We start from the raw sequence: 47,069 nt of genomic DNA, 5'->3' as shown, positions 1-47,069 counted from the left end.
GGGATTGCCAATTCGACGGTGAGGTCGTAGGACACCAGCATTGAGCCGTCGGAATTTGGAATGATCGAATAGGTCCCTTCCTGCTTCTTCAGAACGCTTCCCTCGTTGAGCCACCAACTGACCGAATCATTGCCGTTCCATTCGTAGCGAAGAACGAACGTGTCCTGGATCGGCCCAGATGAGAAGTGGAATCGGGCCACCTTGGGGCGCCCATCCGCAAAGGTCTCTAGGACGTCGATCGATTCCACGCCTTCGCTCCAGCTCGGATACTGAGCCAGATCGGCGATGACACCCATGATGGCGGATGCCTGCGCGTTGATCGAAATCTCACCGTGGGTTCGATCTGCCATGGAGTGTTCACCTGTCCTTGTCGGTGCGGTCCCCTGACACTAACGCGTCCACGTCCACCACGAACGGCCGACGAGTTGCTCGGAAGTGCCCCACGTTGATGCATTCGGTTCGACCGATCCGGTACCTCGCCGCTTGCGGCTGGTGCACGTGACCAAAAACGGCGTACTGCGGTTGGGTCTCGCGAATCAACTTCAACAATGCCGTGCTGCCGACTTCCAGCCGGTTTGCAATCACGTCGTAGGTCAAGTCCGGAATTGCTGGCGGGATATGCGAGAAAAGCACGTCAACTGGGCCCACGGCTGACACCAGCGCGTCAAACTCCTCAACGGCGACCTCGTTCGGCGTACGGTAAGCAGACGGTAGGCCTCCCCCGACGAATCCGAGCCGCAAGCCATCAATCGTCGCGGACTCGCCATTGAGGACACGGTGGCCCGGCCGCAAGTACTTGCCCCACAAGTCAGGCAGATCAACGTTGCCGTACGTCAGCAAGGCGGGGGCGGGCATGTCGTTGAAAATCTGCCGATACTGCCTGTCGATAATCTCGGAAAAGACCGTCATCCGCAGGCCAGGATCATCGCGGCCGTACATCCGTTCCCAGGCGCTCGCCGTGAGCGCACGCGCCTCGCTGAATCGCTTGGCAAGCCGCAGCTCGATGTAATCGGCGGTCAGTTCGCGGCCGAACACCTCGGAGAATGCGCCCTCCGACGGGTCTTGGTAGTCCAGATACAGCAGCAAGTCTCCAAGGCAGACGAACACGTCGGCTCCGCTGGCGGCATCCGCGAGTTCGCGGCTGGCCCCATGAACGTCACTGACCACGTGCAGCCTCATCGCGGGCAGCCTACCGAGCGGCCGCGTTGGACCGCGTGGGCGATTACTGCTGGTCGGTGGGCGGTGCGGTGTGCAGTGCGGCGGCTGAGCCGACCTCGCGGTTGCCTTCGAGCTCATCCTTGAGCGCCCACACGATGTGCTTCCACGCCTTTGCCCGACGGACGCGGACGCGGGCTGCCTTGCGATTGCCGGCCATTGTGTTGTCAAACGGGTCAGGCTCGGTCGTCGAACCGGACTTGGTCGGTACGACGCGCAAGTAGTAGTGCAGCGTCGTACCGTCTCCTACCGGTTCCAGCCAGATCTCCATCGAGCCCACGAACGCGCCTGTGATCGACCAGCGAATCCCCGCAACACCGCGATCCATGAACACTGACAACTCGACGTCGGGGAACCACTCCTGCCAGCGTGCGGGATCGGCGACCACACCACTTACAGCCGTCGGCGCGGCAGCGATGAACGTCTCGTCGACGAGGTCAACTCCAACCATCATTCGCCCCCTTCATCCGCAGTCAGGGTATGGGCGCTGCAGGAACGTGGCGAGCCAGGAGTGCCACCAGCTCGTCGCCAAAACGTGAAGAGCTCTTGGGTCCGTTTGCCGTGACGACCTTGCCGTCAACCGTCACGCCCGGCCCGGTGTAGACGGCGCCGTGCTGGCGCAACGTCTCGGCCTCGGTCCCCGCGACGGTCGCTCTTACCCCTTCCAGCACGCCCGCGTTGGCCAGGATGACCGGAGCGAGACAAATGGCACCGAGGACGAGATTCTTTGTCACAGCCTCCTGCGCAATACGGTGTGCCTGGCGGTCGCCGTACAACAGCTTCGAGCCGCCACCGCCAACGAACACGACCGCTAAGAAGTCATCCGTGCGGACCTGATCCAGTGTCATGACGGACTCGACGTTCCCGCCGCGTGAACCTGGGCACACCGCGGCCACGGTGCTCGCGACGACCGACTCGTAGCCGGCAGCCTCGATGACACTGCGGGTGTCGAAAAGTTCCTCGTCCCGAAAGCGCTCAGGTGGCACTACGAAAAGGACCGTCGCCATGTTGCGAGCCTACCCGCGCGGCGGAGGATCCCCCAGGGAATGCGCCCACGCGTAGATCGACCCGTCAAAATCAGCTTCTCCCGAACCAACCTCGCTGGCTGCTTGCTCGCTTCACCGCGCATCCACGTGCGTCTGTTGGACATGATTCGACGGCGCGGATAGCTGTCGCGGGGTCAAGGCACCGCGGCCCTCTTGGACGCATCTGGCGGCAATACGGCTGAAGGGAGCGCTGGTGGCGATCACGCTACTGGTTGTTGATGAGCACGAGCTCATCCGTGGCGGCCTGCGGCGAGCATTTGAAGGCGAGGGCGACTGCGACGTGATCGGCGAGGCCGCCACGATTGCCGAGGCAACCCGCCTCATGACCCTGCTCAGCCCGCAGATCATCGTGCTGGAAGCCCAATTGCCGGACGGAAGTGGCATCGAGGCGGGCCGCAAGCTCCGCTCCCAGGTGCCCGACCTCGGCATCGTGATTCTGACCGGAAAGTCCAACGACGAGCGCCTGTTTCAAGCACTCGACGCGGGCGCAAGCGCCTTCGTCACCAAATCCTCGCCGGTCGATGATGTCGTTGCCGCCGTCAGACATGCCGCCGTCTCACCACACACGTTTACCGCTAGCGATTTGCCGGAGGCGATGAAGCGTCGAATGTCTCCTTCCGGCCCACAACTGAGCCCACGGGAACGCGAGGTGCTTCAGCTACTCGCCGACGGCTTGAGCGTGGCTCAGATATCTCGAGACCTGTTCATCAGCGAATCCACGACGAAGACCCACATCTCCAAGCTCTACGAGAAGTTGGGCGCCGGCAACCGGGCCCAAGCACTGATGTCCGCTCTTCGGCTTGGGTTGCTGCGGCAATCTGCCGATCAAGACTAAATGTCCGCCAACGCCAACGCCGCCGCGGCGACTTGGCGCCGACCCGTGCTGCTCGCGTTCGTCTGTGTCGCGGCGGGCGCGCTGGCCACGACCGCCGGCCCGTTACGAGATGTCGATGTCTTCTGGCACGTCCGACTGGGCGGTGAGTTGCTGAATGGAACCTCGATCTACGACGTCGGCCGTGACTGGTCGTACGCCCCCGTCGACAACGCTTGGGTGTCAACGCAGTGGATCGTCGAGGTCGTCTTCTCGTGGCTGAACTCGCTGTGGGGATGGAACGGGCTCGTGGCCTTCCGGGCAGCGACCACCGCTGCCACGTTCGCAACGATCGCCTGGGTGGTCTTCCCGCGCACGGCACGCCCAACTCAGACCAACCGAATGTGGGCTGGACTCGTCACCGCATGCCTGGGCATCTTTACGGTCATCCTTTTCGCACAGGAACGGCCACAACAGGTCTCATTCATACTGCTGCCCCTGGTCGGGCTGTGGTGGCTCCAGGCGGTCCGCGACGGGAAGGTCCCTCGCTGGTGGATGCTGCTGCTCCTGACGGCGGTGTGGGCAAACTGCCACGGCCTTTGGGTCATGCTTCCGTTTGCGCTTGGCTTGGCATTCGTCGGCCGATGGCTCGACGGTGGCCGCCGCGACGCATCCCTCAAACCGCTGGCGATCGCCGTCGTCGCCAGCCTTGCCGGTGGGTGCGTGTCACCGGTAGGTCCACTGAACCTCCTGAGCCCGGTCAGATTCGCTGGCACCACAAGTCAGATCAGCGAGTGGGAACCGACCAGCATGGTGGCGATCTCGAGTCTGGGCTTGACGGTGATGCTTGTCCTCTTCGCCGCCGCCTGGGCCCGCGGCCGCCTCCGACCGAAGCGCTCGGAGGTCCTGTTCGTCATCTTCATGGTCATCTTCGGCACAGCGGCCGGTCGTAACGTCACGCCGGCGGTGCTATTGCTGTCGGCGGCGTTGGCGTGGCGCCTCAGCACCGCCTGGTCTGGCCCCAACCGCCGCAGGCCCGCCGAAGGCCTCCTGGGCGCCTCCGGCCCGGTCGCCGTAGCGGTGATTGTGGTGGGCTTGACTGCAACTGCGATGATGGTTATCCGAACGGTTGCGATTCCACCAGATTCACGACCGGTCGGGCTGGTGATGCGGATCGCAGAGACACAAGGTTCACAGCGAGTGCTCAATGGGTATGACATCAGTGGACTCGTGCTTTGGTACGCACGACCAGCAGTCAGCAGGTCCGTTGTACAAGTAGGAATAGATGGGCGCGCCGATCGGTACGGGGCGACGTACATCGACCAATATCTGTCCATGGAACGGGGACGTCCCGGCTGGGAGGAAACCGTGCAGGAGCTGCGTCCCACAGTGGCGCTACTACCAGAGAAGGATGCGTTGGTTCCGTTGCTGCAAGCACATGGGTGGCACACCTCCGACACCGAAGCCGAGTACGTCCTTCTGACTCCGCCCGAAGGAGCCGGATGAGCACCGCGCGGTACCCACAACTTGGGCGTTATGCGACCATCCGTCGCCTCACTGACTGGTGGGACTCGCCACGTTCGGCGTCGTGGCGCGGAAAGCCCGGGTTGATCACCACCTACGTTCTCAGCCGAATCTTCTTGGTCCTCGTCCCGCTGGGGTTCTTCCCCTACTCGGGCGGCAAGCTCATGGCCAACGACGTCGTCCTCTATAACTCGTGGGCGCAAGTCATCATGTCCGGTCACTACCCGGTCAACGACCCGATGTGGCAGTACCCACCGTTGGCGGGCTTCGTTTTTGCCATCGGTTCGGCAATCACCAGCCACCCGACCGCTGGCTTCATCATTCTGGCCCTCTTAGCCGACTTGCTCATCTTCGTCACGTTGCTGCGCCGTGGATTGGCGGTCGGACGCCTCGCCGGCGCATGGACGTACACGATCGCGGGTCTGGTCATCGGCCCAGTCATGCTGAGCCGATTCGACATCTTCCCGACGGTCCTGGCGGTCTTCGCGCTGCTGATGCTCGCCAAGCCTGTGCGCAGCGGCATCCTGCTGGGTTTCGGCACGCTGCTGAAGGTCTGGCCGGCATTCCTGATCGTCGCGCATCCCCGCCGAGCCCTGCCCAAGGTTGCCGCCGCAATGATCGCCACGGTCGTCGCCGGCATGAGTTTGCTGTCCCTGTGGGGCCCGGGGTTCCTCACGTTCCTGAAGGAGCAAGGCGACCGGGGACTGCAGATCGAGTCGGTGGGAGGAGTCGTCTATGTGATTGGGCAGTACCTCGGCCTCGACGTTGAGACGGTGTTCCGCTATGGATCGATGGAGATCAATGCCACCGGTGCCGGGTTCATCGCATCCTTCGTGACGATCGCAGGATTCGTGACTCTCGGCGCCATCGCCTACGCCCGCCTGCGTGGCCGGTTGGAGCATGTTGCCGGACCGGATGTCGCCCTTGCTGTGATCCTGGTGTCAATCGCGTCAAGTCGCGTGTTCTCTCCGCAATACATGGTCTGGGTCGCCGGTATCGCAGGCGTTTGCATGCTCAGCAGCCACACCCGGATGAAGCCGATCATCTGGCTGCTGATGCTCGTGGCCCTGTTCGGCCAGCTCGTGTACCCGTTCACCTACGGAAACATGATGACCGGCGGCTGGTATGGAGTGCTCTTCCAGGCCCTGCGCATTGGCCTGCTGATGGTGGCTACGGCTTGGGCGGTCGTTCGGGTGATGCGTCCGGTTCGCGCTGCCGAATCCGGTGCCAGCGACGACCACGTTGCGGCACAGCGCCGTGAGAGTGACTTCGCCTGAAGCCGCCGAGCGCGGCACCTACTCCGCGTCGGGGTTTCGACCGTCTAACAGGTCCGTCAACCGGCCGGCGATCAGCGGCCAGCTCCAAGTCCTCTCCACCCACGCCCGACCGGCCCTGCCCATCTGCGCTGCGCGTTCGGGGTTCTGCAGAAGCTCGATGAGCCGACTCGATACGGCCGTTGAGGAACCACCAGGCACGACGTATCCGGTCTCTCCAGCCAGAACCGCATCTGGAGCTCCACCGGAATCACCGGCGATCACCGGCAGACCGGTTGCGCTGGCTTCCAGGTAGACAATGCCGAGACCCTCAACATCCAGCCCACGGTTGCGGGTACGGCACGGCATCGCAAAGACGTCACCCGCGGCGTAGTGCGCGGGCAACTGGTCAAACGGAACCGAGCCGGTGATGACGACACTGTCGGCGAGCCCACGCTCGGCAACCAGCTTCTCCAGGTCTGCGCGGTAGGGCCCACCACCCACGATCAGCAACGCGGCCCCCGGGACGGCTCGCGCGACCTCGGGTAACGCGTCGATCAGGGTGTCCTGGCCCTTACGCGGCATCAGCCGAGAGACACAGACGACGACAGGCCTGCCGGCCAGGCCGAGCCGCTCACGCACGAGTGCACCTTCCTGCGCGTTGACCGGCGAAAACGTCTGGTCATCGACGCCCGGGACCAGTCGACGCATCCGTGAGGCCGCGGCGGGACTCAGCGCACGCGCAATCCGCGAGCGCGTGTACTCCCCCAAATAGGTGATCGTGTCAGTCGCATCACCGATTCGGTGCAGTGCCTGTTTGGCGCCTGGGGTCACCGCCCAGGCGGCCTCATGCCCGTGGGTGATGCCGACCAGGCGCTCAACGCCGGACTTCCGCAGTGACCCGGCTAACAGGCCAAGTGGCGCTGTGGCACCAAACAGCACCCGGGTACAACCTTCGGCAGCGGCAATTTGCTTGGAGCGGCGAAGGACCGATGGTTCCGGCAACATCAATGAAGTGCCATGCCGAACGACGGGGAATGGTTGTTGGGCATCGAACTGAGCCGCACCCTTCCACTTTGGCGCGTACACCACGATCGAACCCTCAGGCTGTCGCAGAACCAACCCGTGGACAAAGGACTGAATCCCGCCGGAACGAGGAGGAAAGTCATTCGTAATGACGAGGGTTCTGTCGGTCACCCGGCCATCTTGCCCGACTCGTCGGCAACCAGTCGCAGCGGCGGAACCAGCCCCGACTCAGCCAGCAGACCAATCACCCGACGTTCCTCGGACACAAGCTGACCATCCTCGGGGCCACCTAGGAGCACGCTGACGACACAGTCGTTGCAGGCATCTCCGGCGACTACGCAGGTCCCGCAGTCAATCAACATCTTGGATCTCCCTTGCCTTGAACCCCGGAGCACCGGTCGAGTCCGGGCTTGCAGTTCGAAAGCTATGAGTCCCCTCCGACAATTCCGTCGGCGATCAAGTCGGCAACGCGCTGTGGATCCAGGCCGGCCTCGGCCAGAACCTGTACGTTGTGCTCGCCTAGCTTCGGCGCAGTCAACCCCTTGTCCCCCTCGGCGGCCCAGGGAACCGACCGAATGACGGGCACGTGAGTTCCGTCCCGGAAGGCCGCACTGGTGACTGTTGCGCGGTCGAGGAAGTGCGGCTCAGCAAGTGCCTCCTCGACGGTCAAGACCGGTCCGACGCAGGTGTCCTCGCCCGCGAGCAGGTCCATCCATTCCGCGCGCGATCGGGACTTGAACGCCGCGGCCAGTTCCTGCCGAAGCTGCTCCTGATTCGCGATGTCGTACTGCTGATCGGCCAGCTCGGGTTTACCCATGAGGTCGACCATGCGGGCGAAGAATTTGGCTTCGAGACCGCCCACCGTCAGCCACTTGCGGTCGGCACACTCGTAGACGCCGTAGCAGGCGAGCGAGCCCGTCAACAGGTCCGGCACGGCCGGGGGCTGGCCAGTTCCGGCGAGAGTGGCGACCGCCAGCGGAAGCATCGAGGCAACGGAATCTGTCATCGCCACGTCGGCCCGGAAGTCCCGCCCCTGCTTTTCCGCCACCCGGAGACCGGACAGCACGGCCAACGCAGCGTGCAGACCGGCCCCGAGGTCAGCGCTTTGCAAACTCGGCAGCGTCGGCGCGCCGTTGGAATCGACCACCAATCCCAGCGCGCCGGCGTAGCCCGATGAGTTCAAGTCATGCGCTGGACGGGTCGTATATGGCCCGGTCGATCCAAACGCGTTGATGGACACATGCACCAATTTGGGGTTGGCAGCCAGCAGCGCCGTCGTTGACAACCCGAGGCGATCGAGCACACCGGGCCGGAACGAGTCGATGAGCACCTGGGCGTCGGCGACGAGAGCGAGCAGCAGGTCACGGCCTTGGTCGGCCTTCAGATCGAGACTCAGGGAGCGCTTGCCCCGGTTCAGCACCATATGCGCGGCCGCTTCACCGCCATGTCCCGAGCCGAGCAGGTGACGGATTCCGTCCCCACCTTCGATTTGCTCCACCTTGACGACGTCGGCACCGAGTCCAGCCAGCAGCAGCGTCGCGAAATTCCCGGGCAACAGCCGGGTCAGGTCGAGGATCCGGACACCTGCCAGCGGCGATCGCGCATCCGGCGAAGTGGCCGGCTGCGCCGGAGTGGGGCTGGTCACGGCTGAGCCCGCGGAACTGTCTCGACCGAGTCCTTGGCACCGCACCAGCGGCACGTCACCGACTCGACTGTTTCGCGCAGGACAGTGCGTTCGTCGATCACCGGCTCTCCGGCGAGGTCGGCATGCCAGTACTCGTTGGAGCGCACGGTTCGGACAACGTCGAAGCGGGTGAGGTTGCCGCAAGCAGCGCAGCGCCACCGGGAATTGGTATCAGGAAGTTCTGTCACAGCTGGTCATCCTGCCGCCTGTTGTGAGGCCGCGATCCACCGGTCCAGCAACTCGCTGCACGCACCTGAATCGATGGCCTCATAGGCACGCGGGAGTGCCGCCGCAATGTGCTGTTCACAAGTGCCCGACGCAGGCTCGGACCCGGTCGCGGCATCCCAACTGACCAGGGCTCCGGCCGCGTTGAGGGCAACCGCATCGCGAACCGCGGCGAGGTTCCCGCTCGTGTCTCCGGCAAAGACGCTGGTCATGACCTTGGCATTCATGGCTGCGTCACCGCCTCGAAGCGCTCCCGGTTGGGCCTTGGTCACCCCGAGACCCGCCAAGGTGATCGACCCGTGCTCAACCTGGGGTGTGCGGACGTCCCACACTTCCGTGGAATCGAAGACCGTCACCTCATCGAGGCCGTCGACACCACGAACGACCATGCCGACGGTGCCCCGATTGGCGAGCACTCCGGCCATCACCGGCGCGAGTCGCTCGTTCGCGCAGCCGACGAACTGCGCGATCGGTCGAGCCGGATTGGCCAACGGTCCGAGGATGTTGAATACCGTCGGCACGCCAATCTCGCTGCGGGTGGGACCAACGAACCGAAACGCCGGGTGGAATGCCCGCGCAAAGACAAAGCCGATCCCGACCTCGTCAACGCACCGGACCACACCCTCGGCAGGAAGCTCGATGGCCACGCCTACGGCCTCAAGGAGATCTGCTGAACCACATTGCGAACTTGCAGCGCGGTTGCCGTGCTTGACGACGCGCGCTCCAGCGGCGGCCGCCACGACCGAAGACATCGTGGAGATATTGACCGTGTCGGCCTGGTCACCGCCGGTACCAACCACGTCCAGGGTCGGCTCATCAATCTCCAACGGGATGGCTTCATCGAGCATCGCGGATACCAGACCACCGACCTCAGCGGCGGTCTCCCCTTTGGCGCGCAGCGCGACCGCGAAGGCGGCAATCTGCGCCGGAGTCGCCTGACCCGCCATGATCTCGGTCATTGCCCAGTTCGTCTGACCAGCGTCCAGGTCGTGGTCGGCCAGCAACTGGGCTATCAGCTCTGGCCAGGTTTCACTACTCATGCGCCAACGGCACCGGCTGCTACCCGACCCCTCAGTAGTGATCCGACTGCTTCGGCAAGCTGCATCGCGTCCAGCGGGTGCGACACGACGGCGTCGGCGCGCGACCAGGTTGCCAACCAGGCATCTTGCGGCCTGCCGATCAAGACCAGGATCGGCGGGCACTTGTAGATCTCGTCCTTGAGCTGGCGAGCGATCCCCATCCCGCCGGCTGGCACAGCCTCGCCGTCGAGGATCGCCAGATCGACGCCGCCAGCATCCATCTGCCGGATGACCGAGGGTTCGGTCGCGCACTGAACGTAATCAACCCGAGGCAACTCGGGTGACGGTCGCGGACCCAAAGCCGTGAGTACCTCCGCACGGGTATTGGCGTCGTCGCTGTAGACCAGTACCCGCAGGGTCGGTCCGGCATTCGCGCTCATCATGCTCCTCGTCAGGCATTGGATCGGTGGTCGCAGGCTCGATGCTACTGGCCCGGCTCCGGGGTTGCGTGGGCATCCACCCGCCGACGGCTGGACAAATCAGCCTTCGTCGCGACACGCCCTAGTCTCTCGGTTTGGGGGGTCAAGCGGTATCCGGACTCATTACCTGCAAGAATCCGCGCCGTGGCGACTGTTACCGCTGAAGAGACGCGAGCACGTGTACCTGTGAACCGACCGAACATGGTCGCGATCGGAACAATCATCTGGCTTTCGAGCGAGTTGATGTTCTTCGCAGCCCTGTTCGCGATGTACTTCACGCTGCGTTCGGTCAACCCTGGAATCTGGGCTGAACAGACCGAGTTGCTCAATGTCCCCTTCGCCGCCTTCAACACCACGATCCTGGTTCTGAGCTCGGTGACCTGCCAGTTGGGAGTGTTCGCGGCTGAGCGCGGCGACCGCCGCAAGCTGCGAATGTGGTTCATCATCACGTTCCTGATGGGTGCCTTCTTCATCGGCGGGCAGGTCAAGGAGTACACCGAATTGATGGCCGAGGGCCTGACGCTGTCGTCGTCGCCCTACGGATCAGTCTTCTACCTAACGACCGGCTTTCACGGAATGCACGTCCTTGGTGGCTTGATCGCCTTCCTGTTCGTGTTGGCGCGTACTTACGTCACTAAACGCTTCACCCACGAGCAGGCAACAACGGCCATCGTTGTGTCTTACTACTGGCACTTCGTCGATGTTGTCTGGATTGCCCTCTTCGCTACCATCTACATCCTCAAGTGACCACACCCATGGCCATTTACCAGCACGAGATCGGGGCGCACCGGTGAACACTCTGACGGCAACTCGCAGGCATCGCGCCGCAGCGCCAATTCTGGTCCTGCTCGCCCTTGCCCTCGTGGGCGTCATTTACGCAGCGGTGGGCTCAGCTACCTCCGCGCAGGCCGCTGGCGACCAAAAAGCCCTCGATGCCCAAATCGCCGCGGGCCAGAAGCTCTTCGTCGAGGGGTGTTCAAGTTGTCACGGCCTCGCGGCCCAGGGTGGCCCCGCAGCACCGACTCTGATCGGTGTCGGCTCCGCAGCCGTGGACTTCCAGATTTCCACCGGTCGGATGCCACTGGCCGCTCCGCAAGCACAGGCGCCGAGCAAGCAGGTCATCTACTCCGACGAAGAAACCGCCGCAATTGCCGCCTACATCGGCTCACTGGCGCCAGGCCCGCAGATCCCGACTGCGGAGCAACTCAACTATGAGGGTGCCAACCTCGCCGAGGGTGGCGAATTGTTCCGTACCAACTGCTCGCAGTGCCACAACTTCGCCGGCGCTGGTGGGGCACTGTCCAACGGCGCCTATGGACCGAACCTGCGCGACGCGACGCCCAAGCAAATCTACGAAGCCATGCTCACCGGACCCGAGAACATGCCGGTGTTCAGCAACGACACCCTCACGACTGAGAACAAGCAGGCCATCATCAAGTACATCCAGAACATGAAGACGGAGACCAGCTATGGCGGGTGGTCAGTAGGCCGCCTCGGCCCAGTCTCTGAGGGCCTCGTTGCCTGGCTGGTTGCACTTGGTGGGCTCATTGCCGTGGCTGTGTGGATTGGAGCGAAGGTTCGATGAGCGACACCCCATCCGACAACACGACGCTGGATACCGAAGCGGCGGCGGCCGCTGGCGACCAGGTAGTACTCCCAGACCACCACCCTCGGCGCACCGACTTTGATCCACGGGCCGCCAAGCGCGCGGAGCGCCAAATCTCCATGATGTTCGGGCTTTCAGCTGTCTTCACGATCCTCTTCGTCGTCGCATTCGTGATGATCCCGACCGACCAGTCTGTCCGCGTCCCCTTCCTGGGTCCCCTCGGTGCCAGCAACGTCGCGCTCGGCGTGACTTTCGGCCTGGCAACGTTCCTCATCGGCGCCGGAATGATCCAGTGGGCCAAGAAGCTCATGGCCGACAAGGAGGTCGTGCAGCAACGTCACTCGCTGCGGTCCTCCGACGAGGGTCGAGAAGGCGCCATTGCGGAGTTCGAGGCCGGCGTCGCCGATTCTGGCTTTGCCAGCCGCCGCATCCTGCGCCGTTCCCTACTCGGCGCGATGGCGCTCTTCCCGATCCCGCTGGTCGTCATGTTGCGCGATCTCGGCCCGCTGCCGGAGGACAAGCTCGCGACGACCATGTGGCGACCGGGAATGCGGGTTGTCCTCGACATCACCGGAGCGCCCATCCGTCCGTCGGATATTCCGGTCGGCGGCATCGTTTCGGCCATGCCGGACGGCCTGCCCGCCGTTCAGCAAGCGGCTGGAACCCAGAATGAGCGGGCCAAGGCAGTCGTGCTGCTGGTCCGAATGAACCCAGACGAGATCCTCTCCCAGCAAGGTGGAACAGACGCTGAACCTTGGGATTACCAGGGCATCATGTGCTTCTCCAAGATCTGCACCCACGTCGGTTGCCCCATCGCCCTCTACGAACAGCGCACTCACCATTTGCTCTGCCCGTGCCACCAGTCGACCTTCGACTTGGCGGACTCGGCGAATGTGGTCTTCGGACCAGCTGCGCGGTCCTTGCCACAACTGCCAATCAAGCTTGATCTGGAGGGCTATATAGTCGCCCAGGACGGCTTCAACCAGCCAGTCGGCCCGAGTTACTGGGAGCGTGCATGAGTGCAGTAATGGATCGCGCTGGCGAGGCCGTCAACAATCTCGATGAGCGACTGACGATAGGAAACTGGGCCAAGCGAAACCTGCGCAAGGTCTTCCCGGATCACTGGACATTCATGTTCGGCGAGATGGCCCTCTACAGCTTCATCATTCTGCTGCTTTCCGGCATCTACCTGTCGTTGTGGTTCAAGCCTTCGATGACCGAGGTCATCTACAACGGCTCCTACGTCCCGCTTAAGGGCCTGGCAATGTCCGAGGCCTACAAGACGAGCCTGGACATTTCGTTTGACGTCCGCGGCGGGCTACTCCTTCGCCAGATCCATCACTGGTCGGCGATGGTCTTCATCGCTGCGATGTCGATCCACGTTATGCGCGTGTTCTTCACGGGCGCATTCCGCAAGCCCCGCGAGATCAACTGGAGCATTGGCGTCCTGCTGCTCACACTCGGCTTCGTCGAGGGTTTCGCCGGTTACTCCCTGCCCGACGACCTGCTCTCCGGAACGGGTCTACGCATCGCGCAGGGCATCATGCTCTCGATCCCGGTCGTCGGAAGCTACGTCTCCTTCTTCGCATTCGGTGGCGAGTTCCCCGGCGACATCTTCATATCCCGGCTTTACGGCATTCACATACTTCTGCTGCCAGGAATAATCCTGGCACTCATCACGGCGCACATGCTCATCGTCTGGTACCAGAAGCACACCCAGTACCCAGGCAAGGGCAAGACCAACGACAACGTGGTCGGCTACCCCTTCATGCCGGTCTACATGGCCAAGGCGGGTGGCTTCTTCTTCGTCGTCTTCGGTGTCGTCGTGGCTGTTTCCGGACTGGTAACCATCAACCCGATTTGGGCATACGGGCCATACGTTCCCGACCAGATCACGGCTGGTTCGCAACCCGACTGGTACATGGGTTGGCTGGAAGGTGCCCTGCGCGCCATGCCCAACTGGGAGACCGTGCTCTGGGGCCACACCATCAGTTGGAACGTCCTGATACCCGGCGCCTTGGTGCTTGGCATCATTCTGACCTTAATGGCCCTTTATCCATTCATTGAGGCCAAGGCGACCGGCGACAAGCGCGAGCACCACCTGCTGGACCGCCCGCGCAACGCTCCGACCCGGACCGCGCTCGGTGCCATGGCGCTTTCGTTCTACCTCATGCTGCTGATCGGCGGCGGCAACGACGTCATCGCCCACGCATTCGACCTCTCGATCAACGCAATCACTTGGTTCATTCGAATAGGCATTTTCATAATCCCCGCACTGGTATTTGTCGTCACCAAGCGAACCTGCCTGAGCCTGCAACACCGTGACCGCGAGAAGTTGCTCCATGGCCGCGAGACCGGCAGCATCATGCGGCTACCCACCGGCGAGTTCACCGAAATCCATGCCCCGGTCAATGCCAACGAGAAGGCGGTGATCCTGTCCAAGGTGGACATCGCTCCCCTCCCCTGGCCGGAAAAGACAGACGAGAATGGCGTCAAGCAGCCTGGCTACGCCAGCGCAAAGCGAACCGCACGACTGTCGCACTGGTTCTTCCAGGACAACGTTCCCAGGCCAACACAGGAGGAGATCGCAGCTGCGGAGGCTCACATCCTCCATGGGGCGGCCGAAGGTCAAGCGATCATTGAGCACCACGAACAGCTCGAACCCGAAGGTGGCGTCATGCACGATCCGAGCGCAGAGCCGGTCAACAAGTAGTCGAAGCGCGCAGCGACCACTCGGATTCAGCGAAGCGAGGGCCTCATCCGGAATCATCCGGGTGAGGCCCTCGCTTCGTTTTCGGGCGCGCGGCCCGCGTTTTCAGGCGTGCCGTCCGTTTCTGGACTTAGGCGGCCGCGCTGCTGGCCCCGTCTGGCCCAATGGTCTGTGGACCGGTCTCGGAGCGAGCCAGCCACTTGTCCCACGAGACGTTCCACTGGGTGATTCCGTTGCCGAGGTCCTGCTGCCGACCGGTGTTCTTGACCACCACGACGTCACCAACCTTGGCGTAATCGAATAGCCAGGACGCGTTGGTCGTGCTCATACCAACGCAGCCGTGGCTGGTGTTGGCGTAGCCCTGGGAGCCTTCGGACCACGGTGCTGCGTGCAGGTACTCCCCGCTCGGCGTGATGCGCATGGAGTAGTTGACTGTCAGCCGGTAGTACTCCGAGCTTCCCTGCGGCGTGCCACCGGAGGCGGCGTCCATGACGACGGTGCCTTCCTTGGCCATGATCGGGACGATTCCAGATCGAGTCTCGAAGCCCGACTTGCCAGTCGTCACCGGAATCTTGCGGACGAGTTTGCCGTCTCGGACGACCCGGAGCTGGTGAGTGGCCGCATTGACGGTCAGAATCGTCGCTGAGCCGGTGCTGAAGCCTCCGTTAAGGTCGTTAGTACCGAAAGTGCCCGGACTGAGCTCTACGCCCTTCAGCGGGGCCTCAATCGATACCTTGGTCTTGGCTGGCCAGTACGTCTCCGGTCGGAACGTGACAGCCGTTCGATCCTTGTCCCAACTCCAAGCACCGACCACGGTGTTACTTGCGGTGATGCGCAGGCGCTTTTCGACTTCCGCTCGGTTCTTGACCGGGCTGCTGAACTCGATTCGCCCGGGCATGCCGACACCGACCGTCGCACCATTGCTGAAGTATGCGAACTGAGCGGTCACTAGTTGGTCAGGATTGACGGTCTTGAAGCTCTCCGAATACAAAGTCGGTTTCCCGGAATTGCCTTCAGCCTCCGCCTTCACGGCATACCGGGTGCCGTACTTCAGCGAGTCTGCATTCGATGTCCACACTGTCTGTTCGGCATTCATTGAGCCAACGAGTCGCTTGCCTGCCCCGGTCTTGACTGCGACATCGGTCAATTTGCCATGCTCGACCTTGACGGTGACCGGCTCGGACGCGGGCGCGGGTGCCCCCTGCGGCGCTGGCGAGACGGTGATGACGGGATCGGCACCGAGAGCGCCGCTGATAGCGCTGCATCCCGATACGGCCAACAGGCTGCCTACGCCGGCGCCGATGATGGCGACCGTGCGGCGCTTTGTTGATAAAGCCACGTGATGTACCCCACTGTTCGTCGTGGACGCCTCGGTTGGGGCGTCATGACCTCCGATGGAGGCCACGGGTTACTCGTTCCCGCTTTGGCCCAAAACATGCACGAAAGCGTGCGAGGTCACTATGGCGTCACCAACTGGTAACCCCTGATCACACTGTGTTGCGCTCAGCAATTACTGGGCGGTTGCACCCCTGAACCAGGTACAGAATGGGACTGAAAAAGGGGACTAGTCAGCGGGACTAGTGGGCGTGGTCGCCGCGGTAATACTCGAACACCAATCCCACCAGGCTCAGCATCAGGAACGCCACGCCAGCCACCACGATCCAGGCGGCGAAGGCGATCCCGAAGGCGATGACCGCAGTCGACGCTGCCAGTGGCAGTGGCCACCAGGAATGTGGGCTGTAGAAGCCGTAGTCAAGGTCCGCATCACTCTGGTCGGCATCCGGCATGTCTTCCGGCCGCGGAAACACCCTGCGCGCGGTGTGCAGGATGAAGAAGGCGACAAGAAAGGCCAGCGCGCCGGTGAACAACAACAAAACAATGCCAGTCGGGTCCTTGGACCACACGCCGTAGATCGCGCACAGCAGCAGATAGAACGCACTGCCATAGGCGAAGAGCTTGCCCTCGATCTTCACGAGGCATCCACCTCGCCCGCGGCAGATCCGGCGGGTGCAGTTGCGGCTGTCACTACTTTGGCGCCCTTGGGCATGTTCTTGGGGGCCAACTCGGGATGGTGGAGGTCGAATGCTGGACGCTCCGAGCGGATGGGCGGCAGCGAATCGAAGTTGTGCCGCGGTGGCGGGCAGCTTGTCGCCCACTCCAGCGATCCACCCCAACCCCACGGGTCATCCACCTCCACCAGAGGTGCGTGCCGCCACGTCTTGTACACGTTGTACAGGAATGGCAGGAAGGAAATGCCGAGGATGATCGCGCCGATCGTCGACACCACGTTCATGGTCTGGAAGTTGTCGCTGGGCAAGTAATCGGCGTAGCGCCGCGGCATCCCCTGCACACCGAGCCAGTGCTGGATGAGGAACGTCGTCTGGAAGCCAACGAAAAGCAACCAGAACTGCAATTTGCCCAGGCGCTCGTCGAGCATGCGCCCGGTGAACTTGGGCCACCAGAAGAAGAAGCCGGCGAACATGAGGAAGGTGACAGTTCCGAAGATCACGTAGTGGAAGTGAGCCACGACGAAGTACGTATCCGAGACCGGGAAGTCCAACGGCGGTGCAGCCAGAATGACGCCTGTGAGGCCGCCGAAGAGGAACGTCACCAGGAAGCCCATGGTCCACAGCATGGGCGTCTCAAACGAGATCGACCCGCGCCACATCGTGCCGATCCAGTTGAAGAACTTCACGCCGGTCGGTACCGCGATCAACATCGTCATGATGGCGAAGAACGGAAGCAGGACGGCGCCAGTCACGTACATGTGGTGGGCCCATACCGCGACGGACAGGCCAGCGATCGCGATTGTGGCGAACACCAAACCCTTGTAGCCGAAGATCGGCTTGCGACTGAAGACCGGAATGATCTCGCTACAGATGCCGAAGAACGGCAACGCCAGAATATAGACCTCCGGGTGACCGAAGAACCAGAACAAGTGCTGCCAGAGGATTGCTCCACCGTTCTCCGGTGCGAAGACAAGAGAACCGAACTTGCGGTCGACCTCCATCACGATCAGCGAGGCGGCCAAGACCGGGAAGGCAACCAGGACCAGCACGCTCGTGAGAAGCACGGTCCAGGTGAAGATTGGCATCCGGAACATGGTCATGCCCGGCGCGCGCATGCAGAAGATCGTGGTCATGAAGTTGACCGCGCCAAGGATCGTGCCGAGACCACCAAGCGTCAGTCCGAGGAACCAGAGGTCGCCACCCGACGACGGCGAATACACAGCCGACGATAGCGGCGCATATGCAGTCCACCCGAAGTCGGCGGCACCACCCGGCGTGAAGATGCTGAAGGCCACAACCAGGGCACCGAACAGGTACAGCCAGTAGGCAAACATGTTCAAACGCGGGAAGGCCACATCCGGTGCGCCAATCTGCAGCGGCATCAAGGCATTCGCGAAACCGGAGAACAGCGGGGTCGCAAAGAGCAACAGCATGATCGTGCCGTGCATGGTGAAGATCTGGTTGTACTGCTCGTTCGAAAGGAATTGAGTCCCCGGTGCCGTCAACTCGGCCCGGAGGAATAGGGCCAGGATCCCACCCACGAAGAAGAAGAACATCGCGGTGATGAAGTAGAGGTTGCCGATCACCTTGTGGTCTGTTGTCGTGACCCACTTGATCACGGTTCGGCCCATGTTGTGCCGGCGCACCTCCTTGGGAGTGGGAGGGGTCGGCTGCGACTCGGTGCGAACCGGCTCGTTAAGTATCGTCACGGCGAGTTCCCTCAGACTTTCTGTGCGTTGGCGTTGGTGCGATCAGTCTTCAATTGTCCAATTTGTCCACGTATGCGCAAGTCATTCACATGAGCGTTGTACTCGTCCAGCGTCACAATCTTGACGTTGAAGAGCATGCGGGAGTGGTCGACTCCGCAAAGTTCTGCGCATTTGCCAGCGAATGTGCCCAATTTGCTGGGCGTGACCTCGAATGTGTTGGTGCGTCCAGGGATGACATCGAGTTTGTAGAGGAACGCCGGCACCCAGAACGAGTGGTTGACGTCCGGCGAAGTCAGGTTGAACTTGACCTTCTGGTTGACGGGCAACCAGAGGGTTGGCAGACCGCCCTCGTCCACGGGAACAGGTCCGTTGTCCTTCTCGTTGGGCGCATAGGCGGGCTGACCAACGTCGTAGACATCGTCGTTGACGTAGTTGAACGTCCAACTCCATCGATACCCAACGACATCGACAGTCGAGACGTTGTCGTTGCTCACCTTGGTGATCGCGCCTTCTTTGGTGGCGGCAAAGTAGAAGATGCCGACAACCAGGATCAGCGGAGCAATGGTCCACAGGGCTTCAATCGGCATGTTGTAGCGGGTCTGCACCGGAACATCTGAACTCTTCCGGCGGCGGTACGCGACAGCGGCCCAGAGCATGAGTCCCCACACGAATATGCCGACCACACCGGCGAGCATCCAACTGCCCTGCCACATGTTGAGGATGCTGGGAGCCTCCTCGGTAGCTGGCTCGGGCATGCCCATGAAGCGATCGTTGGCACAGCCTGACAGCGCGACCGCACCGACAAGTCCCATCGCCAGGATTCCGGCGCGACGGCCAAAATTCCACCCGGGCAAATGCGGATCGCTCGCCCTCTTCTTGGCGACGCCCTGCTCGGCTTCGTGCCCCATCTGGACACGCCGCTTCTGCTTCAGCACCACGTATGCCTCTCGTGTGGTCGTCCCTGCGTTGGATTCTGCTTCGCCGCACACCGTATCGCTGCGACGAATCAGGTTCTCGGCAGGGTTTGAGTCGTCTCGGGCGTGAGAGTAGCGCAGGGAACCATCTGACACGCCGCTAGGGCGAGTACGGTTTCGGTGTGTCACGCAGCTACCTGGACGCAGCCTCCGGCCAACCCCTGCATCCGGCAGCGATTCGAGCGCTCGATGGGTTCGCCAACCGGGACTGGGCGGACCCCCACGCAGGTCATCACGAGGCTCGACTGTCACGGCAACTTCTCGAGGCGGCCAGGCAAACGGTGGCGGCGGTCCTTGAGCTGCCTGCCTCCGCGATCTGGTTCCGCACCGCTGGTGTCGACGCTGCTACCGACGCGATTGCCGGCCTGGGTCAGGCATTGGCCCAGGAGCACCCGGACAAGCAAGTGAGAACTGTCTGCACGGCGGTCGAGCGCGCTGCTGTGCTGGCGGCAGCCGACACCGTTGCCGGAGCGCCGGGGGCTGTCCTGCTGGACGTCGACAGCCGTGGAGTGGTGGACCTGCGGGAACTCGAACAGGCGATCAACGGTTCGCCCGATCCGACCCTGGCATGCATCCAAGCCGGAAATCTTGAGGTCGGCAGCCGGCAACCGTTGGCAGAGGTCTCCAAGCTTTGCCTGGGCGCTCGCGTGCCACTGGCAGTGGACGCGACCGGAGTCCTCGGACACACCGAGATTCCGCCGCAGTGGGATGGGTTGTTCGCAGACGCGGCCAGCTTCGCTGGTCCTCGCGGCATGGCCGTGGTAGCCGTACGGCCTGGCACCCGCTGGTCGCGGCCGCCCGAGGCCGCCGGAGCCAATCTGCCCACGGACGTTGACGACGTGGCAGGCGCGATCGCGACCGCCGCCGCGCTCGACGCGGTCTACCGCACCAGACGAGCGGAATCGGAGCGGCTGACTGACCTCGTCGCGCTGATCCGCGCGCGCGTCCCCCAGATAATTTCCGATGTAGAGGTTCTGGGCGATGCTGACTGGCGGCTGCCCAATACGGTCACGTTCTCTGTTCTCTACGCGGACGGGGAGCAGCTTGCCGCAGAACTTGACCGCTTGGGCTTTGCGGTAGGTAGCGGATCGGCGTGCGCTTCGCGGGCCGGCCTGCCAAGCCACGTGCTTTCCGCGATTGGGGCACTGACCCACGGAAATGTCCGCGTCAGCCTGCCACTTGGCTGTACGTCGGAGCAGGTGGAGGGCTTCCTCGCCGCGCTTCCGGGCGCCGTCGAGTTTGTTCGGCGCGAGGCCGGAGCGCCGCTATGACCGATGCCGCCGACGATGCGGGCAGCGAGCAGTCTGAGCAAACAGCAGTCACACTCGACCAACTGGGACGACTGTGTCCCGCACCGATCATCGAACTCGGACGTTGGGCCAACGCCAGTGCCGTCGGTGCCGAAGCTGAACTCCTTACCGACGATCCGGCCGCCGCCCACGATGTGGCGGCGTGGTGTCGAATGCGCGGTGCGGTCCTGGTGGAGGTGCAGCCGATTGCAGGCATTCCCAACGGCCTTCGCTACCGAGTCAGGATCGACTCCAGCACAGTCAGTTCGGGCAGCAAGTCCAGGTAGTCGTCGCGATCGATTGCCCGGACCCCCAATGATTCCAAGTGAGGCGTGGCCCACTGAACGTCGATCAGGCGGGCGCCCTGGTCGCCCGCCTGATCGAAGCGGTCGCAGAGATGGGCGAGCGCGACTTTGGACGCGTCGCGTTCGCGATGGAACTTGGATTCGGCGCAGAAGAGGCCACCGATCTCGATCCCGAAGAGACCACCGACCAACCGGCGACCTTCCGAGCCAGCCTCGACCGAAGGCGACCAGACCTCGATCGAATGGGCGAAGCCGAGCTCATGCAGCTGGCCATACATTTCGATGAACTCCGCGTCGATCCAGCCGCCGTCGCGGCCGGGATCCGCGCATCCGGCGACCACGCCGGCAAAATCGTCGTCGATGCTGACGCTGTACCGATTCACCGCGCGCTTGAGCGAGCGGCTGCGGTGGAAACCGCCGGGGCGCAGCACCCCTCGTGGGTTGGGCGACCACCAGCCGAGTGCCTCCTCTGGGGCGCCGCTATCGGTGAAGCGCCCCGGTACCTCGACCGGCATCGGAAACAACCCGTTTCGGTACGCGGCGAGCACCGTCCCGGCCGCAAGATCTGCCCCAATGGTCAGCAATTCCTGTTCCGGTGGTTGCTGGCGAGCCGATGGCATCTGCCACCTCGACGCGGGTGGCTCAATGGGGCTCACGTCGGCGCGGCTCAGTTCTGAGTCAAGTGCGCGCGGACCTCGTCTGCGGCTACCGATCCGTAAGAATCGCCTAAACGGTCCAGGAAGGTCGCGGCATCGAGTTCATACTCCTGCGTCCCGGTCGTCTCGATCACGAGTGCTGCGAGCATCGAGCCCACCTGGGCGCAACGCTGCGGTCCGAGTCCCCACGAGACACCAGCCAAATACCCGGCCCGGAAGGCATCGCCGACGCCGGTGGGGTCAACGATGGACGAGATCGGCACGACTGGGACCAGGACAGGTTCGCTGTCTTCAGTCTCGATCTTGGAGCCACGGCCGCCGTGAGTGGTGATCCGCGTACCCACTCGCTCCAGGACCTCCTGACTGCTCCAACCGGTCTTGGATTCGATGAGGGCGGCCTCGTACTCGTTGGTGAATAGATACGCCGCACCCTCGATCAGTGCCTTGATCTGCTCACCGTCCATAGACGAGAGCTGTTGGGAGGGGTCGGCGGCGAACGGCACACCGGAAGCGCGGCACTCCTCGGTGTGGCGCAGCATCGCCTCGGGAGCGTTGGGTGAGACGACGACCAGGTCAATCCCGCCAAGGCGCTCGGCGACGGGGCGCAACTCGATCTCGCGCGCGACCGACATGGCCCCGGGGTAGAACGAGGCGATTTGGTTGCCTGCCGAGTCGGTCGTACAGACGAACCGGGCGGTGTGGTGCAGATCAGATTCGTGTACCGATTGGGTATCTACGCCGTGACGGTCGAGCCACGAGCGATAGTCATCGAAATCCCGACCGACGGCACCGAGCAAGACCGGCTGCAGCCCCAAATTGGCCAGGTTGAAGCAGATATTGGCAGCCACGCCACCCCGGCGAATCTCGAGATCCTCCACCAGGAACGACAGGCTGACGTTCTCGAGTTGCTCGGCTATGAACGCGTCTGCGAACTTGCCGTCATAGGACATGAGGTGATCGGTCGCGATGGATCCGGTGACAACAATGCGCACAGCAACCGCCAATCTTGGTCGAAGCGGGAGAACCGACGGGCGATCAACCTACGACAACTGTGGCCAAGACATTCCGGTACGTGCCGATCAGTGGAAGGAATCTCCACAGGCGCACGAGCCCGTTGCGTTCGGGTTGTCGATGGTGAAGCCCTGCTTTTCGATGGTGTCGACGAAGTCGATCACCGCTCCCCCGAGATACGGCACGGACATCCGGTCGACCACGACGGAAACCCCGCTGAAGTCGATGGTTTCGTCACCATCGAGGGTGCGGTCGTCGAAAAAGAGCTGGTATCGAAGCCCTGAACAGCCACCCGGCTGCACGGCGACGCGCAGCGCGAGGTCGGTGCGACCTTCCTGCTCCAGCAGGGCCTTCACCTTGGTAGAGGCGACGTCAGTCAGGACAACAGCGTCACTGGCGGTGGATTCGGTCGAGGTCTCGGTGCTGGTCGTGTCAGCAGTCATGCTCACAACTCCCTGTCAGTCTGTCGGCGTTTGATCGGCAGTTTCGATCGAGGCTGTCGAAATCTGGAACATCGTGCGGGCTTGTCGGTGGAACACCTCTGCGTGACTCCACATTCCCATCGTGACACACAGAATCCACATCTCTCTAGGGCGACGTTAGTTTGACCACGTTTGAGCGACTCGCCGGGCGGCCAGCGTCAACGAATCGATCGGATCGGCCAGCGATGCCGACACCGATCCCACGATCTGGGCAACCGAGTAGGCGCTATTGACCCCAATTGCGCTGTACTCGCGGCGGCCCACGACCACATCCCCGGCGATGACCACGCACGGACGGGCCTGCTCCAGCGCCGCATTTGCGACTCCGGTGACGACTTTTCCGCGCAGCGATTGCCAGTCGAACAAGCCCTCCCCGGTGACCACAACGTCGGCTCGGGCGACCCGTTCGCGAAACCCCACCGCAGTCATCACCGTGTCGATCCCGGCAACGCGCTGCGCACCGAGGTGGAGCAGGCCGTACGCCAATCCACCGGCAGCACCGGCCCCGAGCGCGAGTGCTGGATCCTTCCCGTCGGACGATCGGCGACCCACCGCGGCTCGCAGGGACTGCATCGCGCCTTCCAGCCGCATGATGTCGTTCTCGTCGGCCCCCTTTTGTGCCGCGAACGCTCGCGCGGCCCCGGTCACGCCCACCAGTGGACTGTCCACGTCAGTGGCAGCGAATAGCTTGACACCGGCACACCGCCGCCGGGCGGGCTCGATGTCGATGCTGGTGATGGCTGCCAGCGAGCCGCCGCCCTGTGTCAACTCCACATCAGCGCGGGCACCGAGCGCGGCGAGCATCCCTGCTCCCCCGTCGTGCGTCCCCGAGCCTCCGAGCCCCACGACGATTCGCTGGGCACCCGAACCAATCGCTGCCTCGATCAACTCCCCTACCCCGAAAGTCGTCGTCACGGTTGGGTCGCGGTCGGAGCCAGCAATGAGGTGCAATCCGCAGGCCTGTGCCGACTCGACGTAGGCGGTGCTTCCTGCCCGCAAGATCGTGGCTGGCACGGGGTCACCGGTCGGGCCGGTCACGACGCAGGCCAGCAATTCGCCACCCAGCGCGGCATGCAGGGTGTCGACGAAGCCGCTGCCGCCATCGGAAAGCGGACACACGTCGAAGTCGTCGTTGGGTGCGTGAGTCCGCCAGCCCAGAACAATCGCGCGGGCGGCCGACACCGCAGTTAGACTCTCCTTGAATTCATCGGGGGCTACAACGATCCGCACCGGTTGACCGTACCCGGTGCGCATGGGAATGGCGGTAGCAGCGCAATGGCAGCTCTTGTGGAACCAGAACCATCGCCGCTGCTGCTGTTACTCGGAGAATCCAGCGACCCGGCCAGCGAGCGCGGGGTGGAATGTCCTGGCTCGTTACCCGCGCCGAGTGACCCTGATTTGGTCGAGCGTGCGCTCGCCGCGAAGGCCGCCCTCGGCGACCGGGTGTTTGTCCTTGGCCACCACTACCAGCGCGACGAGGTAGTCGCCTTCGCCGACGTCACTGGCGACTCCTTCAAGCTCGCCCGCGAAGCGGCGGCTCGACCCGAGGCCGAATACATCGTCTTCTGCGGCGTCCACTTCATGGCCGAGAGTGCCGACATCCTCACGTCCGATCGGCAGCGGGTGATCCTGCCGGATCTCGCGGCTGGCTGCTCAATGGCCGACATGGCCGGAATCGATCAGGTGGAGCAGGCCTGGCGTTCACTTGAGGCCGCTGGTGTCGCCGAATCCACCATTCCCGTGACCTACATGAACTCGTCAGCTGCCATCAAGGCATTCACGGGCCAGCATGGCGGCACGGTCTGCACCTCCAGCAACGCGGCCACCAGCCTCAAGTGGGCATTCGAGCAAGGCGAACGAGTGCTGTTCCTGCCCGATCAGCACCTTGGGCGCAATACCGCCGTGCGCGATCTGGGGCTGAGCCTGGACGACTGCGTCATCTACGACCCACGCAAACCACAAGGCGGGATCAGCGATGCCAACCTCGCCTCGGCCCGCATGTTGCTGTGGCGAGGCCACTGTTCGGTTCATGGTCGCTTCACCGCCGCCAACGTCGACGACGTGCGCGCCAAGATCCCCGGAGTGCAGGTCCTGGTCCATCCGGAATGCCGCTATGAGGTCGTCAGCAAGTCCGATGTCGTCGGATCGACGGAGGGGATCATCAGAACCCTCGATGAGGCCGAGCCCGGTAGTTCCTGGGCGATCGGCACCGAGTTGAACTTGGTCCGGCGACTCGCCGAACAGCACCCGGACAAGCGGGTCGTCTTCCTCGACAAGACGGTCTGCTTCTGCTCGACGATGAATCGCATTGACCTGCCACATTTCGTTTGGGCATTGGAGAATCTGGTGGACGGTCGGATCGTCAATCAGATCGAGGTGGACGATCAGACAGCACATTGGGCCCGGGTCGCACTTGATCGAATGCTTGCGTTACCTGGCTAGTCCTTACCCTTCTGGATTCCACCGCGTACCCTCGGCATGTGTTCTTCAACCGATCAGATGACAAAGACCCCAGTTCAACCGCACTGTCCGACGACCGGCCGAGTGTCGAGAAGTCAGCTGGGTCAGCGCCCAAGGGCCGACCGACACCGACCCGCAAAGAGGCTGAGGCAGCCCGGAAGTCGGGCATCAAAGGTGGGGCCAAGCCCGGTGCCAGTCCGAAGGAGGCTCGCAAGGCCGAGCGTGAGCAGGTTCGCATCCAACGGATGAAGAACCGCGAGGCGCTGATGCGGGGGGACGAGAAGGCGCTGCCAGCCCGCGACCAGGGGCCGGTCAAAAGGTTCGTACGCACGTACGTGGACTCCCGCCGCACCGTGGCCGAGTTCTTCGTGCCGCTGGCGATCGTGGTGCTGCTGCTCGGGTTGAGCCGCAACCAGCGCCTGCAGGTATTCGTCACACTCGTCTGGATGCTCGCCCTGGTCATCGTGATCGTCGACACGGCGATCAACCTGGTGCGCATGAACAACGCGTTGCGCAAGGAGTTCCCGGACAAGGCCGAGCGCAAGGGCGTCAACTTCTACGCGGTCATGCGCATGCTGCAAATCCGTCGCCTGCGGGTCCCCCCGCCGCAATTCAAGGCGGGTGGCCGTCCGGTGACCCCCAAAGCCCCGAAGGCCCCGAAGAAGTAGCAAGCCCGACTGACGAGGAGGAACCCGTATGAAGCATCGGCATCTGGGCAAGAGCGGCCTCATGATCAGCGAGATGGCCTACGGGAACTGGATCACTCACGCGTCCCAGGTTCAGGAAGATGCGGCCGTCGCCTGCGTCCACGCAGCGCTCGACGCGGGCATTACGACCTTCGACACTGCGGATGTGTACGCCGCTACAGCTGCTGAGGAGGTTCTGGGTCGCGCACTCAAGGGCCAACGGCGCGAGGGTCTGGAAATCTTCACGAAGGTCTATTGGCCGACCGGCCCGGGCCGCAATGATCGTGGGCTCTCCCGCAAGCACATCATCGAGTCGTGCGACGGCTCATTGCGCCGCCTGGGTATCGACCACATTGATCTGTACCAGGCACATCGCTACGACTGCGAGACTCCACTGGAAGAGACCCTGCGAGCATTCGACGACTTGGTGCGCAGCGGCAAAGTCCTGTACATCGGAGTGTCGGAATGGCGCGCCGAGGAGATCGCCAACGCGGTCGAGCTAGCTGAGCAACTGGGCTTGGATCAGATCATTTCCAACCAACCCCAGTATTCGATGCTGTGGCGGGTGCCGGAGGCAGAAGTTATTCCGGTCTCCGTCGAACACGGCATCGGCCAGATTGTGTGGTCGCCACTGGCCCAGGGGGTGCTGACCGGCAAGTACCTGCCCGGGCAACCACGCCCGGAAGGCAGCCGCGCGACGTCGACTGAGGGCGGCAACTTCATCGCTGGCTGGCTGCGCGACGAGGTGCTGGAGAAGGTCGTGGAACTCAAGCCGATCGCGGCTGACCTCGACCTGTCCGTAGCTCAGCTATCGCTGGCGTGGGTGCTGCAGAATCCCGCGATCTCGGCAGCGATCATCGGGGCTTCCCGGCCTGAACAGGTCGCTGAGAACGTCAAGGGATCGGGTATCGAACTCGACGCCTCGGTCATGGCGGCAATTGACGAGGTCGTCGCCGAGGTCGCGCTGACGGATCCGTCGATGACCAAGTCCCCGGAGCACCGACCGTGAGTTGGACCTGGACGATGCTCGACGAGTCCAACGCGCCAATTGACACGCCGGAGGCGCTCGCTGGCGATGACCTGGTCTTCCACTCGCAGGCAGACGCCGAGACATGGGTCGGCGAGATCTGGGCCGAACTCCTCGAGGAGGGCGTCCACGCTGTCACGCTGGTCAACGATGGCCGCAAGGTCTACGGCCCGATGAGCCTGCATCCGGCTGATCAGGTCTGACTTGCGATAGCGGGCTAGAGTAGAGCCAGATCGCCGCCCAAAGCGTCGGTCTCGTGTGACAGCCAGGGGAAGCCGGTCCAAATCCGGCGCTGACCCGCAACCGTAGGCCGCCGAGCGGCAAGCCGGAGCACCTGGTCGCTGCGCGTAAGGCTCCCGTCAGTCGAGGTCTACACCGACGGAGTCCGGGTAAGTGCCCCTATCCGGGTGCGTCTCGCGGGTTCCGATTTGGGGCTCGCGAACCCGAAAGGACACCTTGTCCCAGCACAACTCCCAGCGTCGAACGCAGCCAGCCCGGTTCACGCTGTTCGCCTTGCTCGGCCTCTTTGCTGTTGCGGTGGCAGCCCTCACCGTGACGACTCCTGCTTCCGCCGCCAGCAGCGCGCCGTCTTCGAGTGGGTCCCCTGCCAGCGACACGGCCTACACGTTCTGGTCGTATTGGACCGGTGAGGCCAGCGGCGATTGGACCTTTGCTGAGACCGGCGCGCAGTCAATCATCCCTGCTGACGCAACCAGCCAGGGCTGGCGATTCGGGGTCGGTGAAACCCCCACCCTCACGGAGACACCGCGCGCACCGGTCGACTTCGAGGCGACTTGTTCGGGGACTCCGTCGGCCGACGGCAAGAAGCGCGTGGCGGTCGTCGTTGATTCCGGCACCACGGCCGAGGCGCCCTCCGGGCAAGTGCCGGCCGGATTGGTGAGCAAGTGCGCCAGTGTTCCGACCAAGGCCAACGGGCTACAGGTGCTCAGTTCGGTGACCGCCGTTCGCCAGGATGCCAACGGCCTCGTCTGCGGAGTCGGCAACTACCCAACGTCCGGGTGCGGCGAACAAGTCTCGGTTGCCGCCTTGACCGCAGCCCAGGACTCAGCGTCGCCCGAACCCGCCGCTGTCCCGGGCAGGGGCATCACCAACTGGCCGCCGTTTGCTCTCGGCGCGCTAGTGATCGCGATTCTGGCGATCACTGCGGTGCTGCTCTCCCGCCGTCGCCGTGACCGATCCGCCTAACCCGAGAACAACAGACGATGACCGGAACGATCGCAGCCGCGTGGCTTCCCCGCATGTTGCACCCCGGCGCATGGTGGGTGTGGGCGCTCGGGCTGGCGACCGCTGCCAGTCGCACTACCAACCCACTTTTGCTCGGGCTGATCCTGGCCGTTGTCGGAGTCGTCGTCGCCGCTCGAAAGCCTGATGCACCGTGGGCCCGTTCCTTCGTCGTCTTCCTCAAGCTCGGTCTGTTCGTCGTGGCGGTGAGGCTTGTCTTTCAGGTAGTGCTTGGCACACCGATGGGTGAGCACGTGCTGTTCTCGCTGCCCGTCGTCCCGCTGCCAAGTTGGCTCGCTTCACTTCGACTCGGCGGGGACATCACCGCCGAGTCGGTCATCTTTGCTGCCTGTGATGGCTTGCGGTTGGCAGTTCTGCTCGCCTGTGTCGGCGCCGCCAATTCGCTGGCGTCGCCGAGTCGACTACTCAAGGCGATGCCAGCCGCCATGTACGAGGTCGGAGTGGCCGTCGTTGTCGCGATGACCTTTGCTCCGCAGTTGGTGACCGACCTAGGCCGAGTCAGGCAGGCACGCCGTTTGCGAGGACGCCCGGACCGCGGTCTACGCGGTGCCGCCGGCTCGGCCATGCCGGTGTTCGAGGGGGCACTTGACCGAGCCGTCACCCTGGCGGCCGCGATGGACGCGCGCGGATACGGTCGAACGGGCTACTTGCCAGTGGCGGTTCGGAGGCTGACCGCCGGTCTGGTGATCGGCGGGTTGATCGGGGTGTGCATTGGTCTGTTCGGACTACTGAATTCCACCGCCGCACCTTTGCTCGGCGCGCCAGCACTGATCGTCGGGCTGGCGGCTGCGGTGGTTGGCCTGTGGCTCGGCGGGCGTCGATCAATCCGCACTCGCTACCGACCTGACCCATGGAAGCTGCCCGAGACGCTCGTTTCCCTGTGCGGGATCGCTGCGGCGATCGGGATGTTCGTCGCAGGCTCACTGAATCCAGCGTCGATCGCGATTTCGGTGACACCGCTGCTGTGGCCGGCACTGCCGCTCGCCGCCCTGATCGGGATCTTGATCGCAGTCGCACCGGCGGTCATTGCTCCAGCCCTGCCAGTTGCGGTGTCAACCCGCAAGCCGCGGCCTTCGTCGGCCAACGCCACGGCTCCGGCAACCAGCACGCAGCAGGTCACGTTGTGATCACCTTCGAGCATGTGTCGGTAACGTATCCGCAGGCGCCAACAGCAACCCTGACCGATGTGAACCTGCGGATCCTGGAAGGCGAACTCGCCCTGCTGGTTGGTCGAACCGGCAGCGGCAAGTCGACGATCTTGCGGGCCATCAACGGGCTAGTACCCCATTTCAGCGGCGGCTTGCTGGAGGGTCGGGTATCGGTTGACGGCCGCGACACCCAAACCAACCCACCCCGCGAACTCGCCGACGTGGTCGGTTTCGTTCCGCAGGATCCGATGAGCGGATTTGTCACCGACACGGTGGAGGAAGAGCTCGCCTACGGTATGGAGACCCTGGGCTTCGACCCACAGACCATGCGACGGCGAGTCGAGGAGACCCTTGACTTGCTTGGCTTGACCGAACTGCGGGACCGATCGCTGTTGTCGCTTTCTGGGGGCCAGCGTCAACGCGCAGCAATCGGTGCGGTGCTGACCACCCATCCCAGTGTGCTGGTGTTGGACGAGCCAACCAGCGCGCTGGACCCGGGTGCCGCCGAAGAGGTCCTCGCCGCGATTCAACGGTTGGTGTTCGATCTCGGACTGACGGTCTTGCTGGCCGAACACCGCTTGGAGCGCGTCGTGCAATACGCAGACAGACTCGTCATTGTCGAGGACGGCGCGGTCCGTACCGGCCACCCGCAGGAACTGCTGATCGATTCTCCCGTCGCTCCCCCGGTCGTCGAACTCGGCCGCCGCATGGATTGGCGACCCCTGCCGCTGTCAGTTCGCGATGCCCGTCGGGCATCCTCACCGTGGCGGGCGGCTCTGCGGCGGGAAATGCTGGATGTGGAACCGGCCGCCGCAGTCCCAGCACCGCGACCGCTGAAACGCGACCTGACCAGCGGCACCGGGCCTGATCCGAGTGGAGCGATCGTGGGTGACGCCACCCACGTGAGCATCCGCTACGGACACTTCGTCGCAGTTTCGGATCTGACGCTGCATCTGCGACGCGGAGAAGTCACCGCCGTCATGGGTCGCAATGGTGCCGGCAAGTCGACTTTGCTCAACTCGCTCGTCGGTCTGCTCGCGCCAAACCACGGACGTGTGCGGGTGGGACACGATTTGGTCGATCCGGCGGGACTGCGCGGTGCGGAACTGATTCGGCGGGTTGGCCTGGTCCCGCAACAGGCCAGCGACATGCTCTACGCCGCCACGGTTGACGACGAGTGCGCGGCCGCCGACCGGGACGCCGGCGGAAGTCCCGGTGCTGCCAGGGCCCTGCTAGACAAGTTCGCACCCGGAATCGACGGGGCAACACATCCACGTGACCTCTCCGAGGGTCAGCGTCTGTCGCTGGTCTTGGCCGTAGTGCTATCCGCGCGACCCGCATTGGTCCTGCTCGATGAGCCAACCCGTGGCTTGGACTATCCAGGGAAGGTGAGCTTTACGGCGGTTCTCCGCGAGCTTGCCGCCGAGGGCCACGCGATCGTGATGTCGACCCACGACGTGGAACTGGTGGCGGCCGCCGCTGACCGTGTGGTGATCATGGCCGACGGCGAGATAGTGGCCGACGGACCGACGCGGTCGATTGTCGTCTCGTCGCCGATGTTCGCCCCGCAGATCAGCAAGGTCATGCGTCCGTTGCCGATGTTGACGGTGACCGATGCGGTCGATCAGATGCGAAGGGTGCAGCCACGATGACCGACTACACGCGCGGGGTACACCTGGGCTACCGGTCGGCAATCGTGCTGTCGTTGGTCTCCGTCGTAGGCGTGGTGGCGTTCACGTGGCCGCTGCTCGCCGGTGCGCAGAGCACAGCGGTCGCTCACTCCAAGGATGCGCCGTGGCTCTTCGCCATGCTGCTACCGCTGGTCTTGGCGGTGGTGCTCGCCCAGGTCGCCGATGGTGGGATCGACGCCAAAGGCGTGGCGATGCTCGGCGTTCTGGCCGCGGTAGGTACCGCATTGCGTCCACTGGGAACGGGCATCGCCGGTTTCGAGCCGGTCTTCATCCTGTTGGCGCTGGGCGGTCGAGCCATGGGACGGGGCTTTGGTTTTGCCCTCGGCACGATCACGCTGTTCAGTTCCGCTGTGCTCACTGGTGGAGTCGGGCCCTGGTTGCCGTTTCAGATGATCGCCGCGGGTTGGTTCGGTTTCGGTGCTGGTTGCCTACCCGCGCGGTTGCGAGGTCGGGCGGAGATCTTCGCCCTCGCGGCCTACGGCGCCATCGCGGCCTTGGTGTACGGATTACTGCTCAACTTGTCCTTCTGGCCGTGGGCCGTCGGACTCGGTTCGCAGATCTCCTACGTTCCGGGAGCGCCGCTGCCGGAGAATCTGCAGCGGTGGATCGCCTTTGACATCACTACCTCGCTGGGCTTCGACATTCCGCGCGCCGTCATCACCGCCGTGGCGATCCTGCTACTGGGCAGACCCGTCCTGTTCGCTCTGCGCCGGGCTACGCGAAGGGCTGCCTTCGGCGCGATACCGGACTTCTCGCCCGCAGGTCTACCCTCGGACTCGAAACCACTGCACCCGATAGCCGATGCCGAGGAGGCCAGGTGAGTTCGCCATCCACGTGGCTTCAGCCGGTGTCCGCTCCCGCTGGCCCGCTGGGCGACCTAGCCCCCATTGCACGCTGGCACGCCGACGTGGGCGACCCCGATCAATCGATCGACAGCATCCCGCTGATCGTTGGAGCCTCGGCAGCCGCGGTACCAGCGGCGGCGCTGTGCGCGGTGATTCTTTCCCGGGACGCAGCTTCAGTCACGCCCGATTCGTTTGACGACGACAACCGGCTCAATCACCAGCGATGGATGAGTGACTGCGCCGACATCCGCAACGAGATTCGACGCCTGGAACCTGTACGCGACGATCCTGCCGCTTTGCTCGCAGCCGTCGATCCGCACATCGCCCGGCTGGCAGCCGACCTACGTGACCTGTCAGACCAGGCGCAGGCCACCTTGGTCGATGGCCCGGTCTGCGCGGCAGCGGTTCTGTTGGCGCACGAGCAAACGCCCGAGGTCCTACGATGGATTCGCCCGGTGCAGATCGGGACAACGCCCACCGAAACCCTCACCTGGGACTATCTGCGCGTGGACCCGATCCTCGCGGTGCACACCCGACTTGTCGACGGTGAGCTAGCAGATCTGGCAAGGCAAACGATCGCGACCTCTGTTGCGTTGGCCGAGGCTTACCGCGGGTCAGCGTCGACAAACGGTGGGGACACCACCTGAGCGCCACAGCTGCGACCACGAACATCAATGCTGACCGAATCACCGACGCCGATATCCGAGTTGAGGAAGGCCAACGCGATCCCCTCCCGGGCCGTCGGCGAGAAGGTCCCGCTGGTGATGACACCAACCGCCTGACCATTCGCACCAGCGCCCGACTCCCCCTGCCCGACAGCACGAACCACCATGCCCTCTCGCGGGATCGCCCGCTCGGTGCACCGCAGTCCTCGCAGTCGCACCGCTGGGCCGTCGGCTCGCCGGGCGACCAGAGCCTCTTTGCCAGCAAAGGTTGGTTTGTCCCAGCCCACAGCCCAGTTCAGACCTGCCTCCACCGGCGTGATGTCCGGACTGAGTTCGTGGCCGTGCAACGGGTAGCCCATCTCCGTACGCAGGGTGTCGCGAGCACCGAGGCCACAGGCAAGCCCGCCTGCGTCGGCTACCGCCGCCAATGCCTGCGCCCACACCTGCTCGGCAACGGACTGGTCGACGATCAACTCGAACCCGCGCTCGCCGGTATAGCCGCTGCGAGCCACCACCACAGCTGACCCACCAATGGTGGCGTCCACAAAACGCATGTAGCCCAGGTCGGTCGGCAGCCCAAGGGATTCCACCACCACTGCGGCCGCGGGACCCTGGACCGCGATAATCGCCGACGTTGATGAGAGATCCTCGACCTCAACCGGACCGGAAGCAACCTCGACAAATGCTGCAAGAACCGCTGCCGTGTTCGATGCGTTTGGCACGAGCAGAACCTCGTCGGACGAACGGAGGTACACGAGCAGATCGTCGATCACGCCGCCGCGTTCGTTGCATAGCAAGCTGTACTGGGCCTGTCCCGGCTCAATACGAGCGAGGTCGTTTGTGAGCACGGAGTTGACCAGGTCGCTAGCGCCGTGCCCAGTCAATCGCACGGTTCCCATGTGGGAGACGTCAAAAATCCCGACCGATTCGCGGACGGCTCGGTGCTCGGCGAGAACCCCACCGCCAGCGAATTCCAGCGGCATCAACCAGCCCCCGAAGTCGGCGAACTTTGCTCCCTGACCCTGGTGTGCGGCAGCTAGTGGCCCCTGTTGTGACATGCGAACGACGGTACCCCCCTGGCCGCATCTCCACACTAAACGGTCAGCCCAGCCAGATACAGTCGGCGGAAACAACCGGCCGTGACAATTAGGTCGTCGCAAACCCGAACGGAAGGCACATCAGTGAGCACTGTGCGGCTAGCACCAGCCAAACCAGCCGGTCTCAATGCAGACGCGTTAGTCGTATCCATTGCAGTGGGCGGTGGGCGCGAGCACAAGATGATCATTCCTGCCGCGACGGGACTGAGTCCCGCCCAACGCCGCAAGCTCCTTGATGCTTTGACCTTGGTCTCTGCCAAAGCCGTTGCGGGCGAGGTCACCAAGGTCCCGGGGATCGAGGGGATCAGTGCCCCGCTAGTGGTGGCCGTTGGGCTCGGTGTCACTGAAGCCGCCGTGACCGACGAAGACTTACGCCGCGCAGCAGGGGTCGCGATGCTGGCGCTAGGTGACATCAAGAAGGTCGCCATCGCTACCTCCGCCGTCACCCCGAGCGCTGTGGCCGCGATCGCGCAGGGCGCGCTACTGGGCACTTACCGGTTCGAGCAGTTCCGTGGATCCGGAACAGCGGTGCGGGTCCGTGGGCCGCGGTCCATCACGATCGCGACCTCCGCGAGTCAGGATCGCCACGTTCGCGAAGCCGTCCGACAAGCCGAGACCATCGCCAGCGAGGTCATGGTGGCTCGTGATCTGGTGAATACTCCCCCGTCCGCGCTACACCCCGCCGAGCTGGCCGACGCAGCCATCGCGGCGGTCGCCGGCCTGGATGTGACGTCTGAAGTTCTCGACGAGACGGGTCTGCAGGAGGGCGGCTACGGTGGGATCGTCGCTGTGGGGCAGGGATCGGCTAATGCCCCGAGGCTCGTGCGGCTCAGCTACCGACCACCTCGGGCGAAGGTCCACGTGGCACTGGTCGGGAAGGGAATCACGTTCGACTCCGGCGGACTGTCGCTCAAACCCCCCGGTGCGATGGAGACGATGAAGTCGGATATGGGTGGTGCCGCCGCAGTCATAGCCGCCACTGCGGCAATCGCCCGGCTCGGGATCGCAGCATCGGTAACGACGTACGCAGCCTGCGCCGAGAACATGCCAAGTGGCACGGCCCAGCGCCCCGGCGACGTCCTGACCACCTACGGCGGCAAAACAGTCGAGGTGCTCAACACAGACGCCGAAGGTCGGCTGGTCTTGGCCGATGCGCTCGTGCGCGCCGCCGAGGATGAGCCCGACTACATCGTCGACGTGGCAACGCTGACCGGTGCCCAGATCGTCGCTCTCGGCACGCGCGTGTCGGCGGTGATGTCCAACGACGACGACCTGCGCGACGACGTGGTCCGCGCCGCTGAGAAGTGCGGCGAGCAATTTTGGCCCATGCCGTTGCCGCACGAGTTGCGCAAGGCATTGGACTCTCCCATCGCCGACTTGGCAAACATCGGGGATCGGATGGGCGGCATGCTGTCAGCAGGGCTATTCCTGCAGGAGTTCATCGACCCGGAAACCCCCTGGGCTCACCTGGACATCGCCGGGCCTTCGTTCAACGAGGGCGAACCGCACGGCTACACCCCCAAGGGCGGCACCGGCGTCGCGGTGCGAACCCTGGTGCAACTCGTCCGAGATTTGGCGGATGCGAACGCACGCTGACCAACCAGCGGTTGGAAGCAGGCCACTCAGGTGAAAGGATGAACGCAGCAAACTTCCAACCCAGCCATCCACGACGGGAGCAGGTGGACGTAACAGTGTCCGAAGGCAAAGCAGATGTCGTCATTCTCGGTGGAGGCAGCGGCGGCTACGCATGCGCGCTTCGGTCCGCCGAGCTAGGGCTGTCAGTCATTTTGGTCGAAGAAGCCGAACTCGGCGGAACGTGCCTGCACCGCGGCTGCATCCCCACCAAGGCTCTGCTCCATTCGGCCGAGGTCGCCGATTCAGCTCGAGAGAGCGCATCGTTCGGGGTGCAAACCACCCTCGATGGCATCGATATGCCGGCGGTTCTCAAGTACAAAGACGGCGTCGTCGCCCGGCTGTACAAAGGCCTGCAGGGTCTGATCAAAGCTCGCGGTGTCACGTTCGTGCAAGGCCGAGGCACCTTGGTCGATGGCCACACAGTCGAGGTTGACGGGCAGCACTACACCGGCGAGCACGTGGTGATCGGAACTGGTTCCTACGCCCGAACCCTGCCTGGCCTTGAGATCGGTAACCGGATCCTCACCAGCGATCAAGCCCTGGAACTTACCTCCGTGCCGGAGCGGGTCGTCGTACTCGGCGGTGGCGTGATCGGCGTTGAGTTCGCCAGCGTCTGGCGATCGTTCGGTTCCGAGGTGACGATCGTGGAGGCGCTGCCCCGCCTCGTCGCAGCCGAGGATCCCGCCGCCTCCAAGGCCCTCGAACGGGCGTTCCGCAAGCGGGGAATCAAGTTCCTGACCGGCGTGCTTTTCGCCGGGGCGACTGAGACCGCAGACGGCATCGACATCAAGCTTGAAGACGGCACCGCGATCGAGGCAGACCTGCTACTCGTTGCAGTCGGCCGCGGACCTCGCACCGAGGGCTTGGGCTACGAGCAGGCTGGCATCACCGTGGATCGTGGATTCGTCATCACCGATGAACGACTGCACACCAGCGTCGCGAGCGTTTACGCAGTTGGGGACATAGTGCCCGGACTCCAACTGGCCCACCGCGGATTCGCCCAGGGCATCTTCGTGGCCGAGGACATCGCCGGACTCAACCCACGCACAATCGACGAGGCAGGGATTCCGCGGGTGACCTACTGCGAGCCCGAGGTCGCCAGCGTCGGCCTTAACGAGGACGTCGCCAAGACCCGCTACGGCGCCGACGAGGTCGAGACCTACGAGTACAACCTCGGCGGGAATGGCAAGAGTCAGATCCTCGGAACTGCCGGATTCGTCAAACTCGTTCGTCGCAAGGATGGTCCGATTGTGGGCGTCCATCTGGTTGGCAGCCGCGTCGGGGAAATGATCGGTGAGGCCCAACTCATCGTAAATTGGGAAGCCGAAGCTGAAGACGTTGCCGCTCTGATCCACGCTCACCCGACCCAGGGCGAAGCGCTCGGCGAGGCGACCTTGGCGCTGGCTGGCAAACCTTTGCACGCACACGCGTAGTGAGACTGACCGCTAACGACCTTCGACCGAGTCACGACTAGTTAGGGGCACACACCATGGCCGTCTCCATCACCATGCCGCAGCTCGGTGAGAGCGTCACCGAAGGCACGGTCACCCGGTGGCTCAAGGACGTCGGCGACACAGTCGAGATGGACGAGCCGCTACTTGAGGTGAGCACCGACAAGGTCGACACCGAGATCCCCTCTCCGGCTGCTGGCGTGCTGTTGGCCATCAAGGCCGTTGAGGACGAGGTGGTCGAGGTCGGCGCGGAACTCGCCGTCGTCGGGGACGCTTCGGAAGCCGAGGCCGGTTCTGCCGAGGCAAGCCCCGCTCCGGCAGCCACCGCTGAAGAACCCGAACCAGCGCCGGCGCCCGCAGCTGCCACCCCAGCACCCGCGCCGGCCGAGGCCGAGCCGACTGCAGCGCCAGCGGCTGCGTCTGCTCCTGTCCCTGCGTCCGACGAGTCGACGGCCGGTGCCCCGCCTGCGGGGAGCGCGCCAGCTCCTGCCACCAGCACCCCCATCTCCCTACCTGCTCTCGGTGAGAGCGTCACCGAAGGAACCGTCACCCGGTGGTTGAAGCAGGTCGGCGATTCTGTCGACGTCGACGAGGCGCTCGTGGAGGTCAGCACAGACAAGGTCGACACGGAGATCCCGTCGCCGGTCGCAGGAACCCTCGCCGAGATCCTGGTGAATGAGGACGAGACGGTCGATGTCGGATCCACGTTGGCGACGGTGTCGACGGGCAGCAGTGAACCGTCACCAACCACCACTGCGGCTCCGGAATCACCCGCCCCAGCCACCGCTGGCACCGCGTCCGCGACGCCCCCTCCGGAACCGGCTTCCGACGCAGGAGCCGAGGAACATTCCACTTACGCCAGTCCCATCGTCCGCAAACTCGCGCGCGAGCGTGGGGTGGATCTGGCTGCCGTTGGGCCATCGCAATCAGATGGCCGCCTGACCAAGGCCGACGTGCTTGCGGCCACGGCTACGACCGGCGGCCCCGCGGCCACCACGCCAGCAGCACCTGCGTCAACCCCGGCCGCCACGCCACCACCAGCGCCCGCCGCCTCGCCGACCTCCGCGACGGTCGACCGCGCCGGAGCGGTTCCCGCAGCTACGACGCCAGCCGCGACCGGAGACACCGCACGCGGCCAGACGGTGCCGATGTCGCGGTTGCGTCGCGTCATCGCCGAGCGCATGGTCGAGTCCCTCCACGTGTCAGCACAACTGACAACTGTCGTGGAGATCGATGTCAGCCAAATCGCCGCGATTCGCGATCGGGCCAAGGTCGCATTCCGTCAGCGTGAAGGCGTCTCACTTACCTACCTGCCCTTCTTTGCCCGAGCTGCTCTGGAGGCGCTGAAGTCGTACCCAACGATCAACGCCTCGGTCGACTCAGACAACGCGACGGTCACCTTCCACGACAGCGAGCATCTCGGCGTCGCGGTGGATACCGATCGAGGACTACTGGTACCCGTTGTTCACAACGCCAGCGACTTGACGCTCGCCGGCTTGGCCCGCCGGATCGCCGACTTGGCCGAGCGCACTCGGACTGGCAGGGTCGGCCCGGATGACCTGTCGGGCGGAACATTCACACTGACCAACACGGGCAGCCGCGGTGCTCTGTTCGACACCCCGATCATCAATCAGCCACAGGTGGCCATCCTGGCAACCGGCGCAGTCGTGAAGCGACCCATCGTCATGGCCGGGATCCAGGGTGAAGACGTCCTGGCGATCCGGTCAATGGCCTACTTCGCTTTAACGTACGACCACCGAATTGTCGATGGCGCCGATGCGGCCCGCTACCTCAGCGCCGTCAAGGCTCGACTGGAAGCCGCCGAGTTCGAAGCCGAGGCCGGCCTATGAAACAGCTGAGAGTCGCCATTACCGGCGCCTCTGGCCTGATCGGGTCTGACCTGGCCGCCACGCTCACTGATGACGGGCACCGGGTGATCAAGATGGTGCGCCGCGCCCCGAGCGCCCCAGACGAAGTTCGGTGGGACCCAGATTCCGGCGAGGTTGACCTCGCGGGCCTCAGCGGTGTCGACGCGATCGTGCACCTCGCTGGTGCTGGCGTCGGCGACCACCGCTGGACCGACAGCTACAAGACCGAGATTCTCAACTCGCGGGTCAATGGAACCCAGGCCATGGCGCGGGCGGCCGCCCAGCTCGACCCCAAACCGGCGGTCTTCTTGTGCGCCTCAGCAATCGGCTACTACGGCGACCGCGGCGATCTTGAACTTGACGAGGACTCGTCGAAGGGAGTCGGGTTCCTCTCCGACGTCGTCGCAGACTGGGAGCAGGCGTGCGAACCGGCACGTCAGGCAGGCATCCGCGTTGTGAACACCCGGACCGGTTTGGTTGTCAGTGAACGCGGCGGGGCGTGGGAGAAACTACTCAAACAGTTCAAGCTCGGCGCCGGCGGCCGTCTCGGCTCTGGCAACCAGTATCAGGCGTTCATCTCACTGCGCGACGAGGTTCGCGCCCTCGAATTCTTGATCAACCACGGCTCCCTCGACGGTCCGGTGAACCTCACCGCACCCAATCCCGTGACCAACAAAGTCTCCACCCAGGCTCTTGCGTCCCTGCTCGGAAAACCGGCAATCATCCCCGCACCGGCCTTCGCGTTGAAGATCGCCCTCGGCGAGTTCGCCAGCGATGTCCTCTCCAGCGCCAGGGTGCTACCGAAGAAGCTGGAAAAGGCTGGGTTCCATTGGGATGACCCGACCATCCACGATGCCCTCAAGCAAATCATCTAACCCCGTTTCGAAAGGCGCGAGCCGTCCTAAGCGGCTTCAACGGAATAGATGCGCCAACCGCCTGATCCCGTCGACGTGGATTCGTCACTCGGCGTGAGCCGGACACGCCATACCAACTCACTGCGAGCCGCAACCTTCGACACGGTCGCGCCGGTGGAAGCCGAGACCAACTGGTAGGCCGGGCGTCGATCCGTGACGACGAGCCTGATTCGCTCCGCACTCTGTTGCTTCACCTCGACTCGCTCGATCACGGTGGCCAGGCCGCGTGCCCGAAGTCCCGACACCGACAGTTTGTTCAGCATTCGGCGATCGGCGACCCAGGCTGGCGAATCGGCGACATTCACCCGGTCGAGCAACGTCGCATCGCCGGTCTCGAAAGCGCGACTGCGACTGGAATCCAGGTCCGAGACGACGGCCTGCCAGTCGGTAGCTGAACGACCTGGCTGTGGCGTGCCGATCGAGGACGCAGCTGCCGACGCTGGCTGTTCCTCCGACGGCCGAGTGGTCGCATCGGCCGTTGGTGTTGCCGACGCCGAGGAACCCGGACCCGTCGTGGCTGATTCGGTCGTGGACGGGTCGGCAACTGGGGACGCGGTGACCTCGCCTTCTGGCGGTTCGGCGGCGGCTACAATCTCGTTCGGAGCGCCTTGGGCAAGAGCGCCGAAACCAACAGCCGCCACTAGCACGCCGGCGGCGAGGATCACAATTCTTCGCCGAGTGGCCAAGGCCTGCACGTTCTGAAGAACCCGGGTGATGCCGGAATCGTCGCGGCTTGAACCAGGCTCACCGGGTGGTTGCGACGAAGTGCGATGTGCCCGCGGCGAGCGCAGAGCAGGCCCTGCCCCTGTTCTTCCCTGCCGTTCGGCAGTCGACGCTCCCGTTGCCGACGACGGTCCGTGCCCAGCCTCATCGGCACTTGCGCCCAGGACTCGTTGTGGCCCATCGGTCTTGGTCATGGCCTGAGCTACGACAGTCGCAACCAACTTTCTGTCCGAGTCCACGGCAAGGCATTCGCGTATGGCCTGCGGATCAACAGAAGTCGACATGAGCAGCCGCGCCAGCGCTGCCCCAACCACTTGCCCACCGATGAGTCGGCGCGCCATCGCGACGAGTTCTTCCGTGGCCCGAACGTCATCGACGGACGGCTCATCGACGACAGCTGGACCCCAGGTGACAGCGCCACTTTGTTGCAACGAAACCGATTGCTCGGACAGCGGGGGCATTGGGTCTCCCGCAGTCGATCGCTCCTCGATGAGCCCGGCGAGCTGATAGACCACCTCGGCGATGACCAGCCCTTCCAATTCAAGACCGAGGCCACCGAGCTCGGCAACCGCGAAGCAACGATCCGTCCGCGGACTTGGAGCCGCCGGCAGCGGCCCGGAGCTGGGATTATCGGGACGGAAAGCACGGTCATTGCCCGACCAGGGTTGCTGTCCAGAGGCCTGCCACCTGCTGGGGTCGTGTCTATCTGCCATGCCGCAAGCCTGCAGGAATCTGCGCAGGGGTGGCGTCAGCTATCCACAGGGGGTGAGTCAGGTGCCCGAGTCCGGTGGGGCATTGCGTCGAACCTGGTCGATCAGAGTCGCCACAACCGGCGCCGACGCCACGTAGGTGGTCGCATCGTGGAAGCCGTCGGTACCGGAATAGCCAAGACCCGCCGAGATGAAGGAATCGACGGCTGTCGGGAAACGATTGCTGACGCCGCGCTGCCAGGGCACCGGGTCCCTGGTGTTCACGACGTTGAGCCAGCCGCCGACCCGGGCAAAGGGGAACCCATCGCTGCCCTCCCAGGGCTGACCCCAGAAATGCCGCACACCCAGCGGACTGCCGAAGGTGATGAGCATGGCAACACGCATATCGCGCAGGTGGAGTGCGTCCAACGCCACCACCGAGCCCAAACTGTGGGCAAACAGGAGGATGTCGTCATCGATCTGACGAATGGTCTCGCTGACGTGGTCGAGCACCGCTGCCCGCAGTCCGAGATCGTGGCGGTAGTGACCTGCCTGGCGCATGTCGAGAACCGGCGCACGCACCATGAGCTCGCCCGGGATGAGGATCGGCCGAGGCCAACGCGGTGCCGCCACTACGCCGCTAGCCGCGAGCGCGACCTGACGAATCCGCTGCTGGTTCCGGTAGTAGCCCACCCGCTCGTCGGCGCGACTCTGCTCGCCCTCGCTGGAACCAAACAGATGGTCGGCCGATCGCCGACGGATCGGCCCGGCCCGTCGAACCTGATGGTCGAAGTCGAGAGTGACCGTGTCGAGGCTCGCGGCCAGCTCGACATCGGTGGTGCCCACTGCTCGACGGAGCGCGTCGTCCCAGCCTGCTTGCGAGCCACCCACTCCGTGCAGAAACACCGCTGTGGTCACCGGGCAATTGTGCCCGTTGTGCCAGCGGCTGAGTCGTCAGGCCGCTACCGAATGCAGCGACCCCGGCGTAACGTGTCCCTGTGACCGACGCCGTGGACCAGCAGCTGATTGTGCGCCGGGTGAGCCTCGGAACCGAACTGATCGATTACCGACAGGGCTGGGAACTGCAGCGGCAGATCCACGCTGCGGTCTGCAGCAACGAACTTCCCCCAACAATCATCCTGCTTGAGCACGCCGAGGTCTTTACCGCAGGCAAGCGCACCCAGCCCTCCGATCGGCCAACGGACGGCAGCGAGGTCGTGGAAGTCGACCGCGGTGGGCGGATCACCTGGCATGGGCCAGGCCAACTCGTGTGCTACCCGATCGTTCGGCTGCCGCAACCGTTCGATGTGGTGGCCCATGTTCGTCGCCTGGAGGAGGCTGCCATCCGAACATGTGCAGACTTCGGCGTTGACGGCCACCGAATCGACGGCCGCAGTGGGGTCTGGGTAACCGCCGACGCGCAGACCCCGCCGCCGCACGTCGACAAGAAGATCGCGGCCGTTGGAGTAAGGGTCGCTCGTGGCGTCACCATGCACGGACTAGCGATCAACGTCGACTGTGACCTCACCTGGGCTCAACGAGTGGTTGCCTGCGGGATTACCGATGCTTCGGTCACATCGCTGACTGCCGAACTCCAGCAGCGGACGGGCAACGAACGGCAGGCCAGCCCGTCGGTGCGTGCAGCCGCCGACCGTCTTGAGTATCACCTTCGCGAGGTGCTGGCCCCCACCCTGCTTGACCGGTCGGCATAGGCTGGCACTGTGCCCGAATCATCCACCGGTACGACTGCGGCCACCGTGACTGCCGATGGCCGCAAGTTGTTGCGCCTCGAGGTCCGGAACTCCGAGGTGGACATCGAGCGCAAGCCGCCGTGGATCAAGACGAAGTTCCGCAACGGACCCAACCACGCGGACATTCGCCGCAGGGTCGCCGATGCTGGACTGCATACGGTCTGCCAAGAGGCTGGGTGCCCGAACATCAGTGAGTGCTGGGAAGACCGCGAGGCAACATTCCTGGTTGGTGGAGACACCTGCTCACGACGCTGCGACTTCTGTCAGATCGGCACCGGAAAGCCGACGCCGCTGGACCGGCATGAACCTCGCCGAGTCGGGGAGTCCGTGGCTGCCATGGGTCTGCGGTACGCGACCGTGACGGGGGTCGCTCGCGATGACCTGCCCGACCAGGGCGCGTGGCTCTACGCCGAAACTGTCCGCCAGATCCACCAGTTGGTTCCCGGTTGTGGAGTGGAGGTGCTGATCCCCGACTTCTCGGGCGAGCCCGAGTTGCTCTCGCAGGTGTTCGACGCCAAACCGGAAGTTCTGGCACACAATCTGGAAACCGTTCCTCGGCTGATGCGCCGGATCCGCCCCGCCTTCACGTACCAACGATCCCTCGATGTGATTACTGCCGCGCGCGAGGCGGGTTTGATCACCAAGTCCAACCTCATCCTGGGCATGGGCGAGGAACGGGATGAAATCGAACAGACGCTGGCTGACCTCGTTGAGGCTGGCTGCCAGTTGATCACGATTACCCAGTACCTGCGCCCATCCACCCTGCACCACCCAGTCGTTCGATGGGCTCCACCGGAGGAGTTCGTCGAACTCGATCAGTTCGCGGTGTCGCTCGGCTTCCTCGGCGTGATGAGTGGCCCACTGGTTCGTTCGTCCTACCGGGCGGGGCGGCTGTATTCGCAGGCGCTCGCCCAGACCACGCACGCAGATGGCTTACCCTTGGCCCATGGCACGTAAGGACGGCAAGCCCGGGCGTCTCGGGCAAATCCGCGAGACCTACAAACTCACCAAACGCAACGATCCGAGGATCGGCTGGATCCTGGCTGGCATCTTCGTCGGGATCGTCGCGGTCTTCGCCATCGCTGGCGTGTTGCTCGGCATGGTCTTCTACTTCATTGCGATCGGCGTCTCACTGGGCGCGCTGGCCGTCACCATCGTGTTCGGACGGCGGGCGGAGCGCTCGGCCTATGCGCAGATCGAGGGTCAACCAGGTGCGGCAGCAGCGGTGCTCAAGTCGCTGAAGAAGGGTTGGTTCGTCACCCCCGCGGTAGCCATCACCAAGAACCAAGACGTGGTTCACCGGGTCGTGGGTCGTCCCGGTGTCATGTTGGTGTCCGAGGGCCCGTCCCACCGCGCGCAGCAAGTGCTGAACAACGAGCGGAAGAAGACCGCTCGCTTTGTGCCGGACATCCCGATCATCGAGATCCAGTCCGGCAACGACGAGGGTCAGATCCCGTTGCGCAAGTTGAACCGCAAGGTCATGAAGCAGAAGCGAAACCTCAAACCGGCGCAGGTCACTGAGGTACGTCGTCGCCTCGACGCCCTCGCCACGCAGCCAATGTCGGCGCCCAAGGGCCCGATGCCCAAGAGCGTCCGAGCCGCTCGCAACCAGCGCGGATAGGCACTGCCCGCTGCACACCGGCTGTCCGGACACGCCCAATTGGCTTAGCCCGCGAAACTACTGTCTGTGATGTGAGTCACTGCCCAATGGACTAACCCACGGTGCGCTGATTGACGCTGACCCACCCTCCGACCGGCACTGACGGGTTCGGTTGTTGCCGAAGCGCCGGCACCGCACGACCGGCGCCTTCACCCTCTGTGAAAAGCGGCCGCAACGGTTCGCGAGGTATTGGCGGGTCTGTCCCTTTTCATCTTCCTATCTTTGTGATTCACCACACGAAGCGGGTGCGTGACCAGTCTTCGGCCGATGTTCGCAGGCTGCGACCAGCAACATGGAGCAGCCAATTCGCCTCACCCATTCAGTACGCTAGGGCACGGCTAGTGCGAACGGACTAGCGCCAATTCGGCCCACCCGTTCAATCGTCGAAAAGCAGGAATCAGAACGAAATTCGCCCTACGGTCAATGTCCATGCCACGAAAAAGATCGCTGTTGATCGCCGGAACGCTGGCCCCAGCAATCGTTATTGGCGGGATCGCACCGGCGACAGGCATCGCCTTTGCCGCGACATCAGCCGCTGCCGTTCAGGCCGCACCGAGTGCTTCCGTGTCACCGACTACCGCTGCGACCGAACCGGCACCTGATCCAACGCCGACACCTACCGATCCAACGCCGGAACCGACCCCGACGAGGCCGCCCATCCAGACCGGACCCAATGGCTCGCTCGTCATTGGCAAGACCCGGAAGGGCCGCAAGATGGTCGCGGTCCGCCAGGGCAACCCCAATGGCAGCCGCGTGATGCTGGTCATCGGCGAGATCCACGGCAATGAGAAGAAGGGCCGCGACATCGTCGCGCAGTTGCGGGGCCGCAACCTAAGCACGACTGGTGCTACTCAACTGTGGACCATCACGTCGATGAACCCTGACGGTGACGCCGCCACCCGCCGATACAACTCACGCGGTGTCGACCTCAACCGGAACTTCCCAACCAACTGGTCGCGCCGCACGGCTGGTGCTGGCCGAGGCCCGGCCAGCGAGCGCGAGACCAAAGCCGTCATGCGCTTCCTCAAGCGGCTGCGTCCAGATGGTGCCTACGTCATGCACCAGGACTGGAACATGGTTCTGGGCTACTGCAACTGGAAAACGCGGCCATACGCCTACCGCTTCGCCAAACTGACCGGTCTCGGTTTGGAGCGTTGCAATCGCGCGTACACCGGCACGATGGGCTCGTGGTTCAACTCCAAACTGCCTGGCTGGATGCTGACCGTCGAACTGCCCAACTCCCGCCGGATTACCCGTTCAAAGACCACCCGCTACACCAATGCGGTCCTCACTCATTTGCGGGAACTGCAGAACCTGGACCGGCGGGCGCCGGCATTGCAGAACATCAAGCGACTGCCACGCAGGTAGTCGCGACGGTGCTCGGGTGTTGAGCGCGCGGCCTATCGGGCCTTGAGGACGACAGTTCCGGCGGCCCGATCGTGCAAACCGCGACCGTCGCGATCCCAAATCACAGCCGGCACCACGAGGCAGATGAGCAACGTCCGCAGCACCGCGAACAGGGGATTGACGTAGGGCCTATTCAGAGCGGCGACCCGGATACCGACAATCCGCTGTCCAAACGATGCCCCACCCAAGACCGTGAAAATCGAGACCACCACAAAGAAGACGCCGAGGGTCGCCATCGCCGAGCCCTGGCTGCCGTAGCTGAATTGCGGAAAGATCAGTTGGGCGACAATTGCGCAGGCAATCCAGTCAATGAAGATCGCACCGATCCGGCGCCCCAGCGTGGCAGCCGAGCCGGGACCGTTCTCCGGCAATCCCAACCGCTCGCCCCGGTATCCCAGTTCGAAGCCCTGATCCTCAAGCGCGGCTCGAGGTCCGGCGATCCAGGTACCAATGTCGCGGCGATCCATGTGATGAGGCTAACTCCCCCGCCGCTCAGGCAGGAATGCAGACCCACGATGATTGACCCGTAACAATCGTGAAACAACCGAGACACCGAGCCGTCATGGCGTGGGTTTACGGTGAGGCAACCGAGTCGCGGTCACAACCGTCCCGGTCAAGGCGTCGCTCCACACCCGGCAGCAGCGTCGAGGACACAATCAAACGCCAGGGAATCGTTCCCCGGCCTCAGGAGGGGTGAATGTCCACGCAATCCGAGCACCCGGATTTCAAAAGCGCCGATGACGTCATGAAGTACATCAAGGATGAGGACGTCGTTTTTGTCGACGTTCGCTTCTGTGATCTTCCTGGTGTTATGCAGCACTTCAACGTGCCAGCCTCGTCGGTTGACAAGTCGCTGTTCGAGGACGGCCAGATGTTCGACGGATCGTCGATTCGCGGTTTCCAGGCGATTCACGAGTCGGACATGAAGCTCATCCCCGACGTCACGAGCGCGTACGTCGATCCCTTCCGGGCCGAGAAGACGCTCATCATCAACTTCTCCATTCGCGATCCGTTCACCGACGAGCCCTACAGCCGCGACCCACGTCAGGTCGCAGC

General features: G+C 63.9%; 49 protein-coding genes and 1 riboswitch. Of the genes, 27 read left to right on the top strand and 22 right to left on the bottom strand.

From position 1 onward, the window contains the following. From KAZ48_02555 to KAZ48_02540, 4 genes are all read right to left on the bottom strand, one after another. A partial coding sequence (locus KAZ48_02555; protein ID MBP7971654.1) for an SRPBCC family protein occupies positions 1-350 on the bottom strand: 350 nt, incomplete at its 3' end. Positions 351-357: 7 nt separating this feature from the next. Further along, positions 358-1,179 (bottom strand): metallophosphoesterase family protein, encoded by an 822-nt coding sequence (locus tag KAZ48_02550; protein ID MBP7971653.1) that lies wholly within the window; start codon positions 1,177-1,179, stop codon positions 358-360. Between the two features lie 43 nt (positions 1,180-1,222). After that, positions 1,223-1,669 (bottom strand): polyketide cyclase / dehydrase and lipid transport, encoded by a 447-nt coding sequence (locus KAZ48_02545; GenBank protein ID MBP7971652.1) that lies wholly within the window; start codon positions 1,667-1,669, stop codon positions 1,223-1,225. A gap of 19 nt (positions 1,670-1,688) precedes the next feature. Beyond that, positions 1,689-2,222 carry a DJ-1/PfpI family protein gene (locus tag KAZ48_02540; protein MBP7971651.1) on the bottom strand — a complete coding sequence of 178 codons (534 nt, stop codon included), beginning with the start codon at positions 2,220-2,222 and terminating at the stop codon, positions 1,689-1,691. Between the two features lie 232 nt (positions 2,223-2,454). Here KAZ48_02540 and KAZ48_02535 point away from each other — a divergent pair, with 232 nt between their 5' ends. The 3 genes from KAZ48_02535 to KAZ48_02525 are packed head-to-tail and all read left to right on the top strand — an operon-like array spanning position 2,455 to position 5,873. Then, positions 2,455-3,096 (top strand): response regulator transcription factor, encoded by a 642-nt coding sequence (locus KAZ48_02535; GenBank protein MBP7971650.1) that lies wholly within the window; start codon positions 2,455-2,457, stop codon positions 3,094-3,096. After that, positions 3,097-4,578 (top strand): hypothetical protein, encoded by a 1,482-nt coding sequence (locus KAZ48_02530; GenBank protein ID MBP7971649.1) that lies wholly within the window; start codon positions 3,097-3,099, stop codon positions 4,576-4,578. Continuing rightward, entirely contained in the window at positions 4,575-5,873 is a 1,299-nt protein-coding gene (locus tag KAZ48_02525) for a DUF2029 domain-containing protein (GenBank protein ID MBP7971648.1), read from the top strand. The genes KAZ48_02530 and KAZ48_02525 overlap by 4 nt, the downstream gene beginning before the upstream one ends. A gap of 18 nt (positions 5,874-5,891) precedes the next feature. Here KAZ48_02525 and KAZ48_02520 read toward each other — a convergent pair whose 3' ends face one another. The 6 genes from KAZ48_02520 to KAZ48_02495 all read right to left on the bottom strand — a co-directional run bounded on the left by KAZ48_02520 (position 5,892) and on the right by KAZ48_02495 (position 10,243). Next, positions 5,892-7,046 carry a glycosyltransferase family 4 protein gene (locus tag KAZ48_02520; protein MBP7971647.1) on the bottom strand — a complete coding sequence of 385 codons (1,155 nt, stop codon included), beginning with the start codon at positions 7,044-7,046 and terminating at the stop codon, positions 5,892-5,894. Beyond that, positions 7,043-7,237, bottom strand: coding sequence for a hypothetical protein (locus tag KAZ48_02515; protein MBP7971646.1), 195 nt, complete (start codon positions 7,235-7,237; stop codon positions 7,043-7,045). Before KAZ48_02515 ends, KAZ48_02520 begins: the two co-directional genes overlap by 4 nt. Positions 7,238-7,299: 62 nt before the next feature. Then, complete coding sequence (locus tag KAZ48_02510) at positions 7,300-8,520, bottom strand: CoA transferase (GenBank protein ID MBP7971645.1); 1,221 nt, start codon at positions 8,518-8,520, stop codon at positions 7,300-7,302. Continuing rightward, positions 8,517-8,747: a hypothetical protein gene (locus tag KAZ48_02505; GenBank protein ID MBP7971644.1), complete on the bottom strand. Its 231-nt coding sequence runs from the start codon at positions 8,745-8,747 to the stop codon at positions 8,517-8,519. Before KAZ48_02505 ends, KAZ48_02510 begins: the two co-directional genes overlap by 4 nt. Positions 8,748-8,753: 6 nt before the next feature. Then, positions 8,754-9,824 carry an anthranilate phosphoribosyltransferase gene (gene trpD / locus KAZ48_02500; GenBank protein ID MBP7971643.1) on the bottom strand — a complete coding sequence of 357 codons (1,071 nt, stop codon included), beginning with the start codon at positions 9,822-9,824 and terminating at the stop codon, positions 8,754-8,756. Next, complete coding sequence (locus tag KAZ48_02495) at positions 9,821-10,243, bottom strand: response regulator transcription factor (protein ID MBP7971642.1); 423 nt, start codon at positions 10,241-10,243, stop codon at positions 9,821-9,823. The genes trpD and KAZ48_02495 overlap by 4 nt, the downstream gene beginning before the upstream one ends. 174 nt (positions 10,244-10,417) lie before the next feature. Between KAZ48_02495 and KAZ48_02490 the strand changes: the two genes are divergently transcribed. The 4 genes from KAZ48_02490 to KAZ48_02475 are packed head-to-tail and all read left to right on the top strand — an operon-like array spanning position 10,418 to position 14,601. Next, positions 10,418-11,029 carry a heme-copper oxidase subunit III gene (locus KAZ48_02490; protein MBP7971641.1) on the top strand — a complete coding sequence of 204 codons (612 nt, stop codon included), beginning with the start codon at positions 10,418-10,420 and terminating at the stop codon, positions 11,027-11,029. Positions 11,030-11,072: 43 nt separating this feature from the next. Continuing rightward, positions 11,073-11,867, top strand: a complete 795-nt coding sequence (locus KAZ48_02485) for a c-type cytochrome (GenBank protein MBP7971640.1) — start codon at positions 11,073-11,075, stop codon at positions 11,865-11,867. After that, a complete protein-coding gene (locus KAZ48_02480; protein MBP7971639.1) occupies positions 11,864-12,907 on the top strand; it encodes a Rieske 2Fe-2S domain-containing protein in 1,044 nt (347 codons plus the stop codon). Before KAZ48_02485 ends, KAZ48_02480 begins: the two co-directional genes overlap by 4 nt. Beyond that, positions 12,904-14,601 (top strand): ubiquinol-cytochrome c reductase cytochrome b subunit, encoded by a 1,698-nt coding sequence (locus tag KAZ48_02475; protein MBP7971638.1) that lies wholly within the window; start codon positions 12,904-12,906, stop codon positions 14,599-14,601. Before KAZ48_02480 ends, KAZ48_02475 begins: the two co-directional genes overlap by 4 nt. 127 nt (positions 14,602-14,728) lie before the next feature. On the opposite strand, the gene KAZ48_02470 is transcribed toward KAZ48_02475, so the two are convergent. The 4 genes from KAZ48_02470 to coxB form a co-directional block, all read right to left on the bottom strand. Beyond that, positions 14,729-15,937, bottom strand: coding sequence for a L,D-transpeptidase family protein (locus KAZ48_02470; GenBank protein ID MBP7971637.1), 1,209 nt, complete (start codon positions 15,935-15,937; stop codon positions 14,729-14,731). A gap of 238 nt (positions 15,938-16,175) precedes the next feature. Continuing rightward, a complete protein-coding gene (locus tag KAZ48_02465; protein ID MBP7971636.1) occupies positions 16,176-16,571 on the bottom strand; it encodes a cytochrome c oxidase subunit 4 in 396 nt (131 codons plus the stop codon). Further along, positions 16,568-18,238, bottom strand: a complete 1,671-nt coding sequence (gene ctaD / locus KAZ48_02460; GenBank protein ID MBP7971635.1) for a cytochrome c oxidase subunit I — start codon at positions 18,236-18,238, stop codon at positions 16,568-16,570. The genes KAZ48_02465 and ctaD overlap by 4 nt, the downstream gene beginning before the upstream one ends. An 89-nt stretch (positions 18,239-18,327) precedes the next feature. Then, the gene (gene coxB / locus KAZ48_02455) at positions 18,328-19,224 is read right to left on the bottom strand and encodes a cytochrome c oxidase subunit II (protein MBP7971634.1); all 897 of its coding nucleotides are present in this window, start codon (positions 19,222-19,224) and stop codon (positions 18,328-18,330) included. A gap of 188 nt (positions 19,225-19,412) precedes the next feature. Here coxB and KAZ48_02450 point away from each other — a divergent pair, with 188 nt between their 5' ends. Then, complete coding sequence (locus tag KAZ48_02450; GenBank protein ID MBP7971633.1) at positions 19,413-20,561, top strand: aminotransferase class V-fold PLP-dependent enzyme; 1,149 nt, start codon at positions 19,413-19,415, stop codon at positions 20,559-20,561. Then, on the top strand, positions 20,558-20,866 hold the full coding sequence (locus tag KAZ48_02445; GenBank protein ID MBP7971632.1) for a sulfurtransferase TusA family protein: 309 nt from the start codon (positions 20,558-20,560) through the stop codon (positions 20,864-20,866). The genes KAZ48_02450 and KAZ48_02445 overlap by 4 nt, the downstream gene beginning before the upstream one ends. Here the strand turns inward: KAZ48_02445 and KAZ48_02440 are convergent. From KAZ48_02440 to KAZ48_02425, 4 genes are all read right to left on the bottom strand, one after another. Beyond that, complete coding sequence (locus tag KAZ48_02440; GenBank protein MBP7971631.1) at positions 20,812-21,504, bottom strand: leucyl/phenylalanyl-tRNA--protein transferase; 693 nt, start codon at positions 21,502-21,504, stop codon at positions 20,812-20,814. The two genes, KAZ48_02445 and KAZ48_02440, sit on opposite strands and share 55 nt — an antisense overlap. 47 nt (positions 21,505-21,551) lie before the next feature. Then, positions 21,552-22,532 carry a carbohydrate kinase family protein gene (locus KAZ48_02435; protein ID MBP7971630.1) on the bottom strand — a complete coding sequence of 327 codons (981 nt, stop codon included), beginning with the start codon at positions 22,530-22,532 and terminating at the stop codon, positions 21,552-21,554. 87 nt (positions 22,533-22,619) lie between these two features. After that, positions 22,620-22,994 (bottom strand): iron-sulfur cluster insertion protein ErpA, encoded by a 375-nt coding sequence (gene erpA / locus KAZ48_02430; protein ID MBP7971629.1) that lies wholly within the window; start codon positions 22,992-22,994, stop codon positions 22,620-22,622. Positions 22,995-23,150: 156 nt separating this feature from the next. Next, positions 23,151-24,263: a glycerate kinase gene (locus tag KAZ48_02425; GenBank protein ID MBP7971628.1), complete on the bottom strand. Its 1,113-nt coding sequence runs from the start codon at positions 24,261-24,263 to the stop codon at positions 23,151-23,153. A 45-nt stretch (positions 24,264-24,308) separates the two neighbouring features. Between KAZ48_02425 and nadA the strand changes: the two genes are divergently transcribed. The 9 genes from nadA (at position 24,309) to KAZ48_02380 (ending at position 32,800) form a co-directional block, all read left to right on the top strand. Then, the gene (gene nadA, locus KAZ48_02420) at positions 24,309-25,475 is read left to right on the top strand and encodes a quinolinate synthase NadA (protein MBP7971627.1); all 1,167 of its coding nucleotides are present in this window, start codon (positions 24,309-24,311) and stop codon (positions 25,473-25,475) included. A gap of 38 nt (positions 25,476-25,513) precedes the next feature. Then, complete coding sequence (locus KAZ48_02415; GenBank protein ID MBP7971626.1) at positions 25,514-26,161, top strand: DUF3043 domain-containing protein; 648 nt, start codon at positions 25,514-25,516, stop codon at positions 26,159-26,161. 28 nt (positions 26,162-26,189) lie between these two features. After that, positions 26,190-27,188, top strand: a complete 999-nt coding sequence (locus tag KAZ48_02410) for an aldo/keto reductase family protein (GenBank protein MBP7971625.1) — start codon at positions 26,190-26,192, stop codon at positions 27,186-27,188. 14 nt (positions 27,189-27,202) lie between these two features. After that, positions 27,203-27,409, top strand: coding sequence for a hypothetical protein (locus KAZ48_02405; GenBank protein MBP7971624.1), 207 nt, complete (start codon positions 27,203-27,205; stop codon positions 27,407-27,409). Between the two features lie 64 nt (positions 27,410-27,473). Next, a riboswitch (cobalamin riboswitch) is annotated at positions 27,474-27,542 on the top strand. 57 nt (positions 27,543-27,599) lie between these two features. Next, the gene (locus KAZ48_02400; protein MBP7971623.1) at positions 27,600-28,412 is read left to right on the top strand and encodes a hypothetical protein; all 813 of its coding nucleotides are present in this window, start codon (positions 27,600-27,602) and stop codon (positions 28,410-28,412) included. 17 nt (positions 28,413-28,429) lie between these two features. Beyond that, positions 28,430-29,596, top strand: a complete 1,167-nt coding sequence (locus KAZ48_02395; GenBank protein MBP7971622.1) for an energy-coupling factor transporter transmembrane protein EcfT — start codon at positions 28,430-28,432, stop codon at positions 29,594-29,596. After that, positions 29,593-31,269, top strand: a complete 1,677-nt coding sequence (locus KAZ48_02390; protein ID MBP7971621.1) for an energy-coupling factor ABC transporter ATP-binding protein — start codon at positions 29,593-29,595, stop codon at positions 31,267-31,269. Before KAZ48_02395 ends, KAZ48_02390 begins: the two co-directional genes overlap by 4 nt. Then, a complete protein-coding gene (locus KAZ48_02385; GenBank protein ID MBP7971620.1) occupies positions 31,266-32,129 on the top strand; it encodes an ECF transporter S component in 864 nt (287 codons plus the stop codon). The genes KAZ48_02390 and KAZ48_02385 overlap by 4 nt, the downstream gene beginning before the upstream one ends. Next, positions 32,126-32,800, top strand: a complete 675-nt coding sequence (locus tag KAZ48_02380; protein ID MBP7971619.1) for a nicotinate-nucleotide--dimethylbenzimidazole phosphoribosyltransferase — start codon at positions 32,126-32,128, stop codon at positions 32,798-32,800. The genes KAZ48_02385 and KAZ48_02380 overlap by 4 nt, the downstream gene beginning before the upstream one ends. On the opposite strand, the gene gcvT is transcribed toward KAZ48_02380, so the two are convergent. Beyond that, positions 32,758-33,876, bottom strand: a complete 1,119-nt coding sequence (gene gcvT, locus KAZ48_02375) for a glycine cleavage system aminomethyltransferase GcvT (GenBank protein ID MBP7971618.1) — start codon at positions 33,874-33,876, stop codon at positions 32,758-32,760. The two genes, KAZ48_02380 and gcvT, sit on opposite strands and share 43 nt — an antisense overlap. 123 nt (positions 33,877-33,999) lie before the next feature. On the opposite strand from gcvT, the gene KAZ48_02370 reads away from it, so the two are divergent. From KAZ48_02370 to KAZ48_02355, 4 genes are read left to right on the top strand one after another with little or no spacing between them, the layout of a single operon-like run. Then, positions 34,000-35,511 carry a leucyl aminopeptidase gene (locus KAZ48_02370; protein MBP7971617.1) on the top strand — a complete coding sequence of 504 codons (1,512 nt, stop codon included), beginning with the start codon at positions 34,000-34,002 and terminating at the stop codon, positions 35,509-35,511. Positions 35,512-35,549: 38 nt separating this feature from the next. Continuing rightward, complete coding sequence (lpdA, locus tag KAZ48_02365) at positions 35,550-36,983, top strand: dihydrolipoyl dehydrogenase (GenBank protein ID MBP7971616.1); 1,434 nt, start codon at positions 35,550-35,552, stop codon at positions 36,981-36,983. Positions 36,984-37,039: 56 nt separating this feature from the next. Continuing rightward, on the top strand, positions 37,040-38,851 hold the full coding sequence (gene sucB, locus KAZ48_02360; protein MBP7971615.1) for a 2-oxoglutarate dehydrogenase, E2 component, dihydrolipoamide succinyltransferase: 1,812 nt from the start codon (positions 37,040-37,042) through the stop codon (positions 38,849-38,851). Further along, a complete protein-coding gene (locus KAZ48_02355; GenBank protein MBP7971614.1) occupies positions 38,848-39,744 on the top strand; it encodes a TIGR01777 family oxidoreductase in 897 nt (298 codons plus the stop codon). The genes sucB and KAZ48_02355 overlap by 4 nt, the downstream gene beginning before the upstream one ends. Before the next feature lie 26 nt (positions 39,745-39,770). On the opposite strand, the gene KAZ48_02350 is transcribed toward KAZ48_02355, so the two are convergent. Both KAZ48_02350 and KAZ48_02345 read right to left on the bottom strand, forming a co-directional pair. After that, entirely contained in the window at positions 39,771-41,219 is a 1,449-nt protein-coding gene (locus tag KAZ48_02350; GenBank protein MBP7971613.1) for a hypothetical protein, read from the bottom strand. Between the two features lie 57 nt (positions 41,220-41,276). Further along, entirely contained in the window at positions 41,277-42,113 is an 837-nt protein-coding gene (locus KAZ48_02345) for an alpha/beta hydrolase (GenBank protein MBP7971612.1), read from the bottom strand. An 80-nt stretch (positions 42,114-42,193) separates the two neighbouring features. Between KAZ48_02345 and lipB the strand changes: the two genes are divergently transcribed. The 4 genes from lipB (at position 42,194) to KAZ48_02325 (ending at position 45,974) form a co-directional block, all read left to right on the top strand. Further along, positions 42,194-42,907 (top strand): lipoyl(octanoyl) transferase LipB, encoded by a 714-nt coding sequence (gene lipB / locus KAZ48_02340; GenBank protein ID MBP7971611.1) that lies wholly within the window; start codon positions 42,194-42,196, stop codon positions 42,905-42,907. Between the two features lie 45 nt (positions 42,908-42,952). After that, positions 42,953-43,903: a lipoyl synthase gene (gene lipA, locus KAZ48_02335; GenBank protein MBP7971610.1), complete on the top strand. Its 951-nt coding sequence runs from the start codon at positions 42,953-42,955 to the stop codon at positions 43,901-43,903. Beyond that, positions 43,893-44,567, top strand: coding sequence for a DUF4191 domain-containing protein (locus tag KAZ48_02330; GenBank protein MBP7971609.1), 675 nt, complete (start codon positions 43,893-43,895; stop codon positions 44,565-44,567). Before lipA ends, KAZ48_02330 begins: the two co-directional genes overlap by 11 nt. Positions 44,568-45,035: 468 nt before the next feature. Then, the gene (locus KAZ48_02325; GenBank protein MBP7971608.1) at positions 45,036-45,974 is read left to right on the top strand and encodes a DUF2817 domain-containing protein; all 939 of its coding nucleotides are present in this window, start codon (positions 45,036-45,038) and stop codon (positions 45,972-45,974) included. Positions 45,975-46,006: 32 nt separating this feature from the next. Here KAZ48_02325 and KAZ48_02320 read toward each other — a convergent pair whose 3' ends face one another. After that, a complete protein-coding gene (locus tag KAZ48_02320; GenBank protein MBP7971607.1) occupies positions 46,007-46,480 on the bottom strand; it encodes an RDD family protein in 474 nt (157 codons plus the stop codon). Positions 46,481-46,710: 230 nt separating this feature from the next. On the opposite strand from KAZ48_02320, the gene KAZ48_02315 reads away from it, so the two are divergent. After that, positions 46,711-47,069, top strand: a 359-nt coding sequence (locus tag KAZ48_02315) for a glutamine synthetase beta-grasp domain-containing protein (protein ID MBP7971606.1), incomplete at its 3' end; no start/stop codon positions are given.

This window comes from Candidatus Nanopelagicales bacterium (assembly GCA_018003655.1).
Lineage (GTDB): Bacteria > Actinomycetota > Actinomycetes > S36-B12 > UBA10799 > JAGNDY01.
The sequence above is the reverse complement of the archived record's forward strand: the minus strand, read 5'-3'. Positions and strand labels throughout refer to the sequence as shown.

Coding starts and splice junctions, on each gene's coding strand:
- KAZ48_02550 (MBP7971653.1), bottom strand. CDS start 1,179: ATGAGGCTGCACGTGGTCAGTGACGTTCATGGGGCCAGCCGCGAACTC.
- KAZ48_02545 (MBP7971652.1), bottom strand. CDS start 1,669: ATGATGGTTGGAGTTGACCTCGTCGACGAGACGTTCATCGCTGCCGCG.
- KAZ48_02540 (MBP7971651.1), bottom strand. CDS start 2,222: ATGGCGACGGTCCTTTTCGTAGTGCCACCTGAGCGCTTTCGGGACGAG.
- KAZ48_02530 (MBP7971649.1), top strand. CDS start 3,097: ATGTCCGCCAACGCCAACGCCGCCGCGGCGACTTGGCGCCGACCCGTG.
- KAZ48_02525 (MBP7971648.1), top strand. CDS start 4,575: ATGAGCACCGCGCGGTACCCACAACTTGGGCGTTATGCGACCATCCGT.
- KAZ48_02515 (MBP7971646.1), bottom strand. CDS start 7,237: ATGTTGATTGACTGCGGGACCTGCGTAGTCGCCGGAGATGCCTGCAAC.
- trpD (MBP7971643.1), bottom strand. CDS start 9,824: ATGAGTAGTGAAACCTGGCCAGAGCTGATAGCCCAGTTGCTGGCCGAC.
- KAZ48_02495 (MBP7971642.1), bottom strand. CDS start 10,243: ATGAGCGCGAATGCCGGACCGACCCTGCGGGTACTGGTCTACAGCGAC.
- KAZ48_02480 (MBP7971639.1), top strand. CDS start 11,864: ATGAGCGACACCCCATCCGACAACACGACGCTGGATACCGAAGCGGCG.
- KAZ48_02475 (MBP7971638.1), top strand. CDS start 12,904: ATGAGTGCAGTAATGGATCGCGCTGGCGAGGCCGTCAACAATCTCGAT.
- ctaD (MBP7971635.1), bottom strand. CDS start 18,238: ATGGGCCGAACCGTGATCAAGTGGGTCACGACAACAGACCACAAGGTG.
- coxB (MBP7971634.1), bottom strand. CDS start 19,224: ATGGGGCACGAAGCCGAGCAGGGCGTCGCCAAGAAGAGGGCGAGCGAT.
- KAZ48_02445 (MBP7971632.1), top strand. CDS start 20,558: ATGACCGATGCCGCCGACGATGCGGGCAGCGAGCAGTCTGAGCAAACA.
- KAZ48_02440 (MBP7971631.1), bottom strand. CDS start 21,504: ATGCCATCGGCTCGCCAGCAACCACCGGAACAGGAATTGCTGACCATT.
- erpA (MBP7971629.1), bottom strand. CDS start 22,994: ATGACTGCTGACACGACCAGCACCGAGACCTCGACCGAATCCACCGCC.
- nadA (MBP7971627.1), top strand. CDS start 24,309: ATGGCAGCTCTTGTGGAACCAGAACCATCGCCGCTGCTGCTGTTACTC.
- KAZ48_02410 (MBP7971625.1), top strand. CDS start 26,190: ATGAAGCATCGGCATCTGGGCAAGAGCGGCCTCATGATCAGCGAGATG.
- KAZ48_02405 (MBP7971624.1), top strand. CDS start 27,203: ATGCTCGACGAGTCCAACGCGCCAATTGACACGCCGGAGGCGCTCGCT.
- KAZ48_02395 (MBP7971622.1), top strand. CDS start 28,430: ATGACCGGAACGATCGCAGCCGCGTGGCTTCCCCGCATGTTGCACCCC.
- KAZ48_02385 (MBP7971620.1), top strand. CDS start 31,266: ATGACCGACTACACGCGCGGGGTACACCTGGGCTACCGGTCGGCAATC.
- gcvT (MBP7971618.1), bottom strand. CDS start 33,876: ATGTCACAACAGGGGCCACTAGCTGCCGCACACCAGGGTCAGGGAGCA.
- lpdA (MBP7971616.1), top strand. CDS start 35,550: ATGAACGCAGCAAACTTCCAACCCAGCCATCCACGACGGGAGCAGGTG.
- sucB (MBP7971615.1), top strand. CDS start 37,040: ATGGCCGTCTCCATCACCATGCCGCAGCTCGGTGAGAGCGTCACCGAA.
- KAZ48_02355 (MBP7971614.1), top strand. CDS start 38,848: ATGAAACAGCTGAGAGTCGCCATTACCGGCGCCTCTGGCCTGATCGGG.
- KAZ48_02350 (MBP7971613.1), bottom strand. CDS start 41,219: ATGGCAGATAGACACGACCCCAGCAGGTGGCAGGCCTCTGGACAGCAA.
- KAZ48_02330 (MBP7971609.1), top strand. CDS start 43,893: ATGGCACGTAAGGACGGCAAGCCCGGGCGTCTCGGGCAAATCCGCGAG.
- KAZ48_02325 (MBP7971608.1), top strand. CDS start 45,036: ATGCCACGAAAAAGATCGCTGTTGATCGCCGGAACGCTGGCCCCAGCA.
- KAZ48_02320 (MBP7971607.1), bottom strand. CDS start 46,480: ATGGATCGCCGCGACATTGGTACCTGGATCGCCGGACCTCGAGCCGCG.